Source organism: Archangium sp. (assembly GCF_057119385.1).
The window spans coordinates 1-40,648 of sequence record NZ_DBNGVP010000038.1; the positions used below are offsets into that span (position 1 = coordinate 1).

A 40,648-nucleotide genomic window follows, 5' to 3' on the forward strand; every position below is an offset into this window, starting at 1 on the left:
AGTCGGACAGCAGGGACGGCTCGTGATAGGTGCGCGGCTTGCGCCCCGCACCGGGGCGCCGCAAACGCAGGCGGCCATCCGAATGCGTCACCGGCGTCCGGCCATGCCGGATTTCATGAATGCCGGCGCGAATAGTAGGCCGTGAAAGCCCGGTAGCGCGCGCAACTGCGCTGATGCCCCCGCGCCCCAGCGCCAGCGCTTCTGTAGCAGCCCAACGACGCCGACTCTGCTCGTCAAGCACAGGCCGCATTTCTTCATACTTCTCCGCTATCAGCTTCTCCGAGCTCATGTCTTAAAAACTCGCACATTGGAAAGTTTATTTCCAGACGGCGCCTTTGCGAAGCTGCCGAAGCCGCCCTTTGATTTCCTCACCTTTGAGGAGGCTGAGCGCCTGATCAACGCCACCGAGCCGGAATGGCGCGCGCTGATCCTGGTGGCGCTCAAGGCGGGGCTGCGGCAAGGCGAGCTGATCGGGCTCCAGTGGGGCGACGTGGACTTGCAGCGCGGCAAGCTGCACGTCCGGCGTACCATCTGGCGCGGGGTCACTGGCCTGCCCAAAGGCGGGCGCGAGCGGCTGGTAGAGCTGCCGGGCTCGGCAGTGGACACGCTCAAGGGACACCGGCACCTGCGCGGCCCTTACGTGTTCTGCCAGGAGGACGGCCAGCCGCTTACTGACGGGCTGATGAAGCTGCCGCTGCGCCGCGCCCTCCAGGGGGCCGGCATCACGCGCGAGCAGGGCCGCATCGGCTGGCACGACCTGCGGCACACCTACGGCAGCCACCTCGCCATGAGGGGGATCCCGCTGACGGTGATCAAGGAGTTGATGGGGCACGCGACCATCGACATGACGGAGCGCTATGCCCACCTGAGCCCCGACACCCGGAGAGAGGCGGTCGGTGTTCTGGACCGGCCTCTTGCTCCGGCGTGCGACATACGTGCAACACAAGCTGGGGGAGCTGCTAACCCCCCGTGATTACAGCGTGAAAAAGTGGAGGCGGCGGGAATCGAACCCGCAGCCTGGCACCGGCCCGCCGCCGAGCAACAGGGCCCCCATTCCGCCGATGGCCAACTGGCCGCGTCATCTCCTCTACCCTTTTCGCGGTGGGCGCGGACCTGCGGGGCCCCGTGCTCCTTCCGGGGCCTCCCTCTTCTTCCGTGGCGCCGCCTCGCGGGCCACGTCCACGAAGGCTCGCAGCGCGGGCGAGACCTGCGCGCGGCTGGGGAAGTAGAGGAACAGGCCCGGCACCCACGCCGCGTAGGGCTCCAGCACCACGCGCAGGGTGCCTCGCCGCAGCTCCTCCGTCACCATGGGCTCGAACGCGTAGGCGAGCCCCACCCCGGCCTCCGCCATCCGCAGCAGCAGGTGGCTGTCCGAGGTGATGACGGGCCCCCGCACCGGCACGCGCCAGCTCCGTGGCCCGCGCTCCAGCTCCCACTGGTAGATGCCTGACGTCGTGGGGGAGCGGATGCAAATGCAGTCATGGGACAGCAGCTCGTCCGGCGTCTCCGGCGTGCCCCTCCGCTCCAGGTACGAGGGCGCGGCCACCACCACGAACCGGCACGCGTCCGACAGCCGGAGCTGCACCATGTCCCGCTCGATGGACTCCGTCAGCCGGATACCCGCGTCCAGCCCCTCGGCCACGATGTCCACGAAGCGGTCCTCCACCCGGACGTCCACCTCCACCTTCGGGTAGCGCGCGAGGAACCGCGGCAGCAGCGGCACGATGAGGGTGGACACCGCGATGGTGGGCACCGTCAGCCGCACCCGGCCCGTCACCTCCCCAGGCTGCACCGCGGCCGTCCGCATCGCTTCCAGCGCCTGGTCCACCGCCGGCCCGGCATTCTCCAGCAGGCGCCGCCCCGCCTCCGTCAACGCCACGCTCCGGGAGGTCCGCGTGAGCAGGGGCACGCCCAGCCGTTCCTCGAGCTGGCGGACGGACTGGCTCAGCGCGGATGGAGAGATGCCGAGGTCGGCGGCGGCGGCCGTGAAGCCGCGCCTCCGGGCCACGGCGAGGAACGCATTCAGGGCATTGAGGGGGGTGAAGGCCATCTTGAAGTATTTCTAAATGGCCCATATGGATCCCGCCAGTTTCGCCCGCTGTTCCCGGAGTGCATACCTGAGGGGCGCGTGGCCCCCAGGCCACGAAAACTCCCAAGGACAACCCCATGCCGAAGACTTCTGCCTATGCCGCCCCCGCCGTTGGAAAGCCGCTGGCGCCCTTCTCGTTCGAGCAGCGCGAGGTGGGCCCCCATGACGTGCTCATCGACATCCTTTACTGCGGGGTCTGCCACTCCGACATCCACCAGGCCCGTGACGAGTGGGGCGGCGCCATCTTCCCCATGGTGCCGGGCCACGAGATCATCGGCCGCGTCAAGCAGGTGGGCCAGCACGTCACGAAGCTGAAGGTGGGCGACATGGCGGGCGTGGGCTGCATGGTGGACTCGTGCCGCGACTGCCAGACGTGCCACCGGGACCTGGAGCAGTTCTGCGAGAAGGGGATGGCCGGCACCTACAACAGCACGTACATGGACCGGAAGACGCCGACCTACGGCGGCTACGCGGCCCGCATCGTCGTCACCGAGCACTTCGCGCTGAAGGTGCCCGAGGGGCTCGACCCCGCCGCGGCCGCGCCGCTGCTGTGCGCCGGCATCACCACGTACTCGCCGCTGCGGCAGTGGAACTGCAAGAAGGGCGCTCGCGTGGGCGTGGTGGGCCTGGGCGGGCTGGGCCACATGGCCGTGAAGCTCGCCGCGTCCATGGACGCGGAGGTGACGGTGCTCAGCACGTCCCGCACCAAGGAGGCCGACGCGCGCCGCCTGGGCGCCCAGGGCTTCGAGGTCACCAAGGACGCGGGCACCTTCAAGAAGCTGTCGGGCCGCTTCGATCTCATCCTCGACACCATCTCCGCCCCGCATGACTACAACCAGTACCTGCGCATGCTGCGCCCCCAGGGCACCATGGTGGTGGTCGGCGTGCCGCCGGAGGCGGTGCCCGTGAACGCGTTCTCGCTCATTGGCGGGAACAAGCGCCTGGCCGGGTCGATGATCGGCGGCATCGCCGAGACGCAGGAGATGCTCGACTACTGCGCGAAGCACAACATCGTGTCGGACATCGAGATCATCCCCATCCAGAAGATCAACGAGGCCTACGAGCGCATGATGAAGGGCGACGTGCGCTACCGCTTCGTCATCGACCTCGCGAGCCTCGAGCGCGCGTAGCGCGAGGGCGTCCGCCCCCCGTGACTCAGCAGGCGCAGCCGGGGCCCTTGCGGCAGACCTTGCTGCACGAGATGCATGAGTCTCCGCAGGGACAGCCCTTCGTGCACACCTTGCAGCAGTTGCGCGCGGGCTCGACGCTGCTGGGAGACTCCGACGAGGTGGTGTCCTCCGAGTCTTCCCAGTTCGTGCTCCGGGAAGTCTCCGGCTGCGTGGAGGCGGGCGCCACGTTGTGCTCCGAGGGAGACTGCTCCGGCTGACGCTGAAGCTGGCCAGCGACGTCCTCCGGCGATGAACGCGTGAGCGCGCTCGAGCAACGCTGAAGGTCCTCGGCGCTCGGAGCCTTGTCCTTCCCCGGCTGCTTGTGCCGCAGGCGCAGAGCATCGGCCGCGCACGAGCAGAAGCTCAGTCGCTGCACCTCACTGATGCTCGAGTCGGACTTCTTGACCTTCTCGGAACAGGTCAGGACGAAGGTCACGACCGCTTCGCTGGACAGCTCTTGCGGCTCGAAGCGGTTCGGCGTGTCAGCGAAGGCGGTGAGCGACAGGCACAGCACGGCAATCAGCACGTGACGGGACATGGATCCTCCGCGAGCTACGTATCAAGCAAGCTTGGATCCTCCCATACGTCTTCGTAGCCATCCGCGACCAGAAATCGCCATCCTGGAGGAAGCCCCAGGAACTTCAATGCAAGCGGACACCACTCGGCCAGATGGGCCACATGCACGGGCTGGAAGAAATCAGGTTCCGCGGATGGCTCGTCACCTGCCCAGATGTACCAGCCCGTGGTGTCTCCCTGGATGCGGTGTCGCAGCCCGTTGATGGGCATGAGCCCACTCTTCACGTTGAGGGAGATCCCGACCTTCATGTCCGAGGGAGACTCAACGAATCGCGCTCCATGCTCTACACAGAGCCTGAGCTGTGAAGCGCGAATATCGCCACGCATGAGAGATTCTCAGCCCAGCGCCGCGCGGGCGTTGCGGAACATCCGCATCCAGGGGCCGTCCTCGCCCCACTCCGGCGGGCACCACGAGTACTGCACGCTCCGGCTCACCCGCTCCGGGTGCGGCATCATGATGGTGACCCGCCCATCCCTCGACGTCAGGCCCGCGATTCCGTGCGGCGAGCCGTTCGGGTTCGCCGGGTACGTCTCCGTCACCCGCCCGTGGTTGTCCACGAAGCGCACCGGCACCATCCCCAACCCGTTCACCCTCGCCGCCTCCTCGGCGCTCGCGAACTCCGCCCGCCCCTCGCCGTGCGACGACGCGATGGGGATGCGGCTCCCCGCCATGCCCTTGAAGAACAGCGACGGGCTCTCCGCCACCTCCACCTGCACCAGCCGCGCCTCGAACTGCTCCGACGCGTTGCGCACGAAGTGCGGGAAGTGCTCCGCTCCCGGAATCAGCTCGCGCAACTGCGACATCATCTGGCAGCCGTTGCAGATGCCCAGCGCGAACGTGCCCGAGCGCGCGAAGAACGCCGCGAACTCGTCCCGGGCCCGCGCGTTGAACAGGATGGAGCGCGCCCAGCCTCCACCCGCTCCCAGCACGTCGCCGTACGAGAACCCTCCGCACGCCGCCACGCCCGTGAAGTCCTTCAGCGACACCCTCCCCGTGAGGATGTCGCTCATGTGCACGTCCACCGCACTGAAGCCCGCGCGCATGAACGCCCGCGCCATCTCGAACTGGCTGTTCACGCCCTGCTCGCGAAGAATCACCACCCGGGGCTTCGCGCCCTTCGCGATGTACGGCGCCGCCACGTCGTCCTTCGCATCGAACGTGAGCCGCGCCGACAGACCCGGCTCGCCCGGGTCACACTTCGCGGCGTACTCCTCCTCCGCGCAGCGCGGGTTGTCGCGCAGCTTCTGCATCTCGTAGCTCACGCGCGACCACACCTTGCGCAGCGCCACCACGTCCTCCTCCAGGAGGACCTTTCCGCCCTGCCGCACCCGCACCGTCAGCGCCGCGCTCGGCCGGCCCAGCTCGTGGCAGTGCGCGCCCAGCCCGTACCGCGTCAGCACGTCGCGCACGCGCTGGAGATCCGTGGCCTTCACCTGCAGCACCGCACCCAGCTCCTCGTTGAAGAGCGCCGCCACGGCATCCGCGCCCAGCGCGGCCACGTCCACGTCGAAGCCGCAGTGTCCCGCGAAGGCCATCTCCACCAGCGTGGTCAGCAGACCACCGTCGGAGCGGTCATGGTAGGCCTGCACCAGACCCGCCTCGTTGAGCAACTGCATCGCGGTGAAGAAGCCCTTGAGCGTCTCGGGGTTCTCCACGTCCGGGCAGCGCGGGCCCACCTGCGAGTACGCCTGCGCCAGCACCGAGCCCCCCAACCGCTGCTTGCCGCCCGCCAGGTCCACGAACACCAGCCGAGAGTCCGCGCCCGGCTCGCGCAGCTGCGGCGTGAGCGACTTGCGCACGTCCAGCACCGGCGCGAACGCCGACACGATCAGCGACAACGGCGCCGTCACCGCCTTGCGAGCCCCCTTCTCCTCCCACACCGTGCGCATGGACATGGAGTCCTTGCCCACCGGGATGGTGAGCCCCAACGCCGGGCACAGCTCCATGCCCACCGCCTTCACCGCGGCGTAGAGGTTGGCGTCCTCGCCCGGGCTGCCGGCCGCCGCCATCCAGTTGGCCGACAGCTTCACGTCCCCCAGCCGCCCGATCCGCGCCGAGGCGATGTTCGTCACGGCCTCGGCCACCGCCATGCGCGCCGAGGCGGCCGCGTCGATGAGCGCCACCGGCGTGCGCTCGCCCATGGACATGGCCTCGCCCGTGTAGCCCGCGTGCGCCGACAGCGTCACCGCGCAGTCCGCCACCGGCACCTGCCACGGGCCCACCATCTGGTCCCTCGCCGTCAGGCCCGACACCGTCCGGTCACCGATCGTGATGAGGAAGCCCTTGTCCGCCACCGTAGGGTGCCCCAACACCCGCCCCAGCATCTCCTTCACCGGCGCGTCCAGCTTCAGCTCGGCGTGCGTCAGCGGCCGGGACTTCACGTCCCGGTGCATGCGCGGCGGCTTGCCGAACAGCACGTCCATCGGAATGTCGATGGGCGCGTTGCCGAACCGCCGGTCCGTCAGCTTCAGCGCCTGCTCCTCCGTGGCATCGCCCAGCACCGCGAAGGGCGCCCGCTCGCGCTCGCACAGCGCCGCGAAGCGCGCCAGGTCCTCCGGCGCGATGGCCAGCACGTAGCGCTCCTGCGCCTCGTTGCACCAGATCTCCACCGGCGCCATGCCGGGCTCCGCGTTGGGCACCTCGCGCAGCTCGAAGCGGCCACCCAGGTTGTTGTCGTGGATGAGCTCCGGCACCGCGTTGGACAGGCCACCCGCGCCCACGTCGTGAATCGAGCGGATGGGGTTCGCCTCTCCCTGCGCCCAGCAGCGGTCGATGACCTCCTGGCAGCGCCGCTCCATCTCCGGGTTGTCACGCTGCACCGAGGCGAAATCCAGGTCCGCCGCGCTCGTGCCCTGCGTCATCGAGGACGCCGCGCCACCACCCAGGCCGATCAGCATCGCCGGGCCTCCCAGCACGACGATCTTGTCCCCCGGCTTCAGCGTGCCCTTCTGCACGTGCCCGTCCCGGATGTTGCCCAGGCCACCGGCGATCATGATGGGCTTGTGGTAGCCGCGCACCTCGACGCCCTCGGGCGTGGACACCTGCTGCTCGAAGCTGCGGAAGTAGCCGCACAGGTTGGGCCGGCCGAACTCGTTGTTGAAGGCGGCGCCCCCCAGCGGGCCTTCGATCATGATGTCGAGCGCGGAGACGATCCGCTCCGGCTTGCCGTAGGGCTGCTCCCAGGGCTGCTCGAAGCCGGGGATGCGCAGGTTGGACACGGAGAAGCCCGTCAGGCCCGCCTTGGGCTTCGCGCCCCGGCCCGTGGCGCCCTCGTCGCGAATCTCTCCGCCCGCGCCCGTCGAGGCGCCCTGGTGCGGCGAGATGGCCGTGGGATGGTTGTGCGTCTCCACCTTCATCAGGATGTGCGCGGGCTCGCGGTGGAAGCGGTACTCGCCGGTGGTCACCTCCGGGAAGAGGCGATCCACCTCGAAGCCCTCCATCACCGCCGCGTTGTCCTTGTACGCCGACAGCACGCCTTCCTTGTGCGCCGCGTAGGTGTTCTTGATGGACTGGAAGAGCGAGCGCTCCTGCTCCTTCCCATCGATGGTCCACGAGGCGTTGAAGATCTTGTGCCGGCAGTGCTCGCTGTTGGCCTGCGCGAACATCATCAGCTCGACGTCGGTGGGGTTGCGCTTCAGCTCCGTGAAACGCGCCACCAGGTAGTCGATCTCATCCTCGGCCAGCGCCAGACCCAGCTCGCGGTTGGCGGTGACGAGCGCGGCCCGGCCTCCGCCCACCACGTCCACCGTCGTGAACGGCCGGGGCGTGTGCCCGGCGAAGAGGATGGCCGCGTCCTCCTCGCGCCCCACCACCGCCTGCGTCATCCGGTCGTGCAGCACCGGCTGCACCCGGGCGAGCTGCTCGGAGCCCAGCGCCTTGCCGGCCTGGTCGGCGACCCAGTAGGCAACACCCCGCTCGATGCGCCGCACCGAGCGCAGGCCGGTGTTCTGGAAGATGTCCGTGGCCTTCGAGGACCAGGGCGAGATGGTGCCGGGACGGGGGATGACGAGCAGCAGGCTCCCGCGCCGCTCGCCACGGGCCAGCCGGGGGCCGTACTCCAACAGCCTGTCCATCAAGGTCCGCTCGGACTCGGAGAGAGCGTCCGCGACGTCGACGAAGTGCACGAACTCCGCGTAGACGGAGGCCACGGCGGGCTCCAGCTCACGGCAGCGAGCGAGCAGCTTGGCCAGACGGAACTCGGAGAGGGCGGGGGCGCCACGCAGGGTGAACATGGAGTCGCCTCTTATCTCCACGGACCCCCTCCTGCATCTGAAAGAGATCGTCACGGGAGCCAGAAGCCCCCGCTCCCCTGCCCTCTTCCGAGTGGTCGGAGGGCCTTCCGCCGGGTCCGGATATGGTTGAATGCCGCCGGTCCGACATGGCCGGGTCCCACGGGCCCGGCGGGGGAGTCTCCGAGGAACAGCATGGTGAGAGCGAACACGAACCTGGCGGCCCTGTGCGTCCTGGTGCTGGGAGGGGCCTGCACGTCCCCCACTCCCGAGCAACCGGCCCGGCAGGCGCCGAAGGCCACCCGCCGCGCCCTGGGTGAAGGTCCCGCCAACCTGGTGGACGTGGGCGTGAAGGCCGAGCGCGCGCTGGTGCGCTACCCCGAGTCCCCCATCGCCGCGGGGAACACGCTCCTCTTCACGGCCAACGAGGACAGCACCGGGCCCGAGCTGTGGAGGCTCGACGCCACGGGCCCCGCCCTGGTGGCCGACATCGTCCCGGGCACCACCGGCTCGTCGCCCTCCCAGCTCTTCCACTCGCGGGGGCTCACCTGGTTCACCGCCGCGGACGCCGCGCATGGCGTGGAGCTGTGGCGCACCGACGGCACCACCCCGGGGACCTTCCTGCTCAAGGACATCTTCCCCGGTCCGGACAGCTCGCGGCCCACGGAGTTCGCCGAGCTCAACGGGTGGATCTTCTTCAGCGCCAATGACGGCACGTACGGCCCCGAGCTGTGGCGCACCGATGGCACCCCGGAAGGCACGCAGCTCGTCCGGGACATCTCCCTGGGCTCGGGCGGCAGCGAGCCCCAGTCCTTCACCGAGCTGGGCGGGAAGCTCTACTTCCTGGTCAAGGATCCGGGCGGCGCCAGGCAGCTGTGGCGCACCGATGGCACCGCGGCGGGCACCGTCCGGGTCGGAGCGGGCGTGACCGTCACGGCCTCCTCGGGGCGAGGGCTCGTCCGCTCCGGCCGGGCGCTCTACTTCGCGGGCAGCGAGGGCACCGCGGGCGCCGAGCCGTGGAAGACCGACGGCACCGAGGCGGGCACGCAGCGCGTCAAGGACATCCTCCCCGGCGCGACGGGCTCCAACCCCGTGCAGCTCACGGCTTTCGACGGCGCGGTGTACTTCGTCGCCTCGGACGGCGTGACGGGGCGTGAGCTGTGGAAGACGGATGGCACCGAGGCGGGCACCCAGCGCGTCCTCGAGATCATCTCCGGCAACAACTCCGTGGAGAAGCCCGACGCGCTCGTGGCCGCCAGCACGCGCCTCTTCTTCATGCTGAGGGACGCGAGCAACACCGAGAGCGCCCTCTACGCGACGGACGGCACGGCGGCGGGCACCGCGAAGCTGGTGGACTTCAAGGCCCTGGGCGGCAAGGGCCCCCTGATGATGACGGCCCTGGGGAGCACGCTCTACTTCACCGGGTACGAGCCAGGCGTGGGCCACGAGCTGTGGACGAGCGACGGCACGCCCACGGGCTCGCGGCGCATCGGCACCAACGTCTTCTCCGGCGACCGCCTCGCGGATCCGGCCCCCGAGGCGTTCACCGTCCTGGGGGACACGATGTACTTCGTGGCGACCGCGCCGGGCACGGGCTACTCCGACGAGAACCCGCCACTGCCCACGCTGTGGAAGTCGAAGGGCGATGTGGCCACCACCGTCCCCGTGGGAACCGATCTGTCGCCCACCCGGGGCTCGAACCCCGCGCCCTTCGCCGCCTGGGGCGACGCGCTGTACTTCACCACCTTCGAGCAAGAGGCGGCGGCCCGGCTGTGGCGGACGGATGGAACGGTGGCGGGCACGGTGCCGCTCGTGAACATCGTCCCCGGGGACGCTCCCGCCTTCACCGTGGAGTCCGGCCTGAGCGCCCTGACGCCCCTGAACGGAGCCCTCTACTTCGCGGCCATGCCCTCGCTCTTGGAGGGCTTCCAGCTCTGGAAGACGAATGGCACCCCCGCGGGCACCGCCCGGGTGACCAGCGCCGTCCGGCTCACCACCGCCGCCAGCAGCCCCATGGAGATCATCGCGCACGGTGGCTTCCTCTTCTTCGCCGGCCAGGACTCCGCCAATGGCATCGAGCTGTGGAAGAGCGACGGCACGGCGGCGGGCACCACCCTGGTGAAGGACATCGCCCCGGGCAGCGGGCCGTCCTCGCGTCCGTATCGCTTCACGCCCATGGGTGACGCCCTCTACTTCATCGCCCGCAACGCCACCGGCGGCCGCGAGCTGTGGAAGACGGATGGCACCGAGGCGAACACCACCCGGGTGGCGGAAGTCCGCGACAGTGTGGACATGAGCGCCGTCATGAACATCGCCGGGGTGGTGGGCAGCACCCTCTACTTCGTGGCCAACGAGACCAACACGGGCATCGAGCTGTGGAAGACGGATGGCACCCCGGCGAACACGTCGCTGGTGAAGGACATCGCCCCGGGCATCCTGGACGCCGGGCCCTCCGCCTTCGCGGTGATCGACGGCACCCTCTACTTCACCGCCAGCGACGGCTTCGGCCCCGAGCTGTGGCGCACCGACGGGACGGAGAGCGGCACCGTCATGGTCAAGGAGCTCTCGTCGACGGGCACGGGCTCCAATCCCGGCGCCCTCACGGTGCTCGGCAAGACGCTCTACTTCACCGCGAATGACGGCACCTCGGGCCGCGAGCTGTGGAAGCTCGACACCACCGCGTCCGGGGCCGTCCCCGTCCGCGTCAAGGACATCTTCCCGGGCCCGGGCAGCGGCGTGCTCGCCGAGTCGCTCTTCGCCATCCCCACCGATGGCCTGCTCCTGTTCGCCGCCGACGATGGCGTGAGCGGCACCGAGCTGTGGCGCTCGGACGGCACCGAGGCGGGCACCTTCGTGCTGCACGACATCGCGCCCTGGCAGCTCGGCTCGCACCCCGCGGGCTTCACCCGCTTCGGGGACACCATCGCCTTCAGCGCGAACGACGGACGGCGCGGGCGCGAGCCGTGGCTGATGCCCGTGTCGCTGCTCACCAACGGAACGCCCCCGAGCGTCACCTGCCCGGTGGTGCCTCCCATCGAGGCCCAGCAGTTCCTGGGCGCGCGGGTCGACTTCGAGGAGGCCACGGCCAGCGACGACACCGGGCTCCCACCCGCCCTCTCCTACAGCCGTGTCCCGGGGAGCCTGTTCCCGATCGGTGACACCGTGGTGCACGTCACCGCGCGCGACACCGCGGGCCTCGTGGCCACGTGCTCCTTCACCGTGACGGTGCGGGACACCACGCCTCCGGAGCCGGTCTGCCCCGCGAACGCCACGGTGGAGGCCACCACCTCGGGCGGCGCCATCCTCACCTACGCCGCTCCGCTGGCCACCGACGCCGTCACCCGCGCCCCCGTCATCACCGTGAGCCAGGCCTCCGGCACCCTCTTCCCCCAGGGCAACACGACGGTGACGGTGACGGCCACCGACGCGCAGAACAACAGCAAGCAGTGCACCTTCACCGTGCGCGTGCAGGACACCACGGCCGCGGTGATCTCCTGCCCGGCGGACCAGCGCGTCGAGGCCGAGAGCGCCACCGGCGCCAACGTCACCTGGCCGCTCGCCGAGGCCTCGGACGGAGAGGTCTCCCGCCCGGCCCTCACCTACAGCCACGTCAACGGCGACCGCTTCCCGCTCGGCAACACGCCCGTCACGGCCACCGCGACGGATGGCGCCGGCAACACCTCGAGCTGCACCTTCCAGGTGTCCGTCCGCGACACCCAGGCGCCCTCGCTCCGGTGCCCGCCCACCCAGAGGACCGAGGCCCTCGGCCCCTCGGGTGCGCCCATGGAGTTCGCCGTGAACAACGTGGTGGACACCGTCTCCACCGCCGTCGAGCTCTCCTTCAGCCACGCCTCCGGGAGCACCTTCCCGGTCGGCGAGACGCCCGTGCGCGTCCAGGCCCGCGACGCCTCGGGCAACGTGGCCGAGTGCGGCTTCTCCGTCGTGGTGGAGGACACCCTGCCGCCGCTGCTCACCTGCCCCCAGGACGTGACCATCGCCAAGGGGCCGGTGGCGGTGCAGCTGCCCCCGCCGTCCGTCACGGACCGGGTGACGGCCTCGCCCGCCATCACCTACTCCCCGGCCAGCGGCAGCGTGTTCAAGGTCGGTGCCACCCCCGTGGAGGTGACGGCCCGGGACGACGCGGGCAACCCGGCCACATGCACCTTCAACGTGCGCATCGAGAAGTCCAGTGGCTGCTCCGCCGCTCCGGGTAGCATGGGTGCGGCCGGGTGGATGGGACTGTTGTCGCTGCTGGCCCTCGCCACCCGCCGCCGGAGCACGCGATGACGCACTTCCGTACCTGCAACCTCTGCGAGGCCATGTGCGGCCTGCGCATCGAGACCTCGGAGGGCCGTGTCACCTCCATCCGGGGTGACGACGAGGACCCGTTCAGCCAGGGCCACATCTGCCCCAAGGCCGTGGCGCTCCAGGATCTCCACGAGGATCCGGACCGGCTCCGGCAACCCGTCCGGCGCACGGCGACCGGCTGGCAGCCCATCTCCTGGGAGGAGGCGCTCGACGAGACGGCGCGGCGGCTGCACGCCATCCAGCGCGAGCACGGCAAGGACGCGGTGGGCGTGTACGTGGGCAACCCCACCGTGCACGACCACGGCTCGATGATGTTCCTGCCGATGTTCCTCCGGACCCTGCGCACGCGGAACAAGTTCTCCGCGTCCTCGGTGGATCAGCTCCCCCACCAGCTCGCCGCGTACCTGATGTTCGGGCACCAGTTCCTCATCCCCATCCCGGACATCGACCACACGCGCTACATGCTCATCCTCGGGGCCAACCCGCTGGCCTCCAACGGAAGCCTGATGAGCGCGCCGGGCGTGCGCCACCGGCTCAAGGCCATCCAGCAGCGCGGCGGCCGCGTGGTGGTGGTGGATCCCCGCAAGACGGAGACGGCCCGCGTCGCGGACGAGCACATCTTCATCCGCCCCGGCACCGACGCGCTCTTCCTCTTCGCGCTCCTGCACGTGCTGCTGGAAGAAGCGGGCGCGAAGCCGGGCAAGCTGGCGGAGCTCGTGGACGGCCTGGCCACCGTGCGCGAGCTGGCGCGCGGCTTCACCCCCGAGCGCGCCGAGCCCCACACCGGCGTGCCCGCGGAGACCACCCGGCGCATCGCCCGCGAGCTGGCCGCCTCGGAGGCCGCCGTCTGCTACGGCCGCGTGGGCGTGTCCACGCAGGCCTTCGGCGCGATGTGCCAGTGGCTCATCAACGTCATCAACATCGTCACGGGCAACCTGGATCGCCCGGGCGGGGCCCTCTTCACGCGGCCCGCCTTCGACATCGTGGGAGGCCCCAAGGCCATGGCCATGAGCCGCGGCAGCTACGGCCGCTGGCGGAGCCGGGTGCGCGGGCTGCCCGAGTTCTCGGGCGAGCTGCCGGTGGCCGCGCTCGGCGAGGAGGTCCTCACCGAGGGCCCGGGACGCATCCGCGCGATGGTCACCTCCGCGGGCAACCCCGTCATGTCCACCCCCAACGGGCGGCAGCTCGACACGGCCTTCGCGTCGCTCGACTTCATGGTGTGCATCGACCCGTACATCAACGAGACGACGCGGCACGCGCACCTCATCCTGCCGCCCAGCTCCAAGCTGGAGCGCAGCCACTACGACCTGGCCTTCCACGCCCTGGCGGTGCGCAACACCGCGAAGTACTCCCCGCCACTCTTCGCGCCGGGCCCGGACACGCGCCATGACTGGCAGCTCTTCCTGGAGCTGAAGCACAGGCTGGAGACGCTGCGCGGCGAGCCCCGCGTGCGCGGCGAGCTGAGCTACCGGACGCTCAAGGCGCTCGGCCCGGATGGCCTGTTGGACCTGGGGCTGCGCGCGGGCCCGTACGGCATGAAGCTCCGCCCCTTCCGCAAGGGCCTGAGCCTGGCGAGCCTGAAGGCCCAGCCGCACGGTGTGGACCTGGGGCCCCTGGCGCCGAGCCTCCCCCAGCGGCTGGCCACGCGCGACCGCCGCATCCAGCTCGCCCCCGAGCCGCTGGTGGCGGACCTCGAGCGGCTGCGCCAGAGCTTCCCGGAGGGCCCGGGCGCCACCGCAGACGGCTCCCTGCTGCTCATCGGACGGCGCCACCTGCGGGACAACAACTCGTGGATGCACAACGTGCCGCAGCTCGTCAAAGGCAAGCCGAGATGTACGCTGATGGTGCACCCCGAAGATGCCCGGAGGCTGGGCCTACGGGATGGCGGCCAAGCAGTGATAACCTCGCGCGTCGGCGAGGTGAGGGCACCGGTGAGCGTGACGGACGAGGTGATGCCGGGCGTGGTGAGCCTGCCTCACGGTTACGGGCACGGGCGGGAGGGCGTGCGGCTCCGGGTGGCCGGAGAGCATGCGGGCGTGAGCATCAATGACCTGACCGACGACCGGGCGTTGGATGTCCTCAGTGGCAACGCCGCGTTCAGTGGAGTCCAGGTCCGCGTCAAGCCGGTAGAATCAGCACGCACGGAAGAACCACAGCAGCATTCCGCAACTGGATGAGACAACACCGATGATCACCCTCTTTCAGACCCCCATGGCCTGGGGAACCCCCAACCTGAGCCCCTTCTGCTTCAAACTGGAGGCGTACTTCCGGATGGTGGGGCTGCCCTACCAGGTGAAGATGGCCGAGTTGCTGAAGGCCCCCAAGGGCAAGGTGCCCTACGTCGAGATCGACGGGCAGCTCATGGGCGACTCCCAGTTCATCATCGAGTACCTCAAGCGGAAGCACGGGGACACGCTCGATGCGCACCTGACCCCGGAGCAGATGGCCGTCGGCCACACCGTCCGGCGCATGCTGGAGGAGTGCACCTACTGGTACATCGTCTACATGCGCTGGGTGGATGACGCGGGCTGGCGCGCCTACACGCCCATCGTGGAGACGATGATCCCCACCGTCACCGGCGGCCCGGTGCCGCTGTCGGCGCTGCGCCAGAAGATGCTGGGCATCCTCCATGACCAGGGCACGGGCCGTCACAACATGGAGGAGGTCCAGGCGCTGGCCCGGCAGGACATCTCCGCGCTGGCGACGATCATGGGCAACAAGACCTACCTGCTCGGGGACTCGCCCACGTCCTTCGACGCGGTGGTCTACTCCTTCCTGGTGAGCATCATCGCCAACCCGGTGGACACGGAGTTCAAGCAGCACACGCTGTCGCAGGAGAACCTGGTGCGCTACTGCGCCCGCTTCAAGTCGCGCTTCTTCGCGAACTGGAAGCCGCCCGAGACCCAGGCCGCCTGACCCGTACGCCTGGAGAGGCCTGCGCCGATGAGCTCGGATCCTTCCGATGTCAGGGGTCAGGCCCCGGCCTCCGCGGAGGAGCTGTCCGCGGAGACCCGCGAGGTCGTCGCCTACTATGACGCCCTCGCGCCGACGTACGACGCGGACCGTTTCGGCAACTCGTACGGGGCCTACCTGGACGGGCTGGAGCGCCGGGCGCTGCGCGAGTGGCTCCGGGGCCCGCGGGTGCTGGATCTCGCCTGTGGAACGGGCCGCTTCCTGGACCTGGCCAGCGAGGGGTTGGACCTGAGCGGGAAGATGGTGGAGCGTGCCCGGGAGCGATGGCCGGGCAGGCGCATCCACCACGCCCCGGCCTGGAGCATCCCCGCCGCGGACGGCAGCTACGACAGCGTCTTCGCCCTGCACCTCTTCATGCACCTGCACCTGGGAGACATCCGCCGGGTGATGGCCGAGTGCCGGCGGGTGCTGCGCCGGGGAGGGGTGCTGGTGTTCGACTTTCCCAATGCGTTGCGCCGCCGGCTGGTGGGCTACCAGGCCACCGGCTGGCACGCGGGCACGGAGCTGATGACGTGGGACCTGCGGATGCTGGGGGGCGGACACTGGCGCCTCGCCAGCTCGCGAGGCCTCGCGCTGGCGCCCGTCCACCGCCTGCCCCCCGCGGCCCGCCCGGCCTTCATGGCCGCGGAGGTGCTGCTCGGGCGCACGCCGCTGAAGCACCTCGCTTCGTACCACCTGGTGAAGCTCGAGAAGGTGGACTGACCTCCTCCGCCCGCTCGTGCCGGTGCCCCTCCGGGTGCACGTGGCCCGCTGGAGCCCCGCGACGTCGAGTTCTCCATCGAGGAGGAACCGGACGCCCGCCTGGACGCCAACGGGGCACCCGGTGGCACGACCCCCGAGGCGCCGGGCGTGGGTCAGCACCACACCACGGGTGGCCGGGTGGTGGAGAAGAGGAGAACGGGGCGCATGGGCGCGGGGGGCTCAGCGGGCCGCTCGCGCGCTCGTGCCGTGGCACGACCGTTGTCCTTGCTGCTCGAGACGAGCAACCCCGCGCCGAGGATGACAAGGGTTGCAACGAAGATGGTGGTGTCGAAGTTCATGGTCCCCTCCCTTTCTGACGTTCATCCAGACTGGGGCCCGAACCCGGCTTTGTGACTGTCACCCACCGCCAAACACTTTCAATCCCTTACTGCGAGCCCGTAGCAGGAATCATCCCGGAAACGCATCGGCGGTGGGCGTGGGAAGAAAGCCAGATCGCGGCAAAAGGCCCGGCGTGGAGCACTCCACACCGGGCCTTCTCCTGCTCATCGACTCGGAGAGTCGCTCAAGCTCACCCGCAGGCGTCGGTCGGACAGGAGTAGTCCGTGCAGCGCGGGGTGGTGAGGGGGGCCTTCATCTGCGGTCCCTGCTCGGTGGTGATGTTGCGGAGGGTCTCCTTGTTCAAGCTCAGCTTCTTGGGCTGCTTCTTCTGCTCGTTCATGGCCTGCTCCTCGACATCGCGTGGATGGGGACTCAACCGCCCTCGGGGGACGGCGTTTTCAAGCTAACAGTGTCCTCACTCAGGCGACAAGCTTTCTTTGATTGTCTTTGCGCGAGGCTCCGAGGCACACCACCGAAGTAAATAATTGCCGTAGAACCGTCATGCGGGACAGGACAGTCAGAATTGGGTACAAGGGATAACACGTAGGGCGCAGCCCATTGGCGACATAGGATTGGCTACATAGGGATAACCCGTATGCCTCAGCCCATGAGATGGAATTCCCTGCTCGATGGAGAGGAGCGCGAGACGGCCCTGCGCCTCGTCGCCGGTATCGCGGAGGAACTCTCGCTGCCGGAGCGGCTCGCGACGCGCGATCCTTCCTTCGCCTCGGGGCAGGCCGGTATGGCGCTGCTATTCTCCTACCTCTCGAGAGACAGTGCGCGGTCCCGCCACCTGGAGTGCATGGAGCAACTACTCGACTCGGCCTCGGAGGCGGTGGCCACCCAGCCGCTGCCTCCCGACCTCTACCAGGGCTTCACCGGTATCGCCTGGACCGTCGAGCACCTGCGGGGCACCTCCAACGTGGAGGAGGATCCGCTCACGGAGATCGACGAGGCCCTCGCCGGGCTGCTGCGCACCCGTCCCTGGCAGTACCATTATGATCTCGTGAGTGGCCTGGTGGGGCTGGGCGTCTACGCGCTGGAGCGGCTTCCCCGTCCGGGTGCCCGGGACTGCCTGGAGCAGCTCGTCGCCCGGCTCGCGGAGCTCGCGCAACCCTCCGAGGGAGGCCTGCGCTGGTGGACGCCACCGCCCCTCATTCCCGCGGCCATGCGCGGACAGTTCCCCGAGGGGGCCTACAACCTGGGCGTGGCCCACGGCATGCCGGGCGTGCTCTGGGTGCTGGCGGGAGCCGCCGCCGCGGGCATCGCGACGTCCCAGGCGCTCGAGCTGCTGCGCGGAGGCTGGCGTTGGTTGATGGCGCGGCGGCAACCGGCCACCCAGGGCTCGTGTTTTCCGTCGTGGCTCAGCGCCCACCACCAGACCTGGCCCAACCGCCCGGCGTGGTGCTACGGCGATCCCGGCCTGACGCTCACGCTGCTGCAGGTGGCCCGGGCCGTGGAGGAACCGGGCTGGGAGCAGGAGGCCCTCGCGCTGTGCCGCGAGATGGCGGAGCGCTCGACGGACGGCGCACAGGTGCAGGACGCGGGCCTGTGTCATGGCGCCGCCGGGCTGGCCCACCTCCACCACCGGCTCTTCCACGCCACCGGCGAGGAGGTTTTCGCGCGGGCCTCGCGGGCCTGGTTCCGCAACACCCTCTCCTTCCACCGCCCGGGAGAGGGATTGGGGGGATTCCTCTCCCACGAGGTGCGGCCCGATCTCACGCGCGAGTGGCTCGCCTCCCCGGCGCTCCTCACGGGGGCCACCGGTGTCGCGCTGGCGCTGCTGGCCGCGGCCTCGCCGGTGGAGCCCACGTGGGATCGCATGTTCCTCATGTCCCTTCCGCCCTCGGCCACGCCATGACCCCGCCCCACGGCTTCGTCCCCTCGGGCTTCTTCGCCCTCCGCACGCCCCTGTTGCCCTTCGACGAGCTGCTCGCGTGGAGCGAGGGGCTGTCGGCCCGCGAGGCCGCGCGGCAGGGGGACCTGGCCCGGCTGGAAGTGGCGCTGGCCACGGATAGTGCCCTGCTCCGCGAGCGGCTCCAGGCCGCGCTCGCCCGTCCCGAGATTCGCGAGGCCCTCTTCCTCGCCTCGCCGTCGCTCGATGAGAGCCACGACAGCTGGAGGAAGGCGCCCGGGAGCGAGCGGGGGCAGAAGGTCGAGCGCGCCCTCGTGCGCTATTGGTCCCGCCTCGCCGGACGTGCCACCCCGTTCGGCCTCTTCGCGGGCTACTCGGTGGGACACCTGGGCGAGGCCACCCGTTTCGCGCTGGCCGGGCGCCAGCGGTACCAGCGGCACGCACGGCTGGACATGGACTACGTCTGCACGCTGGCGGAGCGGCTGGCCCACCTCCCCGAGCTGCGCGAGGTGCTCCTCTACCGGCCCAACACCAGCCTCTACCGGGCGGGGGGACGGCTCCGCTACGCCGAGTCACGCCTCCAGGGCCGGACGCGCACGTACCACCTCGTCGCGGTGGAGCCCACGGACTACCTGGAGGCCACGCTCACCCGGGCCCGCTCCGGAGCGAGCCCACGCGCGCTGGCCCAGGCGCTCGCGGACGCGGACCCGGAGGTGTCCCTGGAGGAGGCCGAGGCCTATGTCGGGGAGCTGATCTCCAGTCAGCTGCTCGTGCCGGAGCTGTCGCCCGCGGTGACGGGCCCCGAGCCCATCCATGATCTGCTCGCGCAGCTGCGTCCCCTCGCTCCGGCCACCGGGTTCCACCAGCGGCTGGAGCAGGCCCGGCGGGTGCTCGAGGAGTTGAACCAGCTCCCGCCCGGAGTGGACCCCGAGCACTACCGGGCCCTCGCCCGGGGACTGGAGGCACTGCCGGCGCCGGTGGAGCTGTCGCGCATGTTCCAGGTGGACATGGTGAAGCCCGCCGAGGAGCTGAAGCTGGGCCCGGCGCCCGTGGAGGAGCTCTCCCGCGCCGTGCGGCTGCTGCACCGCCTCCACCCGGCCCAGGAGCCGCTCCACCTGCGCCACTTCCGGGAGGCCTTCCAGCAGCGTTATGGCGAGCGCGAGGTGCCCCTCGTCGAGGTGCTCGACGAGGAGGCGGGAATCGGCTTCGACCAGGCGGACGTGCCCACGGCGGAGGCCTCGCCGCTGCTGGAGGGGCTCGCGTTCCCCGCCCCGGCCGCGGAGGAGCGCGTTGCCTGGGGAGCCCGGCAGCAGCACCTGCAGCGCCGGCTGGCGGAGACGCTGCGCACGGGCGCGCGCGAGCTGGTGCTGGACGAGCACGATCTGAAGGCGCTGGAGTCCCGGGACGCGCCGCCCCTGCCGGACTCCTTCGCGGTCATGGCGACCCTGCTGGCGCCCTCGGAGGAGGCCCTCGGCGCCGGGGAGTTCCAGGTGATCATCGACGGGGTGGTGGGGCCCTCCGGAGCGAACCTGCTGGGCCGCTTCTGCCACGCGGACCCGGAGCTCCACCGGCACGTGGAGGCCCACCTGCGCGCCGAGGAGGCACTCCGCCCGGACGTCCTCCACGCGGAGGTGGTCCACCAGCCCGAGGGACGGGTGGGCAACATCCTGAGCCGGCCCGTGCTGCGCGGGCATGAGATCGTGTTCCTCGGGCGCTCGGGCGCGGAGCCGGAGCGGCAGTTGCCCATCACGGACCTGCGCGTCAGCGTCCAGGGGCGGCGCATCGTCCTGCGCTCGGAGCGCCTGGGGCGGGAGGTGCTGCCGCGGCTGACGAACGCGCACAACTTCGCCCGGGCCCACCTGCGGCTCTACCGCTTCCTGGCGACCCTCCAGCAGCAGGGCACGACGGGAGGCATGAAGTGGAGGTGGGGCGCCCTGGAGACGAGCCCGTTCCTGCCGCGTGTCGTCGCCGGGCGGCTCATCCTCCAGCGCGCCCGGTGGCGGCTGCCGGCGAAGGCGCTCGAGGCACTGGGCGAGGTGCACGGTGGCGCGCGCTACCAGGCGGTGCAGCGGCTGCGGGACGAGCTGGGGCTGCCGCGCTTCGCGGGGGTGACGGACGCGGACAACGTGCTGCCGGTGGATCTGGACAACGTGCTGAGCGTGGAGACCTTCGTCCACCTGGTGAAGGAGCGCGAGCACGCGGAGCTCGTCGAGCTGCCCGACGAGGCCCGCTGCGCACACGGTCCCGAGGGCCACTTCGTCAACGAGCTGGTGGTGCCCTTCGTGCGCACGGAGCGCCCCGCCGCCTCGGAGCTCCGTCCGCGCACCGCGTCCCTGCCCCGCTCGTTCGCGCCCGGCACCGAGTGGCTCTACGCGAAGCTCTACACGGGCACGGCCACGGCCGACCGCGTCCTGCTCGAGGCGGTGGCGCCGCTGATGCGGGAGGCGCTGGCCTCGGGCGCGGCGGACCACGGGTTCTTCATCCGCTACGGGGATCCGGACTGGCACGTGCGCCTGCGCCTGCACGGGCCCCCTGCCCGGCTGCGGGGGGAGGTGCTCGGCGGGCTGTACGAGAGGCTGGCGCCTCTGCAGCACGAGGGGCTGGTGTGGCGCGTGCAGCTCGACACGTACGAGCGCGAGGTGGAGCGCTACGGAGGACCCGAGGCCATGCTGCTGGCCGAGCGCCTCTTCCACGTGGACAGCGAGGCCGTGCTGGAATTGCTGGAGCGCTACTCCGGCGACGCGGATGCACGCTGGCGCGTGAGCCTGCTCGGCGTGGACATGCTGCTCGGGGACATGGGGATGGACCTGGAGGCGAAGCGCCGGGTGATGGGGCGGCTGCGCGAGGGCTATGGCCGGGAGTTCCGCGTGGACGTGGCGTTCGAGCGGCAGCTCGGCGAGAAGTTCCGCGAGCACCGGCGGGAGCTGGAGGCCCTGCTCGCCCCCACTTCCGCGGTGGAAGAAGGCGCGCTGGCACCCGCACGAGAGGTACTGCGAAGGCGCTCGGAGCGCTCGGCCCCATGGGTGGGCGAGCTGCGGGCCCGGGAGGCGGAGGGCAAGCTGAACCAGGGCGTGGAGCAGCTGGCCGAGAGCTACGTGCACATGCACGTCAACCGCATGCTGCGCACGGCCGCGCGGGCCCAGGAGCTCGTCCTCTACGATCTGCTCCACCGGCTCTACGAGTCCCGGGCCGCACGCCAGCGCCGCGCCGCTGGGTGAGCATGAGAGCTGCTCGGGCTGCGAACCGAACGTGTACAGGGGGCTGGGGCACTATCGGGTCCTGCACAAGAACGATGCGCTGAACCACGGACCCGGTTGTGCTGGGCAAACAGGCCATGCTCGGATGAACCCATGCGCTTCTTCGCATGGGCGACGCTGATGTGCAGCTATCTGGTGGGCTGTGTTGGAGTCCCATCCCAGTTGCGACAATCAACCATGGGACCCGGACCCGGCCCTGGATGTGTAGGCACACTGGATTGTGCATGCAAGAACGGCTCAGCGGCAGCTTGCGAGCAGTTGGGGGTGGCTCCCAAGTCTCCCAAGCCCCCCAGAGTGCCCAAACCCCAAGAGCCCAAACCCCCGGGTCCCGGGCCAGTTCCGCCGATCGATACGGGCAAAGAGACTGAGGCGAGCGAGGCGCTCACACCGGATACTGCCACGAAGGATCGCTGCACGGACTACTACGTCAGGTGCGTAGATGCAGGCGGAGAAAGCCTGCCGGGTCGCTACAAGAATGAAACTCGCTGTTCAGCTTGCATGCACTACTGCACCACCCATGGTTTCTGGCCTGAGGCTCTCTATTCCTGGAACGGAGTGCGGCTGCCATGTCCCGGTCACTGACCCGGGCAGAGGAGAGGTCTCTCCGCATCGGCCAGGCACGAGGTCGCCTCCTCCTCTCGCTCCGGAATGCCTCTGTCGCCGAGAAGCTCCAGGCGTACAAACGACTGGAGCTGCGACTCCTTAGAGATGAAGCGCTCACGGCGAGCGAGCAACTGGAGTTGCGGCGACGAATCGCCGAGGACCTGCTCACCGCGGCGAGTGAGGGTCCTTGGCGATTGTTCTCACCCTACCTGCGGCGGATGGAGCGACTCGGCTACTCCGGACTGGACCGCCGCCTTCTGGCCTGCGTCCTTGCCGCGACGGCATCGAAAGGCTCTCCCACTGGGAGGCGCAAGACGGCTGAACTCATCGCTGACATCGGGCGGCGGACGCGTGGACGGAAGTACCACCCGGCACTCCAGGAGGAGATCACCAGCGCGGTGGAACGAGCCCGCCGGCTCGCCGGGCTCACATAGCTCGGGCGAGCAGGTCTCTCCATCGAGACACACATGGCAACGAAGCAGCGCCGCTCAGTACCCCAGGTAGACGAACCGCATCGAGGACGTCTTGTCCCCGAAGCTCACGTTGTTGAGATTCACCGAGCCGCGGCCACTGAGCTCACGGTAGCTGCCTCCAAAACTGGCGTGCTCGTACAGACGCGCACGCCATCCGTAAGGCAGGCAGTAGCGCACGGCCGAGGCCTTGTCGTTGAAGCCCTCGATGTAGGAGAAGTTGGAGTAGCTCTCCTTGCCATAATCCGGGTAGTCGATCATCAGCCCGCGGTCGCTGAAGTCGGAGTCGTCATACAGCTCGACGAAGGCCCGGTTGATGTCGCTGTCGCAGCCGGGATTGGGAAAGGTCGCGCGGAACTCCATCATCTTCACCGAGCTGTTGGGACCATCGTTGTCGTGCTCGGTCCCGTAGACGATGAGTTGGCCCGACGGGTCCACGTAGATGCCGCCCGCCGCGTCCAGATTGCACTGGCGGTTGGTGCCAGTGTCGTAACCGGGCGAGGGATAGCCGCAGTACAGGTGCTTCTTCGCGACCTTGGTGATGACCGCCTGGCCGGACTCCTCCGTCAGCCGGAACAGATCGATCCAGTCCTCGCCGTTGGTGGAGTTCAGGTGCGTCCCCGCCAGGAAGAGCGTGCCGTCACACTGGGTCACCAGATCGAGGTTCTGGTAGTTGCCGAACTCCCAGTCACCGATGGTCGAGCGCAACTCGCCCTCGTTCCAGTTGTCCAGCAGAACGAAGCCCGCGGCCGCCGAGCGCAAGTCCCCACCCGTCGAGCGGTAGAACTCGAGATTGTTGGCATTGGCCCGCCCGAGGATGAGCAGGAAGCGCCCGTCCGAGAGCTTCGCCAACGAGGCCGTGCCCGCGGCCGCCGTCTGCCCCCACTGACTCACCGTCAGGCGGACGGGGCTCCAGGGAGTGGCCATGTCATAGAACACGACGCGGCCATTCTCGCCGGATGGACTCGACTCCAGCGGCACGGCGAGCAGGTTGCCCGAGGCCTGCATGCCACCCGCGTGGGTGTAGCTCATGTCCCAGAACCACGCGTCGGTGATGGCCCGGTCCGAGCTGGACGGTGGGGTGGCGGGATAGGACACGTTGGGCTCGAGGCGGTTGGAGCGGAATCGGGCGCCCTCCGTGTTCCGGGAGCCCATCTCCACCACCGTGAAGGCCTTGGTCGTCCCCGAGTGCGAGACGGCGAGGTACCTGCCTCCGGCACCGGGCAGGCGCTGAATGCCCTGCCAGTGATTGAACAGCGTGACCGGATCTCCGATGGGATGGAAGCCGAGCACGTCACCATGGTCGCGCAGTCCGTTCACGGCGGCGACCGCGTCGGGAACGCACCGGTTGCAGTCGTCCGCGCCCCATCCGCACACAGCCCCAGTCCACTGCGCGAAGGCGCTCCCTCCGATCAAACAGGTGGCCAGCAGGCCCACGGCTCCAAGGCTCCGAATCGTTTTCATGGCAAAGCTCTCCCTCGGGTTGAAGGTCCCAGCCTGCCAAAAAGGAAGGGAGAAATGGGGATTTCTCTTGTTCACCAACTCAGGGAGCCGTGGGCGGTCCGGTCCGTCACTCGTCCACATCGACGTAACCCACCTCTCGCTGATGCCGCAGCGCGAGCACCAGCACGGTGTCTTCCGCTTTCAGGAAGCGATAGAGCGCGATGTATCCCGTGCGGCCGCGGGAGATGACCAGCTCGCGCAACCCCTGCTCGGCGGGGCGGCCAATCAGCGGATGCTTTTCCAGCACGGACACGGCCTCGCTGATCCGCGCGACCGCGAGCTCCGCCAGTTCGGGCGAATGCCCGGCAACGAAGTCGACGATCCGCTCGAAGTCCGCCAACGCCCTGGCGGCATAGACTACTCGCGCCATGGCGTGGCCTTGAGGCGCCGGGTCCTGCCACCCCGGGCCCGAGCCGCCATGGCCTCATGCACCTCGTCCGCGTTGAAGCCCTCACCCGTCTCGAGCGCCTCTTTCTCCGCGGCCAGTGCCTCTTCGACGAAGCGGCGTCTGCGCTCCGCCTGGGCGACCTGCTGCTCGATGGCCTCGACCATGAAGGCGTGGGGACTCTTGCCCGCCCCTTTCGCCGCCGCCTCGACCCGGCTCTTGAGTTGCGGTGGCAGCTTGAGCGATGTCGCCATGACAAGAGTCCCCTGGAACGATGAAGGTACTACCACGTTAGTACCAGCGCATCAGGCGGGCAAGGGAGCCGTGTCTAGCAGCCGGTCTCCACCGCGCCGATGTCCGGAGCCCCGCCGCAGAAGGGCAGGCCCACGTTGGCGCCCCGGTCCACGGCCACCGAGTCCGGCCCGAAGGCCGGCGGCGCCGCGCCCGCGTTGCCCGTGGTGGACGTGCTGTCCCCCGCCGCCTGCTGGAAGCCCACCAGGTCCACCGTCTTGCCGTTGGCCGTGAACTGCGCGCCCGCCGGGAACAGGTTGTGCCTCATCTTCAGGCCCGGCCGCTGGCCGCCCAGGTTCACCGCCACCCCTGACTCCGCGATGAGGTTGTTCTCCACCTGGAGGTTGCTCGTGGCACCGCCCGTGCCGTGACCCAGGATCAGCGCCGTGTCCGCGCGCGTCACCGTGTTGTTCACCAGCACCGTGCCCTCCGAGTTCTCCAGCCGGATGGCCGTCCCCTCGCCACCGCCCTGCTTCGAGATGTCGTGGACGCGGTTGCGCCGCACCACCACGCCGCTCGGCACCGGCCCCTCGTGGTTGCCTCCCACCGAGATGCCCTTGCCCGAGTCGTAGACCTCGTTGTCCTCGATGACCACGTCCCGCGCCGAGTAGTGCACCACCACCGCGTCACCCTTCGCCGTGGAGCTCGGCTTGAAGCCGTGCATCTTGTTGTTCCGGATGGTGACGTCGTGGCACGTCTTGATGTCCACCGCGTTCTCGCGGTTGGCGTAGAAGTGGTTGTTCTCGATGAGCAGCCCCTCCGCGGGCGGCAGCGAGCTGAAGCCCTCGGGCCCCAGGCACTGCACCGAGTCACCCGAGTTGTCGTGGATGTCGTTGTTGCGCACCGTGATGTCGTGCGACGCCGGCTGCACCACCACGCCGTGCGAGTCCTGGTTGCCCGAGCTCTTCACGAAGTCGTGGATGTGGTTGTTCTCGATGACCGCGCCCGTCGCGCTGTCATACGTGGTGACCGCCGCACCATGCGTGCCGTGGTGCAGCTCCGAGTTGGCCAGCGTGGAGCCCTTCACGTTCCCCTGGAAGGTCACCGCGTAGACGGGCTGCCGCTGCACATCCAGCTCGAGGCCGTCGAGGATCCAGTACGGCCGCCGCACCTGCACGAGCGCGCCGGAGCCGGAGCCCGGGACGATGCGCGGCTTGCCCTCGCCCTGCAGGGTGATGGGCGAGCCCTCGGAGCCGGCCTTGGCGTTGTCGCCGATGACGACGCGCTCGGCGTAGGTGCCCGCGAGCAAGCGGCCAGGAGGGCCGCTGGAGTCCTGCTCTTCTTGCTTGCTTGGATTGTCATGAGCAGGGGGAACCCCCATACCGGGCCCCGGTATTCGCCCCCCCGCCTCGCTGCCCGCCTGGACTCCAACCAGGAGGTGGCGGCCCGCGCCTTCCACAGGTACCGTCGGGGGGCTTTGCTCAAAGCCGTTCTCCCACTCCTCGCGCTGCTCCTCGTCACCTGCGCCGCACCGCGCCCGCTCGCGTCCGCGCCGGCTCCGGAGGCCCTGCGCTCCGAGTCCTCGGCCCGCCCGCGCCACGCCGCGCCCGCGCCCCCGGACAAGTCCTCCCTCCCCCCCCTGGATGCGCCCCCCCCCGGCGAGCTGCCCGGCCCGGACAGCCTCAAGCGCCTGGACTTCCGGGGCGGTGAGCCGCAGGTCCCCATCGGGTTGATGCAGGGCCGCCGCGAGGTGCGCTTCTCCCCCAGGGGGCGCATGCGGCTGCGCTTCGGCGGGGAAGCGGAGCGGATGTTGGAGGCGCCCGCGGGCTCGGTGTGGACGGTGCGCGTCACCGACGGCACGCCCGCGGAGCTGTCCGTGCGCATCCAGCTCGAGGAGCTTCCCTTCGCCGACAAGGAGGGCCTCGCCGAGGTGCAGGGCCGGTGGCAGGCCCGGGGCGTGGCGGTGCGCGCGCATGTGCTCGGCGTGCTCTACGGCATCGCGGGGAAGGTCATCGACAACCGGCGCTACCTGCTGCTGCTGGACGAGCAGCTCTCCCCGAAGCAGGCCACGGAGCGCCAGGCGGAGCTGCTGCGCCAGTTCGGCGTGCGCACCACCCTCTTCGAGGAGGTCCGCGCCCCCGCGCGCGCCATCCTCGAGCTGCGCGACGAGGCGGGCAACGTGGTGGGGCTCGCGCAGGACAGCCTCTACGCGGAGACGCTGGACGACGCCGGCTTCGACGTGCGGCAGGTGGAGCACGACGTCGGCTACGACAACCACGGCTTCGAGGACCGGAGCTTCCGCGGCACGCTGCAGCTCTCCGTGGATCGCCACGGCACGCTGGCGGTGGTGAACGTGGTGAAGCTGGAGGAGCTGCTCAAGGGGCTGGTGCCCTCGGAGATCTACGCCCGCGCGCACCCGGAGTCCCTCAAGGCGCAGGCGGTGACGGCGCGCGGCGAGGTGCTGGCGAAGGTGGGCATCAAGCACCTGGCGGATCCCTACCTGCTGTGCTCCGAGCAGCACTGCGCGGTGTACCGGGGCCGCACGGGCGAGGCGGCGAGCACCAGCGCGGCGGTCGAGGCCACGCGCGGCCAGGGGCTCTTCTCCTCGGACGGCAAGCTGGTGGACTCGGTGTACAGCGCCATGTGCGGAGGCCACACGGAGGACAACGACGTCGTCTGGGGAGGCCCGCCCAACCCGAGCCTGCGCGGGAGGCCGGATCTGATCGGCCCGGCGGAGGGAGTGCCCACGCCCGCGACGCTGGCGGAGTACCTCCAGGCGGAGCTGCCCGCGGCGTGCCGCCTCTCCACCTTCGCGCGGGCGGGCAAGTACCGCTGGGAGAAGCGCTTCACCGTGGAGCAGGTGAACGCGCTCACCGCGCACCTCGAGGTGGGGCCGGTGCACGCGCTGAGCCTGGGCGAGCGGGGAGTCTCCGGCCGGGCCCGCACCCTCACCGTGGCCGGCGAGAAGGGCGTCACCCAGGTGCGGGGCGAGCTGAACATCCGCCGGCTCTTCGGGATGCTGAACAGCGCCATGGCCCTGGTGGAGGAGGAGCGGGACGGCGAGGGCCGCCTCACCGGCTGGCGCTTCCGCGGCGGCGGCTGGGGCCACGGGGTGGGCATGTGCCAGACGGGCGCCATCGGCCGGGCGGAGGCCGGACAGCGCTACCAGGACATCCTTCGTTTCTACTTCAACGGTGCCGAGGTCGCGCCCATCTACTAGAAGAGTGCGTACACTCCAGGGGGAGTGGTCCAACCCAGGTTGTCGCCCCGAAAACGTCTTGGGAGTAACGGACGGGTTCGGGGGTTATCATCAGCACGCGTGTCGACGGGTCCTTCGGTTCCAGAGCAGACGTCCAGGCGCAGGCGCAGGCGGGAACACCCCGCTCGCTACCTCATTGCCCTCGTGCTGGCCTTGCTGGCGCACGGCGCCTTCGTCGGCCTGCTGGCGCTGATGGCCCACATCCAGCTCAACCTGCCGCCCGAGCCCAAGCCCCCCAGGCCGGCGAGCGCCGTCGTCATGCGCCCCCTCAGTGCCCAGGAGTGGGCGAAGAACCGCGGCCCCCAGGCGCCCGACTCGAAGCTCCCTCCGGCCAGCCAGCAGAAGCCGCCGGAGAAGAAGAAGCCCGAGGAGATGCCCAAGGGGCAGGTGGTGGACGTGGCCCCGGGCAACCAGCAGGAAGCACCGGACGCCCAGTACCTCGCCGAGCACGACAACAAGGTGGAGAAGGAGACGCGCGCGAAGAACCAGACGCCCTTCTACCGCAACGCCATGCCCCGCACGACGGCGCGCGAGTCCCGGGAGGGCTCGGGCCCCAGTGACGAGAAGGCGCCTCAAATCGCCGGCAACAACGGCGCGGGCGCGGACGAGCGGCCCATGAAGGAGGGCGGCAAGAAGTCCGCCTTCGAGCTGCCCGACGCCAAGAAGAAGCAGGAGATCGCCCTCAAGCAGGATCCCACCTCCCCCGGCCCCGGCATGGAGGTGAACAACAGCGACGAGAGCGACGAGCTGGCCGGCAACTCCAAGCGGCTGCGCATCCAGCAGGGCTTCGAGGACGACGAGGAGGGCTCCAGTGGCCGCCTGGGCTCCCCGGGGATGGCCCGGCTGATGCCCTCGCAGGCGGTGATGGATCAGATCATCGGCGGGGCGCCCAATGACCGGCTCCAGGACGTGGACGAGGGAGAGGGCACCTACCTCAATACCCGCGAGTGGAAGTACGCCAGCTTCTTCAACCGGGTGAAGCAGAGCGTGGGCACGCAGTGGGATCCCAACTCGGTGCTGATGCGGAGGGATCCCTCGGGGCAGACCTACAGCGGCAGGGATCGCTACACCCTGGTCAACGTCACCCTGGACGAGAACGGCCGGGTGGCCAACATCACCATCGAGAAGAGCTGCGGGCTGGACTTCCTGGACCTGGCGGCCGTGGAGTCCTTCAAGAAGGCCCAGCCCTTCCCCAACCCGCCGCCGGGCCTGCTGGAGGACGACTCCAAGGTGCGCTTCAAGTTCGGCTTCTTCATGGAGATGGGTGGCGGCCCCCGGATGCGGCTCTTCCGCCAGCCCAACTGAGGACCCGGGCACCCGGGAGGCTCGCGCGCGGGCCTCGTTGGAATTAGGGTGCGCCGCGTGGATGCCTCCTCGCAGATCCAGCGCAACCGGAAGGTGCGCACCGTGCTCGCCACCATCCTCGTGGCCAACTGGGCCGTGGCGGTGGCCAAGATCGTCTTCGGGTGGATGAACGACTCGGCCGCGGTGACCGCGGACGGCGTGCACTCCTTCATCGACGGCGGCTCCAACGTGCTCGGCCTGGTGGCCATGTCCGTGGCCTCCCGTCCCGCGGACGATGATCACCCCTACGGCCACGGCAAGTTCGAGGCGCTGGCCTCGCTGGGCATCGGGATGATGATCGGCATCGCCATGCTGGAGCTGGGCCGCATGGCGTTCGACTCGCTGCTGCACGACCGGCACCCCACGGTGACGCCGCTCATGGCGGCGGTGATGGTGGGCACCCTGCTGGTCAACCTGGCCGTCACCACCATCGAGCGCCGGCAGGGCGAGAAGCTGCAGAGCCCGCTGCTGCTGGCGGACGCGCGGCACACGCTCTCGGACGTGGGCGTGACGCTGGCGGTGCTGGGCTCCATGGGGCTGGTGTGGCTGGGCTTCCCCAAGGCGGACGGCATCGTCACGTTGGGCGTGCTGGTGGTGGTCGCCCGGGTGGCGTGGGGCATCGTCAAGCAGGCGGTGGGTATCCTCTCGGACACGGCGCGGTTGGATCCGCAGAAGGTGATGAACCTCACCCTCCAGGTGCCGGGCGTGCGCTCGTGCCGCGACGTGCGCAGCCGGGGAATGGAGGGGACGGTGTACGTGGATCTGAAGATCGAGGTGGATCCCCAGCTGACGACCGCCAAGGCCCACGTGCTGGCGGACGCCGTGGAGGCCCGGCTTCAGGCGGAATTCCCCGAGGTGGTGGACGTGGTGGTGCACGTGGAGCCGGGGAGCCCGTCACAAAGCGCCCTTCCGGACCCTACCCGGGCATGAACCTGGAACTCGCCATCTACGTCACGACCCTGGCCCTCATCGGCGCCAGCTACCTGCTCTCCGGCAAGCGCGAGCTGCGCGGCGCCGCGGCCCAGCAGCGCCAGCACGACGCCGAGCTCGACGCGCTCGTGCGCCCCATGCTCCTCTTCTCCATGAAGGCGCCCGTGGCGCACTGCTGAGCCCTCGCGGCTCGAGGGGCCAGGCTTTCCCACGCGTTGGGAATCCTGGAAACGGGTGCGGGCGGTGCCATGGTGCGCTCCGCGCGATACGCTCATGGCCGCTCCCCCCACCCCGAGAGCCATGATGCAGACCTCCTCGACGCCAGCGTTCGGCCCCGACTTCGTCCTCGACCTGGACGATCCCTCCTTCGTCACCAATCCCTACCCCACCTACAAGTGGCTGCGTGAGCAGGCGCCCGTCTACCACTGGCGGCCGCGTGGGGACGCCATCGTCTTCTCCCGTCACAAGGACGTCCGGGCGCTGCTGCTGGATCGCCGCTTCAGCAATGACTACCGCGTCTGGGAGTTCGCCCAGAACGCCTCGGCCTGGCCGCCCGAGCACGCCGAGTACAAGAAGATGATGGACAACGGGCTCTTCGGCCTGGCCGACGCCGATCACACCCGCGTGCGCCGGCTCGTCAGTGGCGCCTTCACCCCCCGGGCCGCCGAGCGCATGCGCGGGGAGATCCAGAAGGCCGTGGATGACATCATCGCCGAGAACGTGAAGGGCGAGCGGGTCAACCTCACGTCCGTCACCGAGCCGCTTCCCATGCGCGTCATCAGCGACATGCTGAAGATTCCGGACGACAAGCGCGCCGAGTTCCGCGCCTTCGGACTGGCGGTGATCCGCGCCTCCATCACCTTCAACAAGCCCGAGGAGCTCTTCGCGCTCATCGCCCCGATGCCGCGGTGGATGCGGATGCTCCGCGAGCTCATCGCCGGCCGCCGCGAGCACCTGCTCGAGGACGATCTGCTCAGCACCCTCATCACCGCCCGGGACAGCGAGAGCAAGCTCAGCGAGGACGAGATGCTCTCCCTCATCCAGGCGCTCATCACCGCCGGCTCCGACACCACGGTGCACGCGGCCAACTGGGCGCTCTACAGCCTGCTGCGGCACCCGGATCAGCTCGCCCAGCTGCGCGCGGATCCCTCGCTGATCCGCAACACCATCGAGGAGTCGCTGCGCTACGATCTCTTCGGCAAGGGAGGGATCCCCAAGTTCGCCAAGGAGGAGCTGGAGTTCGCCGGCCAGAAGATCCGCAAGGGCCAGATGGTCATCCCCTTCGTCACCGCCGCGCTCCACGATCCCGAGGTCTTCCCGGAGCCGGAGCGCTTCGACATCCGCCGCGACGTGAGCCAGACCATCGCCTTCGGCGCGGGCCAGCACTTCTGCCTCGGCGCGGCGCTGGCCCGGCAGGAGCTGGACATCGTCGTGGGCACGCTGGTGCAGCGCTTCCCGAAGATGCAGCTGCTGGGCGAGCCGGAGTTCACGCCGCACCCCATCATGCGCGCCATGTCCAGGCTCGAGGTGTCACTGGGCTGATGCGGTGGTAGACACCAGGGCACGGCTTCGTTTGCACGGCCCACGGTGCTCCAGCTACCGTGCCGGGGAGCCCCGCCTTGTCCTCCCCGGCCCCCTCCCTCCCACTCCGCTGGCATCTCGTCCGGCTCGCGGCCGGTACGCTCCTGCCCGCCGTCGTCTTCGCCGCGGTCGTGGTCTTCCAGCTGGCCCGCATGGAGCGCCAGGACGCCGAGCGGCGGGTGATCCGTTCGGCGCGCGTGCTCGCCACGGCCTTCGAGCGGGAGATGTCCGGCTCCATCCGGACCCTCCAGGCCCTGGCCGAGCTGCTGGACATGAGCGGGTACGAGGTGGCCGTGGCACACGACTGCCCGCAGGCGCTCCAGCAGGCCGACACGTTCCGTCCGGACGTGGCGCTCCTCGACATCGGCCTGCCCGAGGTGGATGGCTATGGGGTCGCCGAGCGCATTCGCGAGCGGCTGGGAGAATCGAGCCCCGTCTTCGCCGCGCTCACGGGCTTCAGCCAGGATGGGGACCGCACGCGCAGCCAGTCAGCGGGCTTCCGTCAACACTTCGTGAAGCCCATCGACATCGACGAGCTGATCGCCTTCATCGAGTCGCCGCGGCCGGCGCGAAGTGGAGCCGCGTAGAACGGCACGGTCCGTCACGTTCAGTACAGGAGCGGGCCCGCCTGACGGGCCTGTTATTGACTACTCGATAGCAAGAACACCTTCGAGCGGCTACCGCATGCGCGCCGACGAAGATTGGCGCCCCGGTGCGTCTCTCCACGAAGGTGTTCACATGAGTCATTCCAGGAACCAGGCCCACGAAGCCCCACCCGCGGGTCCACCCTCCACACAACGGATCACCCTCCAGGTCAATGGCACGGAGAAACAGCTGGAGGTCGCGCCCTGGACGACCTTGCTCGACCTGCTGCGTGAGACCCTCGGCCTCACCGGCACGAAGAAGGGCTGCGACCACGGCCAGTGCGGGGCGTGTACCGTTCTCGTCAATGGCAAGCGTATCAATTCCTGCCTGACCCTGGCGGTCATGAAGGACGGAGCGGAGGTGACGACCGTCGAGGGGCTCGCCACGGGCCAGACGCTCCACCCGCTCCAGGAGGCCTTCATCGAGCACGACGCCTTCCAGTGCGGCTACTGCACTCCCGGACAGATCTGCTCCGCCGTGGGGCTGCTCAACGAGGGCAAGGCGAAGACGGTGGAGGACATCCGCGAGCTGATGAGTGGCAACCTCTGCCGGTGTGGCGCCTACCCCAACATCCTCGCGGCCATCGACCAGGTGCGGCGAGCGCGGGAAGGGAGTGGTGGCCCATGAATCCGTTTTCCTTCGAGCGGGCCGAGACCATCGCGGGCGCGGTCAGCGCCATCGCGAAGAACGACAGGGCGCGGTTCATCGCGGGCGGCACCAACCTTCTCGATTTGATGAAGGAGAATGTCTCGCGGCCCGCCCGGCTGATCGACATCACGCGGCTGCCCTTGGCGAGGATCGAGGAGACCGGGGACGGTGGCTTGCGGATCGGCGCGCTCGTCACGAATGCGGACACCGCCTACGACGAGCGGATCCTGCAGCGCTATCCCTTGCTGTCCAAGGCCATCCTCGCGGGCGCATCGGCACAGCTGCGCAACATGGCGACGACGGGCGGCAACCTGCTCCAGCGCACGCGGTGTTATTACTTCTACGACACGGCCACGCCCTGCAACAAACGAGCGCCCGGCTCGGGTTGCGGTGCGATTGGCGGCTTCAATCGCATCCATGCCATCCTGGGCACCAGTGACAAGTGCATCGCCACCCATCCGTCGGACATGTGCGTGGCGCTCGCGGCGCTCGGCGCGACCGTCCGCGTGACCGGGCCGGATGGCGAGCACACCCTTCCCTTCTCTGGCTTCCACCGCCTGCCCGGAGACACGCCAGAGTTGGATACGAACCTGCGGCCCGATGAGCTCATCACCGCCGTGGACCTGCCCGCGAAGGGCTTCGCCACGCATCACGCCTACCTGAAGATCCGGGACCGTCAGTCGTACGCGTTCGCGCTCGTATCGGTGGCCGCCGCGTTGGAGCTGGACGGTGGCCACATCCGGGAGGCCCGGCTCGCGCTCGGCGGCGTGGCCCACATGCCGTGGCGCGACACGGCAGCCGAGGCGATGTTGAGCGGCAAGCCCGCCACCGTGGAGAACTTCCGCGCCGTCGCGGAGGCGATCGTCCGGGAGGCGAAGGGCTTCGGACACAACACCTTCAAGATCGAGCTGGCGAAGCGGGCCGTGGTGCGGGCCCTGGAGCAAGCCACCGGGATGGAGCAGCCGTCATGACGAAGACCTCGACCCTGCTTGGAAGACCCATCAGCCGCGTCGATGGCCGCCTCAAGGTGACGGGCGAGGCGAAATACGCCGCGGAGTTCAACGTCCCCGGTCTCACCCATGGCTGCGTCGTGTCGGGTGCGATCGCCAGGGGGAAGATCAAGAAGATCGACACGAGTGCCGCCCTCGCGGTCCCGGGCGTGCTGCACGTCTTCACGCACGAGAACCGGCCGCGAGCCGCCTGGTTCGACCGCAACTACCAGGACGAGGACGCTCCCTCGGGCTCGCCGTTCCGGCCGCTCCATGACGACGAGATCGTCTACAGCGGACAGCCCATCGCGCTGGTCGTCGCGGAAACGCTCGAGGTGGCGCGCTACGCCGCGTCGCTCGTCCAGGTGGAGTACAAATCCCATTCACACGAAACGGATCTGCGGGCCCGGCGTGACAAGGCCTATGCGCCCAAGGAGGGAAAAGGAGGCTTCGAACCGCCTCCGAAGCCCAGGGGCCATGCCGACAAGGCGCTCGCCAACGCCGCGGCGCGGATCGACGCGGAGTATTCCTCGCCCGTCGAGCACCACAACCCGATGGAGATGCACGCGACGACGGTCGTCTACGACGACGACGGCACGCTCACCGTCTACGACAAGACCCAGGGCGTGATGAACACCCAGAAGTATGTCTCGAAGGTGTTCCACCTGTCCCCGGAAGAGGTGCGCGTGCGCTCGCCCTTCGTGGGAGGAGCCTTCGGCTCGGGCTTGCGGCCACAGTATCAACTCTTCCTGGCGGTGATGGCGGCGCGCGAGCTGAAACGCTCGGTGCGAGTGGCGCTGACCCGCCAGCAGATGTTCACGTTCGGCCACCGCCCCACGACGTTGCAGCGGGTGGCGCTCGGCGCCTCGGCGGAGGGCAAGCTCGAGGCCGTCATCCACGAGACCGTCTCGGAGACCTCGCGCTTCGAGGACTACATCGAGGTCATCGTCAACTGGTCCGGCCTGCTCTACCGGTGCGACAACGTCCGGCTCGACTACAAGGTGGCGCAGCTCGACACGTACACGCCCATCGACATGCGCGCGCCCGGTGCGGCCGTGGGCGTGTACGCGCTGGAGTGCGCCATGGACGAGCTGGCCTCCGCCGTAGGCATGGATCCGCTCGAGCTGCGGCTGAAGAACTACGCCGAGCGGGATCAGAACGAGGACAAGCCGTTCTCGAGCAAGGAGCTCCGGGCCTGCTACCAGCAGGGTGCCGAGCGCTTCGGATGGGCCAGGCGCACGCCCGCCCCGCGCTCGATGCGCGAGGGCAGGCAGCTCATCGGTTGGGGGATGGCCACCGGCATCTGGGAAGCCATGCAGCAGGAGGCCAGCGCGAAGGCCGTCCTGGGCATCGACGGCAAGCTCACCGTCAGCAGCGCCACCGCCGACATCGGAACCGGGACCTATACGGTCATGACCCAGATCGCCGCGGAGACGCTCGGCCTGCCGGTGGAGGATGTGACCTTCAAGCTGGGGGATTCCTCGCTGCCCATGTCACCTCTCGAGGACGGCTCGTGGACCGTGTCCTCGGTGGGCTCGGCGGTGAAGGCGGCCTGCGAGAAGGTGCGCGAGCGGGTGTTCGAGCTCGCACGGAAGGTGAAGGGCTCGCCCCTCGCGAAGGCCCGCCTGGATGAAGTGTCGTTCGAGGGAGGGCACATCCGCTCCAAGGAGGACCCTTCCCGGGCGGTGTCCATCACCGAGGCCATGCGGCACGGAGAGGTCCTCCACATCGAGGAGCAGACGGTGTCCCTGCCCGACAAACACAAACAGTCGGCCTACACGCTGTGCACGCACTCGGCGGTGTTCGCGGAGGTCAGGGTCGACGAGGACTTCGGCACCGTGAAGGTCACCCGCGTGGTCAGCGCCATCGCGGGCGGCCGCGTCTTGAACCCGAAGACGGCGCGAAGCCAGATCCTCGGTGGGGTCGTCTGGGGAATCGGCATGGCGCTGGAAGAGGAGTCGGTCCCGGATCAGAAGCTCGGCCGGTTCATGAACCACAACCTCGCCGAGTACCACGTGCCCGTGAACGCCGACGTGCGGGACATCGACGTGATCTTCGTCGACGAGGAGGACACCATCGTCAATCCGCTCGGTGCCAAGGGGCTGGGAGAGATTGGCATCGTGGGCGTGGCGGCCGCGATCGCCAACGCCATCTTCCACGCGACGGGAAAACGCGTCCGGGACCTGCCAATCACTCCAGACAAGCTGCTCTAAATCGCCTCAGGGATGTCCTGAGACAAAGCGCTGATACCGCGTCCATTTCCCCTCGCCCTCCGGGAGAGGGAATATTCGGTCACAGTCCTGAAAGGGATCAAGGGGCGGACACGAACCACTCCCAGTCCTCGGCATCCGCCGGGAAGGGATTCCTCTGGCGGGAGGCGAGCACCTCGGCCCGCCAGGCCTGGAGTCCCCCCTTCAGCGGCCAGCCCCGCGTCCACACTCGGGTGCATCCGCTGCTCCTCGACTCCCGGGTTGTCGCGGGGGCGTGGGTGGGCGAGGCTCCCCACCCTACCGGAGGTGTTGATTGTACATGCCGTCCACCCGCGTGCTCGCCGCCGCGCTGCTCGTCCTGCTGTCCGCTTGTGCCACCTCGCGCCCCGCCCCCCAGGCGGAGGCCCCCACGCTCTCTCCCGACCGGAAGGCCCTGCGCCGCATCGTCGATGCGCACCTCGAGGAGCAGTTCCGCCGCTTCCCCCAGTTCGCCACCAGCAAGGGCCTGCACACCTACGATGACCAGCTGGCCGGCTTCACCGCCGAGGAGCAGCTGTCCTGGGCCGCCTTCCTGAAACAGGAGCTCGTCACCCTGCCCCAGCAGGTGGATCGCTCCCGGCTGTCCCCGCTCGACCAGGCCGACTACGACATCTTCGAGTCCAACCTGAAGGCCCGCATCCTGGACATCGAGGAGGTGCGCGGCTGGGAGCGCAACCCCAACACCTATCTGAGCACCGCCTCCAGCTCCGTCTATGGGCTCATCAACCGGGACTTCGCGCCGCTCGAGCAGCGGATGCGCTCGGCGGTGGCCCGCATGGCGCGGCTGCCCGAGGTGTTCGCCGCGGGCAAGGCGGCGCTGAAGAACCCGCCCCGGCTGTGGACGGAGATCGCCCTGCAACAGGCGGCGGGCACGCGCTCGCTGCTCGCCAGCACCCTGCCCCAGGCCTTCGCACCGGTGAAGGACGCGGCCCTCCAGGAGTCCTTCACGCGCGAGCAGGCGAAGGCGCTCGCGGCCCTGGAGGACTACGTACGCTTCCTACGCGAGGACCTGCTGCCGCGCTCCAACGGGGACTTCGCCATCGGCGAGTCCATCTACCGCCGGAAGCTCTCCTACGAGGAGGGCGTCACCGAGGACATCGACAGCCTGCTGGCCTGGGGCCGCGCGGAGCTGAAGCGCACTCAGGACGAGTTCCGTGAGGTGGCGCGCCGGCTGGATGCGAAGAGGGCGCCCATGGACGTGTACCGGGAGCTGGGCAAGGAGCACCCCACTCCGGCGGAACTGGTGCCCACCACGCGGGCGACGCTGGAGACGATCCGCCAGTTCCTGGTGGACCAGCACATCATCACCATCCCGAGCGAGGTACGGGCGCAGGTGGCGGAGACGCCGAGCTTCAACCGGGCGCTCTCCTTCGCGAGCATGAACACGCCGGGCCCCTTCGAGACAGTGGCCACCGAGGCCTACTACTACGTCACGCCGCCGGACCCGTCCTGGAGCGCCGAGCAGACGGAGCAGCACATGAGCTTCTACAACCGCCATGCGCTGGAGCTCGTCTCCATCCACGAGGCCTACCCGGGCCACTACGTGCAGTACCTGTGGACCAACAAGAAGGTGGACTCGCGGGTGCGGCAGTTGATGGGCAGCGGCTCCTTCAGCGAGGGCTGGGGCCTGTACACCGAGCAGATGATGTTGGAGGCGGGCTACGGCGGCAGGGGCGTGGCGGCGGACAAGCTGAAGCTGAACCAGCTGGCGCTCTACCTGCAGCGGCTGGCGCGCTACATGGTGGGCCTGTCGCTGCACACGCGCGGCATGACGTACGAGCAGGCGGTGCGCTTCTTCGAGGAGGAGGCGTACATGCCGCGCATCAACGCCGAGCGCGAGGCTCGCCGGGGCACGAGCGATCCCACCTACCTGGTGTACGCGCTGGGCAAGAAGATGCTCCTGGAGCTGCGCGAGGAGGCGAAGGCGCGCTGGGGCAAGGACTTCACCCTGCAGCGCTTCCATGACGCCGTGGTCTCCTACGGCTACCCGCCCGTGCCCGTGGTGCGCCGGCTGATGTTCGGCGAGAACTGAGCGCCGGACGGCTCAGCGCCCACTCTCCCATCGAAGGGCCCGGAACCAACCGCTGGTCCCGGGCCCCGCGCTACTTCACCCGATCATCGACTCACTTGCAGAGCGGACTGCCCTCGGTGGTGCCCTCGGGGCATCCCTGGCCGACGCAGTACTTCACGCCGCTGTCCACCACCGTGCGGCCGGACTGATCATGCGGCACGACCACACGGCAGGAGGCCTCGGTGGAGAGGCCCGCGTCGTTGGTGATGGCGTAGTGGATGGTGTAGACGCGGCCATCCCCCGTGCCCTCGCGCTCCGAGCGGATCTGCACGAACGACTTGCCCACGATGATGGACATGTCCTCGCAGGTGCGGCCGTCACCGTTGCCATTGGCATCCTCCACCTCGTCCGAGGTGACGCGGAGCACATGGCCGTACGTGTCCAGCGGCAGCGTGTTGCCGCACGAGTCCGTCGCGGGCTGGGCGCAGTCGGACAGCGACAGGGTCACGTACTTGTGGTTGGGCGGCCACATCTGCACGCCCTTGTCCGCACCGGCCACGGGCGCGCCGTCATTGCAGTAGCCGCAGACGTCGTCGCCACCACCACCACCACCGTTGCCGTCGTCATCGTCGTCGTGACCGCCACCACCGTTGCCGTGGCCATCGCCGTCGTCATCGCCGTCGTCGCCCTCGTCATCATCGCCGCCGCCCGTGCTGCCGACGATCACCGAGAAGCCGCACGTGGACACGTTTCCGAAGGCGTCCTGGGTCGAGCAGGTGACGGGCGTCTCGCCCACAGGGAAGGTGGAGCCCGAGGGATGCGAGCAGTTGACGGCCACCTCGCCGCAGTTGTCCGTGGCCGAGGTCGTGTAGTTGACCCGGGTGCCACTCGGGGCGCAGGCGCGGATGACGATCGGAGAGGTCGGGCAGCTGAGCACCGGCGGCGTGGTGTCGCCGGTCACGGTCACGTTGAAGCGGCAGGAGGCCGTGTTGCCCGCATCATCCCTGGCGGAGCAGGAGACGGACGTCTCGCCCACCGGGAAGGTGGAGCCCGAGGCGTACGAGCACGACAGGGTGGCCGGGCCACAGGTATCCGTGGCCGAGGCCGCGAAGGTGGCCGGGGCTCCGGCGGGCGAGCACGTCTCGAGCACCTGCGAGGCCGGGCAGCTGACGGTCGGCTTCGTGGTGTCCACCACGGTGACGTTGCCCACGCACTGGTCGGTCGCCGCGCCATCCGAGGCCGTCAGGGTGACGGGATGCGTACCCAGGGGCAGCGAGGTGGTGGGCACCTCGGTGATGGACAACGGCGACGGCCCGTTGTCCGGGTCGTAGCTGCCATTGTTCACGCTCGCGCTGCCCAGGCAGTACACGTCCGCGTTCACCGTCACGTCCCGGCACAGCGCCACCGGCGGCTTGTTCGTCGGCGTGGTCACCGTGCACGTCAGGTTGCCCGTGGCCGAGGAGCCGTTGTTGTCCTCGCGGCACTCGGAAATGGTGCCCTTGCCCGTGCCGTCATCGTCCACCACGGCCCACACCTCGGTGGTGCCGAAGCTGGTGGAGGACACCACCACCGTCGCGATGGCCGAGCCGCCCACCGGCAGCGCATCCGTCACCGTGGCCACGCCCAGCAGCGTGCCACCCGTGGCCGGATTGCCCTTGTAGAAGGCCACCTTCACACCCGCCGCCACGGCCACCTCGCCCTGGTTGCGCACGCGCGCGCCCAGCACCAGCGAGCCGTAGCCATCGCACGACGTCGTCACATCCGACGCCAGCAGGTCCGCGGCCGCGAAGGGACTCGGCCCGTCACCGAAGTAGTTGGCCACGTTGGAGCGGAAGTTGTTGAGCTTCGGGTTGAGCCAGTTGGCCGCGGGCAGCGTCGGAATCGTTCCGTCGTTGTTCACGTTCGTGATGCTGTACGCGTGCTGGTTCCAGATCTTGCGCGTCCCGGCCCACCCTTCCTTCTTGTCGTGCCACACGCGCACCCCGTTGAAGCCCGGGGCGCCGTGGTTGTTCTCCACCGTGACAATCTCCGCCGCGCCGTCCCCGTCCACGTCCGCCACGATGGGGAACTCGTGCGTCGTGCCCGAGCTGTGCGCCGTCTCCCAGCGCAGCGCTCCCGTCACTCCGTCGAAAATCCGCAGCTTCAGCTCGTCCGCGTAGATGACCTCCAGCCGCCCGTCATCCTCGAAGTCGAACGTCGTCGACGTCGTCTTTCCCGAGCTGTACTCCTGGATGGGGAACGTCCACTTCACCGTCCCGTCCGC

At 69.3% G+C, this 40,648-nt stretch carries 29 protein-coding genes and 2 pseudogenes; 19 read left to right on the forward strand and 12 right to left on the reverse strand.

Going from position 1 to position 40,648, the window contains the following annotated elements:
• Window positions 1–289: pseudogene (locus AC16DP_RS09370) on the reverse strand (ISAzo13 family transposase); the annotation flags it as partial.
• A gap of 45 nt (window positions 290–334) precedes the next feature.
• Between AC16DP_RS09370 and AC16DP_RS09375 the strand changes: the two are divergent.
• Window positions 335–973: pseudogene (locus AC16DP_RS09375) on the forward strand (tyrosine-type recombinase/integrase); the annotation flags it as partial.
• 114 nt (window positions 974–1,087) lie between these two features.
• Here AC16DP_RS09375 and AC16DP_RS09380 read toward each other — a convergent pair.
• Window positions 1,088–2,050, reverse strand: a complete 963-nt coding sequence (locus tag AC16DP_RS09380) for a LysR family transcriptional regulator (RefSeq protein ID WP_329731272.1) — start codon at window positions 2,048–2,050, stop codon at window positions 1,088–1,090.
• Between the two features lie 116 nt (window positions 2,051–2,166).
• Here AC16DP_RS09380 and AC16DP_RS09385 point away from each other — a divergent pair, with 116 nt between their 5' ends.
• On the forward strand, window positions 2,167–3,219 hold the full coding sequence (locus AC16DP_RS09385; RefSeq protein ID WP_329731271.1) for an NAD(P)-dependent alcohol dehydrogenase: 1,053 nt from the start codon (window positions 2,167–2,169) through the stop codon (window positions 3,217–3,219).
• A 25-nt stretch (window positions 3,220–3,244) separates the two neighbouring features.
• On the opposite strand, the gene AC16DP_RS09390 is transcribed toward AC16DP_RS09385, so the two are convergent.
• The 3 genes from AC16DP_RS09390 to purL are packed head-to-tail and all read right to left on the reverse strand — an operon-like array spanning window position 3,245 to window position 8,067.
• Complete coding sequence (locus AC16DP_RS09390) at window positions 3,245–3,796, reverse strand: hypothetical protein (protein ID WP_329731270.1); 552 nt, start codon at window positions 3,794–3,796, stop codon at window positions 3,245–3,247.
• 14 nt (window positions 3,797–3,810) lie between these two features.
• On the reverse strand, window positions 3,811–4,161 hold the full coding sequence (locus tag AC16DP_RS09395) for an immunity protein Imm33 domain-containing protein (protein WP_422653093.1): 351 nt from the start codon (window positions 4,159–4,161) through the stop codon (window positions 3,811–3,813).
• 9 nt (window positions 4,162–4,170) lie between these two features.
• Entirely contained in the window at window positions 4,171–8,067 is a 3,897-nt protein-coding gene (gene purL / locus AC16DP_RS09400; RefSeq protein WP_329731268.1) for a phosphoribosylformylglycinamidine synthase, read from the reverse strand.
• 192 nt (window positions 8,068–8,259) lie between these two features.
• On the opposite strand from purL, the gene AC16DP_RS09405 reads away from it, so the two are divergent.
• The 4 genes from AC16DP_RS09405 to AC16DP_RS09420 are packed head-to-tail and all read left to right on the forward strand — an operon-like array spanning window position 8,260 to window position 16,047.
• Entirely contained in the window at window positions 8,260–12,351 is a 4,092-nt protein-coding gene (locus tag AC16DP_RS09405) for an ELWxxDGT repeat protein (RefSeq protein WP_329731267.1), read from the forward strand.
• Window positions 12,348–14,549 (forward strand): molybdopterin oxidoreductase family protein, encoded by a 2,202-nt coding sequence (locus tag AC16DP_RS09410; RefSeq protein ID WP_329731266.1) that lies wholly within the window; start codon window positions 12,348–12,350, stop codon window positions 14,547–14,549. The genes AC16DP_RS09405 and AC16DP_RS09410 overlap by 4 nt, the downstream gene beginning before the upstream one ends.
• Before the next feature lie 10 nt (window positions 14,550–14,559).
• Window positions 14,560–15,288, forward strand: a complete 729-nt coding sequence (locus tag AC16DP_RS09415) for a glutathione S-transferase family protein (RefSeq protein WP_329731265.1) — start codon at window positions 14,560–14,562, stop codon at window positions 15,286–15,288.
• A 27-nt stretch (window positions 15,289–15,315) separates the two neighbouring features.
• Window positions 15,316–16,047, forward strand: a complete 732-nt coding sequence (locus AC16DP_RS09420; RefSeq protein WP_329731264.1) for a class I SAM-dependent methyltransferase — start codon at window positions 15,316–15,318, stop codon at window positions 16,045–16,047.
• A 152-nt stretch (window positions 16,048–16,199) separates the two neighbouring features.
• Here AC16DP_RS09420 and AC16DP_RS09425 read toward each other — a convergent pair whose 3' ends face one another.
• The gene (locus AC16DP_RS09425) at window positions 16,200–16,385 is read right to left on the reverse strand and encodes a hypothetical protein (protein ID WP_329731263.1); all 186 of its coding nucleotides are present in this window, start codon (window positions 16,383–16,385) and stop codon (window positions 16,200–16,202) included.
• A 230-nt stretch (window positions 16,386–16,615) separates the two neighbouring features.
• Window positions 16,616–16,765 carry a hypothetical protein gene (locus AC16DP_RS09430; protein ID WP_329731262.1) on the reverse strand — a complete coding sequence of 50 codons (150 nt, stop codon included), beginning with the start codon at window positions 16,763–16,765 and terminating at the stop codon, window positions 16,616–16,618.
• A gap of 267 nt (window positions 16,766–17,032) precedes the next feature.
• On the opposite strand from AC16DP_RS09430, the gene AC16DP_RS09435 reads away from it, so the two are divergent.
• The 3 genes from AC16DP_RS09435 to AC16DP_RS09445 all read left to right on the forward strand — a co-directional run bounded on the left by AC16DP_RS09435 (window position 17,033) and on the right by AC16DP_RS09445 (window position 22,574).
• On the forward strand, window positions 17,033–18,286 hold the full coding sequence (locus AC16DP_RS09435; protein ID WP_329731261.1) for a lanthionine synthetase C family protein: 1,254 nt from the start codon (window positions 17,033–17,035) through the stop codon (window positions 18,284–18,286).
• Window positions 18,283–21,498 (forward strand): lantibiotic dehydratase, encoded by a 3,216-nt coding sequence (locus AC16DP_RS09440; RefSeq protein WP_329731260.1) that lies wholly within the window; start codon window positions 18,283–18,285, stop codon window positions 21,496–21,498. The genes AC16DP_RS09435 and AC16DP_RS09440 overlap by 4 nt, the downstream gene beginning before the upstream one ends.
• 605 nt (window positions 21,499–22,103) lie before the next feature.
• Window positions 22,104–22,574, forward strand: coding sequence for a hypothetical protein (locus tag AC16DP_RS09445; protein ID WP_329731259.1), 471 nt, complete (start codon window positions 22,104–22,106; stop codon window positions 22,572–22,574).
• 54 nt (window positions 22,575–22,628) lie between these two features.
• Here the strand turns inward: AC16DP_RS09445 and AC16DP_RS09450 are convergent, their stop codons facing one another.
• From AC16DP_RS09450 to AC16DP_RS09465, 4 genes are all read right to left on the reverse strand, one after another.
• Window positions 22,629–24,074, reverse strand: a complete 1,446-nt coding sequence (locus tag AC16DP_RS09450) for a hypothetical protein (protein WP_329731258.1) — start codon at window positions 24,072–24,074, stop codon at window positions 22,629–22,631.
• A gap of 106 nt (window positions 24,075–24,180) precedes the next feature.
• Entirely contained in the window at window positions 24,181–24,483 is a 303-nt protein-coding gene (locus AC16DP_RS09455) for a type II toxin-antitoxin system RelE/ParE family toxin (protein ID WP_329731257.1), read from the reverse strand.
• On the reverse strand, window positions 24,471–24,752 hold the full coding sequence (locus tag AC16DP_RS09460; protein ID WP_329731256.1) for a CopG family ribbon-helix-helix protein: 282 nt from the start codon (window positions 24,750–24,752) through the stop codon (window positions 24,471–24,473). The genes AC16DP_RS09455 and AC16DP_RS09460 overlap by 13 nt, the downstream gene beginning before the upstream one ends.
• 74 nt (window positions 24,753–24,826) lie before the next feature.
• The gene (locus AC16DP_RS09465) at window positions 24,827–26,038 is read right to left on the reverse strand and encodes a right-handed parallel beta-helix repeat-containing protein (RefSeq protein ID WP_329731255.1); all 1,212 of its coding nucleotides are present in this window, start codon (window positions 26,036–26,038) and stop codon (window positions 24,827–24,829) included.
• A gap of 168 nt (window positions 26,039–26,206) precedes the next feature.
• Between AC16DP_RS09465 and AC16DP_RS09470 the strand changes: the two genes are divergently transcribed.
• From AC16DP_RS09470 to AC16DP_RS09515, 10 genes are all read left to right on the forward strand, one after another.
• Entirely contained in the window at window positions 26,207–27,949 is a 1,743-nt protein-coding gene (locus AC16DP_RS09470) for a SpoIID/LytB domain-containing protein (protein ID WP_329731254.1), read from the forward strand.
• A gap of 99 nt (window positions 27,950–28,048) precedes the next feature.
• A complete protein-coding gene (locus AC16DP_RS09475; RefSeq protein WP_414640766.1) occupies window positions 28,049–29,293 on the forward strand; it encodes an energy transducer TonB family protein in 1,245 nt (414 codons plus the stop codon).
• A 48-nt stretch (window positions 29,294–29,341) separates the two neighbouring features.
• Window positions 29,342–30,262 carry a cation diffusion facilitator family transporter gene (locus tag AC16DP_RS09480; RefSeq protein ID WP_329731252.1) on the forward strand — a complete coding sequence of 307 codons (921 nt, stop codon included), beginning with the start codon at window positions 29,342–29,344 and terminating at the stop codon, window positions 30,260–30,262.
• Entirely contained in the window at window positions 30,259–30,441 is a 183-nt protein-coding gene (locus tag AC16DP_RS09485; protein WP_329731251.1) for a hypothetical protein, read from the forward strand. The genes AC16DP_RS09480 and AC16DP_RS09485 overlap by 4 nt, the downstream gene beginning before the upstream one ends.
• A 121-nt stretch (window positions 30,442–30,562) precedes the next feature.
• The gene (locus tag AC16DP_RS09490; RefSeq protein ID WP_329731250.1) at window positions 30,563–31,804 is read left to right on the forward strand and encodes a cytochrome P450; all 1,242 of its coding nucleotides are present in this window, start codon (window positions 30,563–30,565) and stop codon (window positions 31,802–31,804) included.
• Window positions 31,805–31,881: 77 nt separating this feature from the next.
• Window positions 31,882–32,430 (forward strand): response regulator, encoded by a 549-nt coding sequence (locus AC16DP_RS09495; protein WP_329731249.1) that lies wholly within the window; start codon window positions 31,882–31,884, stop codon window positions 32,428–32,430.
• A 151-nt stretch (window positions 32,431–32,581) separates the two neighbouring features.
• Complete coding sequence (locus tag AC16DP_RS09500; RefSeq protein WP_329731248.1) at window positions 32,582–33,115, forward strand: (2Fe-2S)-binding protein; 534 nt, start codon at window positions 32,582–32,584, stop codon at window positions 33,113–33,115.
• The gene (locus AC16DP_RS09505; protein ID WP_329731247.1) at window positions 33,112–34,107 is read left to right on the forward strand and encodes an FAD binding domain-containing protein; all 996 of its coding nucleotides are present in this window, start codon (window positions 33,112–33,114) and stop codon (window positions 34,105–34,107) included. Before AC16DP_RS09500 ends, AC16DP_RS09505 begins: the two co-directional genes overlap by 4 nt.
• On the forward strand, window positions 34,104–36,338 hold the full coding sequence (locus AC16DP_RS09510; protein WP_329731246.1) for a xanthine dehydrogenase family protein molybdopterin-binding subunit: 2,235 nt from the start codon (window positions 34,104–34,106) through the stop codon (window positions 36,336–36,338). Before AC16DP_RS09505 ends, AC16DP_RS09510 begins: the two co-directional genes overlap by 4 nt.
• Before the next feature lie 316 nt (window positions 36,339–36,654).
• Window positions 36,655–38,406, forward strand: a complete 1,752-nt coding sequence (locus AC16DP_RS09515) for a DUF885 domain-containing protein (RefSeq protein ID WP_329731245.1) — start codon at window positions 36,655–36,657, stop codon at window positions 38,404–38,406.
• Window positions 38,407–38,497: 91 nt separating this feature from the next.
• Here the strand turns inward: AC16DP_RS09515 and AC16DP_RS09520 are convergent.
• On the reverse strand, window positions 38,498–40,648 hold a 2,151-nt coding region (locus AC16DP_RS09520; protein WP_483956678.1), incomplete at its 5' end, for an HYR domain-containing protein.

Coding starts and splice junctions, on each gene's coding strand:
- AC16DP_RS09380 (WP_329731272.1), bottom strand. CDS start 2,050: ATGGCCTTCACCCCCCTCAATGCCCTGAATGCGTTCCTCGCCGTGGCC.
- AC16DP_RS09385 (WP_329731271.1), top strand. CDS start 2,167: ATGCCGAAGACTTCTGCCTATGCCGCCCCCGCCGTTGGAAAGCCGCTG.
- AC16DP_RS09390 (WP_329731270.1), bottom strand. CDS start 3,796: ATGTCCCGTCACGTGCTGATTGCCGTGCTGTGCCTGTCGCTCACCGCC.
- AC16DP_RS09395 (WP_422653093.1), bottom strand. CDS start 4,161: ATGCGTGGCGATATTCGCGCTTCACAGCTCAGGCTCTGTGTAGAGCAT.
- purL (WP_329731268.1), bottom strand. CDS start 8,067: ATGTTCACCCTGCGTGGCGCCCCCGCCCTCTCCGAGTTCCGTCTGGCC.
- AC16DP_RS09405 (WP_329731267.1), top strand. CDS start 8,260: ATGGTGAGAGCGAACACGAACCTGGCGGCCCTGTGCGTCCTGGTGCTG.
- AC16DP_RS09410 (WP_329731266.1), top strand. CDS start 12,348: ATGACGCACTTCCGTACCTGCAACCTCTGCGAGGCCATGTGCGGCCTG.
- AC16DP_RS09415 (WP_329731265.1), top strand. CDS start 14,560: ATGATCACCCTCTTTCAGACCCCCATGGCCTGGGGAACCCCCAACCTG.
- AC16DP_RS09420 (WP_329731264.1), top strand. CDS start 15,316: ATGAGCTCGGATCCTTCCGATGTCAGGGGTCAGGCCCCGGCCTCCGCG.
- AC16DP_RS09425 (WP_329731263.1), bottom strand. CDS start 16,385: ATGAACTTCGACACCACCATCTTCGTTGCAACCCTTGTCATCCTCGGC.
- AC16DP_RS09430 (WP_329731262.1), bottom strand. CDS start 16,765: ATGAACGAGCAGAAGAAGCAGCCCAAGAAGCTGAGCTTGAACAAGGAG.
- AC16DP_RS09435 (WP_329731261.1), top strand. CDS start 17,033: ATGAGATGGAATTCCCTGCTCGATGGAGAGGAGCGCGAGACGGCCCTG.
- AC16DP_RS09440 (WP_329731260.1), top strand. CDS start 18,283: ATGACCCCGCCCCACGGCTTCGTCCCCTCGGGCTTCTTCGCCCTCCGC.
- AC16DP_RS09445 (WP_329731259.1), top strand. CDS start 22,104: ATGTCCCGGTCACTGACCCGGGCAGAGGAGAGGTCTCTCCGCATCGGC.
- AC16DP_RS09450 (WP_329731258.1), bottom strand. CDS start 24,074: ATGAAAACGATTCGGAGCCTTGGAGCCGTGGGCCTGCTGGCCACCTGT.
- AC16DP_RS09455 (WP_329731257.1), bottom strand. CDS start 24,483: ATGGCGCGAGTAGTCTATGCCGCCAGGGCGTTGGCGGACTTCGAGCGG.
- AC16DP_RS09460 (WP_329731256.1), bottom strand. CDS start 24,752: ATGGCGACATCGCTCAAGCTGCCACCGCAACTCAAGAGCCGGGTCGAG.
- AC16DP_RS09485 (WP_329731251.1), top strand. CDS start 30,259: ATGAACCTGGAACTCGCCATCTACGTCACGACCCTGGCCCTCATCGGC.
- AC16DP_RS09490 (WP_329731250.1), top strand. CDS start 30,563: ATGATGCAGACCTCCTCGACGCCAGCGTTCGGCCCCGACTTCGTCCTC.
- AC16DP_RS09500 (WP_329731248.1), top strand. CDS start 32,582: ATGAGTCATTCCAGGAACCAGGCCCACGAAGCCCCACCCGCGGGTCCA.
- AC16DP_RS09505 (WP_329731247.1), top strand. CDS start 33,112: ATGAATCCGTTTTCCTTCGAGCGGGCCGAGACCATCGCGGGCGCGGTC.
- AC16DP_RS09510 (WP_329731246.1), top strand. CDS start 34,104: ATGACGAAGACCTCGACCCTGCTTGGAAGACCCATCAGCCGCGTCGAT.
- AC16DP_RS09515 (WP_329731245.1), top strand. CDS start 36,655: ATGCCGTCCACCCGCGTGCTCGCCGCCGCGCTGCTCGTCCTGCTGTCC.